We start from the raw sequence: 53903 nt of genomic DNA on the forward strand, positions 1-53903 counted from the left end.
GACCACGGCTTAGCGCCCGGCGACTTCGTCGACCTCGAGATCACGGCCCACGAGACGATGTACGCGTTCGGGAAGCCGGTCTAGGGTTTTTACCTGATTGGGACGAACGGAGCGTATGGTCACGCTGTACGAACTCGACGGCTGTCCGTACTGCGAACGCGTCGCCGATCGACTCGAGGAACTGGACGTCGACTACGAGAGCGTGTGGGTCGACGCACTCCACTCCGACCGTGACGAAGTCAAGCGAGTCTCCGGTCAGCGCGGCGTTCCGGTAGTTGTCGACGAGGAGTACGGCGTGACGATGGCCGAGTCGGACCGAATTCTCGAGTTCCTCGACGAGATGTACGCGTAGTTACTCGAAGACGACCGCACTGTTCTCGTCCGGAACCGTAGCACCCTCTTGCTCGGCGAACGCCTCGTGGAGGTGATCGTACGTTTCCTCGAGAGCCTCGACGATCACCGTCGTATCGCTGAGCACGGGCATGAAGTTCGTATCGCCCTGCCAGCGCGGAACGATGTGGGTATGCAGGTGGTCGTCGATGGAGCCACCGGCACCGTCTCCCAGGTTCAGGCCGGCGTTGAATCCGTCGGGTTCGATCGAATCCTCGAGGGCGTCGAATGTCCGCTGTTTCAGCTGGGCGTGACCGAGCAATTGCTCGTCGGTGAGCTCGCCGTACTCCCCGGTATGGGCGTACGGAATGACCATGACGTGACCTGGATTGTACGGATAGTTGTTCAGGAGGACGAACGCGTGGTCGTTGCGTGCGACGAGCCGGTTCTCCCGCTCGTCGTCGAGCTCCGGAAGTTCACAGAAGACACAGTCGTCGATATCCGGGTTTTTCTCGTCGCGTCTGATCCACTCGATCCGCCAGGGTGCAAACACCTGCTCCATACCGGAGGACATGGGAGAGACTCCTATATACTGTCGGTGAGACCCGATCCGCTCGAGTGTGGGGTTGTCTATGTCAAAGGATACCATATACTATCCGCGCGCGACGGTAAATCACTCGATCACTGAACGAAATAATTTGTTTCCATGACGAATCGTGATGTCACTGTAAGTGAATTTAGGGGCGCAAAGACATTCACAATAAGAACACTATATAGGCTGCTAAACGATATTGAACGATCTAAAGAAGTTGTGTCGATTCACAACCTCTGGTTAAGGAATTCCGACTCAGAACTCGAAATCGTGCGGAGGTTTAAGATGGTCCTGTCGATAGCAGTCGAGTAATGGCAACGACTGATAACTCATTCAACGGGATAACCGAACACTGTGACGAATGCGGACTCGAAACGATACACGAAGTGTCCGTGCAGATTCGAACGGAAAGCGTCAAACAGGAGAACGCGCAGTTCTCCCGTGAACCCTACCGCGTGAGCGAGTGCCAGCGATGTGGAACGCGCACGAGCCAGCGGATGAACAACGCGTAAATAACCCGTTAACGACCCCCCATTACTCACCGGACCCCAAACGACCGAACAGCGATTGCCACTCGTCTACAGCGTCTCGTCAACCGGTTGTTGACCTCACTCGGCAGTCGTCACTTCGCACCCGTCCTCGGTGACGATGACGGTGTGTTCTTTCTGGCTGACGAGACAGCCGTCGTCTTCCTGTAGTACCGGATAGCCGTGGACGATGTCGTTGCGCTTGAGCCGTCGCAGCGCCATCTCAGCACGGTCGGTCTCGAGCCACCGGGTCGCGAACGGCAGTGTCCGGAACTCGTCGGTAATCTGTTCGAGCGCCTCGCGTGCGTCCCGGTTTCGGATCTTCCCTTCCCGTTCGAGCGCGTAGATCTCCTCGCTTGCGCCTTCGGTGACCTTGCCGCCGCCGTCGGTCGCGAACGGTTCGATGGCCACGACGTCGCCGACCTCGAGAGTGGCTCCCTGCGAGACGGCGCGGTTGGGAATGTTCGGGTCGGTGTGCTGTTCCCAGTGGCCAAGCCCGTGACCGGTGAGGTTGACGACGGGATTGAAGCCGTAGCCGTCGATGACGTCTTCGATCTCAGCACCGATCTCGCCGGTGCCGACGCCGGGTTCGATCACGTCGATGGCGGCCTCGAGCGCCTGTTCCGACGCCTCGGCGAGTTCGGGGTTCCCGGAGAGGTCGACGGTGATCGCGGTGTCGGCCAGCCAGCCGTCGACGTGGACGCCGATGTCCAGGTTGATCATCTCCTCGCCGAAGGTCGTCTCGTCGTCGATCGACGGCGTCGCGTGGGCCGCCTCGTGGTCGACGGAGATGTTGACGGGGAAGGCGGGTTCGCCACCCAGTTCGCGGATCCGGTCTTCCGCGTACTCGGCTATCTCGAGGTGGCTCGCTCCGACCTCGACGCGGTCGGCGGTTTCCTCGCGTACCTGTGCGAGGATTTCGCCAGCTTCGCGGTGCTTCTCGTACTTCTCGGACTGAAGGTCCACCTCGGATTCGGACATGTACCGGGATTGTGCCGGTCGGCAAAAAGAGGTTCCGCCTCGGGGCTATCCCGCCACTCGAACCTGTCAGCGGTCCGTTCGACCGTCGATCCAGCGACACTCCGGACAGGTGTCGACGCCCTGGACGTTCGAGAGCGTCGTCTCACAGCGCGGGCAGTGTCGCGTGCCGTGATGTGGGGATTGGAGCATTGGTCGTGGCAAGGAACACGACAATAATAAAACTATCCTACGTCAATCGTCGTAACCGGGCGGAGGATCGGGGACAGAACCGATCAGTCCCGATGGTGTGCCGTCTGCATCTGGGAACTGTTGTAGGCCGAGCCGAGATTTCCGCGTGCGTCGACGACGATGAGTCCCGCAGTCGAACCGGTGAGCTCCCCGAACTCGGAAATCGCGAGGTTGGCTGCCTCGCTTGCCTCGAGGCCGCGTTCGACGTGGCGTGCGGCGCGTCTCGAGAGCGTCACGCGCGCGATGTCTTCACCGGCACCCGTTGCGCTCACCGCCGCCGACGGCGAACAGTAGAAGCCGGAGCCGACCTGCGGAACGTCACCGACGCGGCCGGCGAGCGCGAGCCATCGTCCGCCGGTCGAGGTCGCCGCCGCGAGCGACTCGCCGTCGAAGGCGACTACGCCGACTGTGTCGTGGTCGTGTTCGTCTTTTGGCTCGTCCCGACCGTCGGGATCCGACTGGCCGTACCGGTCGTGAATCGACTCGAGTTGGGCACGGACGTCGTCGGTCGACTCGAGGTCTTCTTCAGTCCACTTCTCGCGCGTGCGCTCGGACCAGAGGTCGACGTCCGTCTCGATTCCGTAAGCGTCGGCCAGCGAGACGGCGTGATCGCCGGAGACGAATCCGTGGGGGGTTTCCTCCATGACGACTCGTGCGGCGCTGACAGCGTGTTCGACGCCTTCCATCGAACAGGCCGCGCCAACCGCTCGGTCGTCGGTCATGATCCCCGCGTCCGTCCGAATCTCCCCGTCGCTCTGGACGGCGCTGCCGACGCCGGCGTTGAACCGCGGCGAGGACTCGAGGACGTGTATTGCGGCCTCGACCGCGTCGACTGGTTCCGATTCCGCTGTCCCGGCTTCGGCCGCCTCCTCGAGGACTGCCTGTCTGGGTTCTGGTTCGTCGGGTTCGCTGCCGGCACCACCGTGAACGAGTACCTGCATACGAGCATCTGGTGGCTCCTGGTGGTAACGAGTACCGATTCCGTGCGACCGTCGCGAAACCCCTACACTTACGATGGCGGCCGCTGAACCGAATCCGACGATGACGACGCTGTCGCCGCCCGTCCTGTTGATGGGGTTCTGTGCCGTGATGTCAGCCGTCGCGGTCTGGCGACTCGCAGTCGACGACGATCGCGATTCGGTCGACGTCGGGACGGTGCTGGTCGTTCTCGGGATTACGCTGGGGACTGTCCTCTGGTCGGCAGTCAGGGAATCGTGGCTGACCTGGACCGAACGCGCGGTGATCGCGACTGCCGGTGTCGTGCTTTCGGGTATCGGACTGACGCTGATCGTTCGCTACTGGAGGGGCCCGACGAGCGGCCGTCCTGGGAGCAACGATCTCGAGACCAGCGACGATCGGCTGTAGCGACTGGCAGTCGAAATTGTACGTTTGTCACTGTCGAACCACTCTTTCGACGAATGTTTATACTATCCGCGGAGCAACATTTCGGTTGCGAGTCCTTGCTCTATCGACGGTATGACGCCACTACTCCGGAATATCTCGTTTGGTGACCGGTAGACGGTGTATCGGACCGCTTCGATAGAAATGGTAGGTCTTTTACCCCCTATGAGAGAACCGTACAGACGAGATGAGCTACGACAAGATCGAGGTCCCCGAAGAGGGGGAGAAGATCACGCTGAAAGAAGGTACCGAGGACGAACTCGAAGTACCTGACAACCCGATTATTCCGATTATCTACGGTGACGGCGTCGGGAGCGACGTTGGTCCAGCCGCACAGAAAGTGCTCGAGGCCGCCGCGGAGGAGACCGGCCGCGAGATCAACTGGATGCGCGTCTACGCTGGCGAGTCCGCTCGCGAGAAGTACGACGAGAACCTTCCCGACGAGACCGTCGAGGCGATCAAGGAACACCGCGTCGCGATCAAGGGGCCGCTGACGACGCCCGTCGGCGCCGGCTTCCGCTCGCTGAACGTCGGACTGCGCAAGCTACTCGATCTCTATGCAAACGTTCGACCGACCTACCACCTCGACGGCGTCCCATCGCCGGTCTCCGAGCCGAGCCAGATGGACATGGTCACCTTCCGCGAGAATACGGAAGACGTCTACGCCGGCATCGAGTGGGAAGAGGGCTCCGACGAGGTCGAAGAGGTCAAGGAGTTCGTCGAGGAGGACATGGGCTTCGACGACGTCATCCACGACGGTCCCGTCGGCATCGGCGTCAAGCCGATCACGGAGTTTGGGACGAAGCGTCTCGTCCGCCGTGCCATCGACTACGCCCTCGAGCACGACCGTGACTCCGTTACCCTCGTCCACAAGGGTAACATCATGAAGTTCACCGAGGGTCAGTTCCGCGACTGGGGCTACGAGGTCGCCGAAGAGGAGTACGGTGACGAGGTCATCACCGAGGACACTCTCTGGGAAGAACGCGACGGCGAAGCACCCGAAGACGCCGTGGTCGTCAACGACCGCATCGCGGACAACATGCTCCAGCAGGTGCTGACCCGGACCGACGAGTACGACATCCTCGCGACGATGAACCTCAACGGGGACTACATCTCCGACGCCTGTGGCGCCCAGATCGGTGGTCTCGGTATCGCGCCTGGCGCGAACTTTGGCGACGGCCGCCTGCTCGCCGAACCCGTCCACGGCTCCGCACCCAAATACGAGGGCCAGGACAAGGTCAACCCGACCGCCATGATCCTCTCGGGCCGCATGATGCTCGAGTACCTCGGCTGGGACGACGCCGCCGACCTCGTGCGTGACGCCGTCGAGGAAACCATCTCCTCGGGCAAGGTCACCTACGACCTCGAGCGCCAGCTCGAGGACGCCGAGAAGCTCGCCACCAGCGAGTTCGCCGAGGAAGTCGTCGAGAACATCGAGAACCTCGCGTAAAGGGGTTCTCCCGCCGTCTGTTTCCCGAATACGCGTTATTTCTTGCATCGCTTCGTTCCGATCTCGAATCGCCGTCGAATCCTCGTGTCGTAACGCACTCGTCGGGCGAGTCCGTACGGACTGCCATGTCAACGAACGCGGACGCGGACCTCGAGGTGCGCGCCGTCGCCGACGAGACCGAACGCGAGGACGCGCTTACGGTCCGACACGAGGTGTTCGTCGAGGAGCAGGGCGTCGACGAGGATCTCGAGTACGACGAGCACGACGCCGATGCGGTCCACTTCGTCGCCTACGACGGCGACGAGACGATCGGTGCTGCCCGGCTGCGTGAACTCGGGGACGGCGATGTCGGCAAGGTCGAACGCGTCGCCGTCCTCGAGTCGCGACGTGGTGAGGGGATTGGGCGGAAAGTGATGGCAGCAATCGAGGAGTGTGCGACCGAACTCGGGCTGGCGAAACTCAAACTCCACTCGCAGACCCACGCCGCGGAGTTCTACGACCGACTCGGGTACGAGCGACACGGTGAGGAGTTCGAGGAGGCAGGGATTCCGCACGTCGAGATGCGGAAGTCGCTACAGTAGAGTGCAACCGTCGTTATCACGAGTGGTGGGCGGCCCGTTATTATGAGTGTGAGGGCCGAATTCGTCCATCGCTTCCTACTTCGGTACCGATCGCTACGGCCACAAGCATTACGACATAAGGTTTGAATTTTTATCTGGATGTCATTAGCCGGACTCGTATTCAACCTGGTGACGTTTCCAGGTATCGTACTCAACGGGATCGTACAGGACTATTACGTACGGAAGTACAGCGTTCCGGTCGCGCGACTCGACGGCGACGCGCTCGAGGAACTGGACGACGAGGAACTCGACGGTCGGGACGCAGAACCCGCGAGCGACGAGTCGGGCGAGGTCGTCGTCGACTTCTACGGCATCGACGACTATCGGAGCACGTTCGCCGTCACGCTGATGCCGTTTTTCGCCTGTTCGGCGGTCGCGTTCGCGGTCTTCGCACTGAGTGTGCCGCTGATCGAGGGAGACGTTCCGTTCTGGTGGCTTCTGGCCTGGCTCGGCGGTGCGGTCGGTTCGCACACGTTTCCGAACACCGTGGCGACCGACGCGCTCTGGGAACAGTCCCGTGCGACGTCGAGTCCCCTGAAGTTCGTCGGCTACCCGCTCGTCGCGGTGTCGAAAGTCGTGAACCTCCTTCGATTCCTCTGGATCGACCTCGTTTACGCCGTCGGCCTCTACCTCGCTGCGAGGTCCCTGCTCGGCGTCGTCGTCTTCTAGTACCGTTCAAGTGTCGACTGCTGGGTCGAACCGGCCACACGACCGGCTTCGACCCTGCAGTTCGGGCTTGGACCGCCACTAGTCGAGCCGCGGTAACTCGCCCGTTCGCTCCTTCCGAATCAGGTCGCGCACGTACAGCCGTAGCTGGCGCGTCAGGTCTTCACGGTCCTCGTAGGAGTAGATTCGTGCCTCCCAGCGATCGCGGACGGCGGCGATCATCGCGCTGCGGACGCCCGATTCGTGGACGAACATCACTCGTTCCCGGTGGTGGTCGGGAACGTCGTCGTCGAACAGTGCCTCGAGGACGGCCCCGACCTCGATGCCGACGCCGAGGTTGTCCCCGACCGCGGGGACGACGTAGACGACGGCGTTGCTCGCTCGAGCGAAGGCGATGCTCTGGGAGGCGGCGTCCAGTTCCGAAAGCGGGACGTCGACGTCGATCGCGAGGAAGGCGTTGACGCCGGCCTCCGTCCGCAGTCGGTCGCGAACGTCGAGTAGCAGATCCAGCGCCGCCTCGTCGTGCTCCAGGTCGTGGTCGGAGCCGACGAGCGTCCCGAAGTCGACTGACTCGGGGATCGCTTCGGGATCGGCGTCCTCGAGTGTGTGCTCGAGGTCGAACGCCTCGTAGGGTCCCATCAGGTAGACCAGGAACCGCGACCGTGGCAGCGAACCGAGCTCGTTGACGATCCGATCGCGCATACCTCGCCTGCTCACGGATAGTATATAAATATACGCCGTTTCAGTGGTTACTGACTCAGGGAACGCTTATAGATGCGGGGATTCAAATTCCAGTCATGGCCGAGTCCGAACGTGCGGCACGGCGAGCCAGGGACGATCTGCTTCCCGAGCACAGCATCCTGAGCCTCGAGGAGTACCTCGAGATGCAACGCTCGATCGGCAACGAGACCCGGTTTCGCGTCCTCAACGCCCTGCTCGAGGGTGGCTCCCAGAGCGCGACCGAGCTACGGGATCGGCTCGATATCGAGTCGAACGTGCTCCACTACCATCTCGACGAACTCGTCGACGTGGGACTCGTCGAGAATCGCAAACGCAAAGAGCCCGACACAGACGGGCTCTACTCGTACTACCGGGCGACCGCACTCGGAGAGGGCATCCTCGAGCACGGCGTTCGCGAACTGATGGCCCGCGAGTGGGACGCGCTCGAGGAGTACTAGTTCTCTCTGACGTACTTGCCGAGGAGTCCACCGATTGCGAGCACCATAGCGACCGCGAAGACGATGACGAACGCCGATATCGGATCGCCAGCAGTTGCGCCCTCGAGTTCCTCGAGGACGAACTCGCCGGCCAGTACGGTCGCGATTGCGAAGAGGACGCCGCCACCGACGTTCGCAAGCCACGAGTTCGTTTCGGGGACTACGTCGGGATCGTTCAGCAGGTAGAGGATCACGGCCAGTGCGAACGGCGTCCCCACGAGTCCGAACGCGAGGACGAGTACGAGAATCTGAAGGAAGTCGCCGCCGAGGAACGCGCCGGCTGCGGAGGCGAGCGCAACGACGACCAACGCGGCGCGATAGCGCGAGTCCTCTACGGACTGCTCCCAGCCAAGCTTGTCCGCGAGCAGATAGGGTGGCACGATCGTGTTCCCGCCGAGCGTCGAGACCGCCGCGCCCCACAGTCCGAACAGGAACAGCCACATTGCGTGGTCGCCGGCGATCGGACCGAGTGCTTCGGCGGCCTGGATCTCGTCGATTGCACTGGGGTCAGCGACCACTCCTGGGAGGACGCTCGCCGCGACGAGGAAGACGGCGAGGCTGAAGACGCCGAAGGCGACGAGCATCGAACTGACGACGTCGAAGGTCGCGATGTCGCTGTCGTCGTCGGTCCAGCCGCGAGCGCGCATGGTGTAGCTCTGCATCGTCAACAGCGTGATGTGGACCGCGCCGCCGAGGACGCCGGCAGCGACGACCGCGCCGCCGACGCCAGGTATCTCGGGCACGAGTCCGCCTGCCGCAGCTGCCGGTTCGATCGGGACGACGAAGGCAGACGCGACGAACGCGAGGACGACCAGCGAGACGAGTAGCTTGGCACCGATTTCGGCGACCCGGTAGCCACCGCCGGCCAGCCCGAGTGCGAGGATCACTGCCCACGTCACACCCCAGAACCGGGGATCGGAAAGCGCAGCGACCCCCAGGCCTGCCGTCCCGACGATCGTCGCGCTGACGTCCGCGAGCGTCAGCATGATCGCGAGCTGGGCCAGTCCCGCCGCGAGCACGACATCGATTACGAGCACCCACGCCCAGAACGAGCCGAGGTGTTCCTCGACGACCGCGACGATACCTGCCTCGGTGAGCAAGCCGAGCCGCATGGCGAGATACTGGCCGACGGTTCCGAGCACCGCCGAGAGGACGACCACCCACAGCAACGTGTAACCGAAGCTCGCCCCTGCGACCAGCAGACTGGCCATCGTCGCCGGCCCTGCCGCGATCGCTCCGGCGAGCCAGGTCGGTCCTAATCGTCGTACGAATCCACCGATTCGCCCAACTGTCCGCTCTTCCTGACACGTCTCGGTTGCCATCGGGCTCTCTTTCTACGTGAGATATATAATCCTGTGGTATCTATCAGTGGTTGGGGGTGGTGGGTGGTCGTCCAGAGACGTCTATTCGGTCGTCGATGGGGCAAACGGGACCGACTACTCCTGCCAGTTCGGATTCTCCCGTGGCGGACTGAAGATGTCGACGCCACGGACCGTCTTGCCGCTGCGGTTCTCGGCCGCGTGTGGCTGCCCGCCCGGAATCGCGTAGGAGTCGCCGGGTCCGCAGGTGATTTCTTCACCCTCTGTCAGGAAGGTCAACTCGCCTTCGTAGATGAATCCCGTCTGTTCGTTTGGATGGCTGTGCTCCTCGACGACTGCACCGGGTTCGATCTCGAAGTGCTGGACGTTCATCGACTCGCTGCCAGCCATCAGTGTCAGGTGGACGCCGTCGGCGGCCTCGGTCGGTTCGAGGTCGGAGAGTGAACTGCGTTCCATACGGTTCGGGTACAACGGTTCCGCTCCTAATAGTCCCGTCCGTCGAACGATCACTTTCACCGCGGTTACCGAACGTTGAACTACCGGGACGCCCCACATCCAACGCATGTACGCCGTCGTCGGCTGTAGCGAGTGTTCGCACCTCTGGATCCTCGAGGGGCGCTCGGAGACGACCCAGTGTCCCCGCTGTGGCTCGCGTCGCGCCTACGAGAAACGCAAGAAGTTCGTCGAGACCGAAGATGTCGACCACGCACGCGACGTTCGCGCTTCGATGCTCGCGAACCGGCAGGGGGAGGGCGAGCGGTTTGCGGAACTGGAGTCCTTCGGAACTCTCGAGGACGACGTCGCCGACGGCGTCATCGACGACGAGGAGTACCTCGAGGGGTCGGGGCTGGACGTCGACGAACTCGAGGCAGCGGGCGACCGCGACCCTCGCGGGCCGACCCGGAGCGGGAGCAAGAAAGAGATCGTCGAACGGGCGCTCGAGGAACTGGAGCGGCCGACAGAGGACGAAATCGTCGACTACGCCGACGAACGCGGCGTTTCGGCGGAGTATACGAGGAACGCCCTCGAGAAACTGACTCGGCGGGGCGTCGTCAGCGAGAGCCGTGGTCGCTATCGGAAGCTATAGCGTCAGTGCTTTGCGATTCCAGTCTAAACGGCGGGCAATGGCAGAGCAAGTCGACGTTCAGGAGTTGACGATCGGCGTCGGAACGGTGATCGCGATCCTCCTGCTCATCTACGGGACGTTCCTGGGCGAAACCCTGTTCGGTATCGATACGATGGCACTCGCGATTGGCGCGTTCGCGGCGACGTTCGTCGCCGTCGGCATCCTTCACGGCGCGTACGGACGCGGGGATTTTGCACTCGCACACGTCGTCGCCGGAGTCGGTCTCGCCCTCGTCGGACTCGCCTCGAGCGTCCCACAACTGCTCGGCGGCTACGGCCTGTTGCTCGCCGGTGGGGGATACGTGGCGCTCGAGACGATTCGTGCTCGTGAGGAGTAACCGATTCAGATCGGGCCGAGGTTGCGATCTTCACAAAAGGATAAGAGTCAGCCGGCCAACGTATCGGCATGTCCAGTGCTTTCCCCCCGACTCCGCGACGACCGACGATCGACGACCTCGAGCGGACGTTGCCGTGGTTCCGCGTAGTCTTCGGCGCGATCGGTCTGTTCTTCCCGCGTCTGCTCGGACGATGGTACGGCCTCCTGGCAGACGAGAGCGAGTCGGCCGAGGTCGCGGTTCGGTACGCCTGCATCAGGGCAATAGGGCTCGGCTTCGGGCAGCTCATCGCCCCGAAAGGTCAGCGACGAGCGTGGAATCGCGTCGCACTCGCCGTAGATGCGCTGGATACGGCAATGGTGCTCCACGCTGGATTGCGCGGAAAAGTACCGAGGCGAAAGGCTGCGACGATGTTGTGCGGGACTGTCTTCGGCGTCGTAGTCGGGCTGCTGGCGAGGGCACGCGACGAGAGCGAGGAGGTGTGATCGATGCGTACCGTGGAACGAACGTCGGTCGTCACGGTGCCGCTACATTACTGTTCGAGGTCCTCGTAGCGCTTCCAATGTGTATTGCGGTCGGGACCTCGCGGTCGCATACGGCGTCGCCGCAGTCGGACTTTTCTTGCTGGCTCCGACCTCGAGCAGCCGGGATGATCGACCGCGATCGACCGATTTATTCTGACTGTCTATAAATGCGGTACGTATGGAGGATTCGACCGCGATCAACGCTGGACTCGCTGCACTGGTCATCGGAGTCGTCACGATCCTCGCCGGCATTTTCATGGGCGAGGTGATCGAGATCATCGCCGTGGGCGGCGTGCTCATGGTGCTCAGCGTCGGTGGCTTCGTCTTTGCCGCCCTCGATGAGGGACACGGCGACGCGACCAGCGCGGACTGACCGACTCGGCGTCTCGTTCTCGACCGGCACACGGTAACAGCCGGACGGAGAATCGATTCAAGAGCAGACGACGAGACCGTCGAACGGACCTGTTTTATCGACCCAGATCTTCGTGGGCGCTCGCGAGGTGCCGCGAGGAGAGCGCCGCGAGCAAGGAGAGTTCGCCGGCGAGCGCGCCGACGGCGATTATCTCCGCGAGCGCGTCGGCGTTCGACCCCGCCGGATCGCCGCCACCGCGCAGGCCGAGAATGTCGAGTGCTTCCGCCTGCGTCGGGAGTTTCGTTCCGCCGCCGACGGTGCCGACCTCGAGCGAGGCGAGCGAGACGGAGGCGTAGAGGTCGGTCGTTCCGTCCTCGTTCTCTCGAGCGTCCATGGTCGTGATCGCGTTCGCGCCCTCGACGACCTGGGCTTCGTCCTGGCCGGTCGCGAGGAAGGCTGCGGCGACGACGTTCGCGGCGTGGGCGTTGAAGCCGAGACTGCCCGCTTTGGCGCTGCCGGTCAGGTTCTTGCGGGTGTTGGCCTCGGCGATGGCCTCGGGCGTGGTGTGGAGTCGGTCCTCGACGACGTCGCCGGGGATGAGGACGTCCGCCGTGACCGAGCGGCCGCGCCCCTCGACGGCGTTGATCGCGGCGGGTTTCTTGTCCGAACAGAGGTTGCCCGAGAGCGCGACGAGGTCGGCGGGCGTCTCCGCCTCGACGAGTTCGCAGGCCTCACCGGTCGCGATGGTGGCCATGTTCATCCCCATCGCGTCCTTGGTGTCGTAGGCGAAACGCAGGTAGACGGAGTCGCCGACGACGTACGGTTCGACGTCTAGCAGTTCGCCGTGGCTCGTCGTCGACTCGGCGGCCTCGCGAAGCCGGTCGACGTTGTCGGCGACCCACTCGACGACCTCGGAGGCTTCGGCGACGCCGTCGACACGGAACACCGGCGCACGAGTCATTCCGTTTTTCGTGACGCGAGCCGTTGCACCACCGACCGACCGGATGGTCGACAGGCCGCGGTTGATCGACGCCACCAGCGCGCCCTCGGTCGTCGCCAGCGGGAGGTAGTAGTCACCTTCGGCCGCGCTTCCGTCGACGGGAACGGGGCCGGCGACGCCCATCGGCACCTGCGCCGCACCGACCATGTTCTCGATGGCCGTGTTGTTCGCCTGCTCCGCGTCGAACGTGTAATCGGCGACGGCCTCGAGGTCCGCCCCAGTTTCGCGCTCGACGAGTAGCCGGCGGGCCTCGGCCGCCGTGTCGTAGTCGGCGTGGTCCTCGAGTTCGTGAATACGAAGCTCACCGTCCGCGACGCGGTCGGCGAGGTCTGCGGGATCGGTCGTGGTCATGTGTCGGTGGAGACAGTCGGCTGTCCTAAGGATTGCTGATTCGGTCGGGTTTCGTTACCGCGTCTCGCCGCTCCCGCTCGAGCGGTAGCCGGAGACGAGTTCGTAGCCGAGAAGCACCAGCAGCGAGACGGCACCGATCGCGAGGATCAGGAGGTTCTGCAAGGCTTCGACGTCCTCGAGCGGGTTCGCTTCGAACCCGGTCAGGAGCACGTCGCTCGCAAACAGGAGGGCGAAGGCGGTGATCGCGACGGTCGCGAACCGGACTCGAGCCTGCGGTGAGATGTCGTCGCTTTCCCCACCGTTGGTCGCGGCGAGATAGAGCTGTGGAACGACGACCGCGAACCCGACGAGGAGCAGAAAGGCGGGAAGCGGGTGTTCCCCCATCGAGACGCCCGTGTAGCTGTCGATCGCGGTCAGGACGGCGATGGCGGTTACGAGGAGGACGAACGAACCGGCGATGACTCGGTTTTCGCGGGAGACCATGTGTGCGTGAATTCGAACGGGGATGACTTATCGATTGTTGATAGTTCCTCTTTGGCTCCGGTAACTGTACGGGACGTAACCGGAACGAACTGTTCTGCTATCGTGGCGACGCTGAGTGGCCACGTCCTCCCCAGCCGATTTCTGCTCACGGGCGCGAAACGCCCTCTTCTCGTGGGCCGATGGCCCACTCGCATGGTCTGCGAGACGTTCGTCTCGCACTGTTCGCATGGTTCGCGGAACCTTCGGTTCCGCGCTAACACTCGCTTCGCTCGTGAATCCTTCGCACAGTTTGTATCGCGGTTCGCTTTTCGCTCATCGCGACATAGCGCGCGCTACCGCACGCTGGATGATCAACACGTAACGCTCCCCGTCTCGTGCCACGGTTCGTCGCAACCGGCCGGTTCGCCCGCGACCACTATCGTTTTGCCCCTCGCACGAGGGCCATCGTACATGACCGACGCTGCGGACCTCCTGGTGACGAACGCGGAGGTACACACGCTGACGCAACCCGACGAGACCCACGAGGCCCTCGCGATTCGTGACGGAGAGATCGTCCGGATCGGTGACGAGTACGAGATCGAGTTCCTCGAGGGCGTCGAGACCGACGTGATCGACTGTGAGGGGCAGGTCGTCCTGCCGGGATTCATCGACGCACACACGCACATCGAGAACCTCGGCCGGTACCTGGTCCACGCGGATCTCTCGGGGGCCGAGAGCGCGGAGGAGTGTCTCGATCGCCTCGCTGCCCGCGCCGACGAGATAGATCCCGACGAGTGGGTACAGGGATTCGGCTACGACGAGAGCGAGTGGGACGACGCAGCGTACCTCACACGCGAGGACCTCGACCGGGTCAGCGAGGAGCGACCCGTCGTCGCGCTTCGAGTGGACATGCACGCTGCGTCGCTCAACTCGATCGCCCTCGAGCGGTTCGCAGGTGACCTCCCCGAAGATGACGTGCGACGCGGTCCGGACGGCGACCCGACGGGCGTCGTCGTCGAGGACGCCGCCGAGATCGTCCGCAAGGGGATCGCACCGGGCTACGAGGAGACCCACGACCTCGTCACTGCAGGCCTCGAGTACGCGGTCGAACGAGGCGTCACCGGCGTCCACGACATGGTTCGCAACTCGAAGGCTCCCCGGGTTTACCGGGACCTCGAGGCCGAAGGCGAACTGCCGACGCGCGTGCGAATCAACTACTGGGCGGACCACCTCGAAGCCGTCGCCGAGGTAGGCCTCGCGACGAACGCCGGCAGCGATCGTGTACAGACGGGTGCGATAAAGAGCTACACCGACGGCAGTATCGGCGCGCTGACGGCGAAACTGTTCGACCCCTACGAGGGCCACGACGAGAACACCGGCGAGTGGGTCGTCGACCCCGACGAACTCGGCGAGATCGTCGACCAGGCCGACGACGAAGACTTCCAGGTGACTGCCCACGCTATCGGCGACGAGGCGATCGAGGAGACGATCTCGGCGCTCGAGGACACCGACGATCCTGCAGGATCGCGCCACCGGATCGAACACGTCGAACTCGCGACCGACGAGCACTTAGAGCGCATGGCCGACGCCGGCATCGTCGCCTCGATGCAGCCGAACTTCCACCGCTGGGCCGGCGAGGGCGGTCTCTACGACCAGCGACTCGGCGAGCAGCGGCGTCGGCGGACGAATCGGCTCCGGCGCGTCCTCGACGCGGGCGTCCCGCTCGCGTTCGGTTCGGACTGTATGCCACTCGATCCGCTGCTTGGCGTCCACCACGCGGTTAACGCGTCCGCCGAAGCGCAACGACTCTCGGTAACCGAGGCCCTGCGAGCCTACACGTACGGCGGCGCCTACGCCGGCTTCGACGAGGATCGCCTCGGAACCCTCGAGGTCGGCAAACGCGGAGATCTGGTCGTCCTCGAGCAGTCGCCGTGGGAGGGCGACCGGATCGACGAGATCGACGTGGCACTGACGGTCGTCGACGGCGAGGTCGTCTTCGACGGGCGCGACGCGTAGCGTTTTCTCGATACTCACGCGCTGTGACCGATTGTAACCGTTATCGGCCCGGTCGTGGTAGGCGAGTGAGATGTCTGGGGAGAGACTCGAGGCGGCACCTGCCGTCGCCGTCGAGGACGCCCGTCGAACCTACCACCTCGCGGAGCCGGTTCACGCGATCGACGGCGTGTCGCTGACGCTCGGGGAAGGGTCGTTCACCGCGGTGATGGGGCCGAGCGGGTCGGGGAAGAGCACGCTGATGAACCTGATCGGCTGTCTCGACACGCCCGACGAAGGAGAGATCGAGGTCGGAGGTCGCTCAGTGAGGGTGCTCTCGGACGCCGAGCGAGCGCACTTGCGGGGGACCGAGATCGGCTTCGTTTTCCAGACGTTCAACCTGATGCCGCGGCTGACCGCCGCCGAGAACGTCACGCTCCCGATGGTGTTTCACGACGCGGTCGACGTGGATCGCGAGCAGCGCGCGCGGACGTTGCTCGAGCGGGTCGGACTCGGGGATCGGCTCGAGCACGTCCCGAGCGAACTGTCGGGCGGCCAGCGCCAGCGGGTCGCCGTCGCGCGGGCGCTCGCGAACGATCCGACGCTCGTGTTGGCCGACGAGCCGACGGGGAACCTCGACACCGACACCGAAGCGGAGATCATGGAACTGTTTACGGAGCTGAACGACGAGGGGACGACGATCCTGCTGGTAACTCACGAACGTCAGGTCGCCGAGTACGCCGATCACGTCGTCCACCTGCTGGATGGGCGGCTCGAGGACGTCGAACATCTGGGGGAGCGCCGTGACGTCGCCGTGCCCGTCGCCGATGCCGATACTACCCGCTCGAGTACCACTGGGGGAGAGCCATGAACGTCCTCGAGAGCCTCCGTATTAGCTGGCGTTCGATCACGTCCCACAAGCTCCGGTCGACGTTGACGACGATCGGCGTCGTGATCGGCATCGCCGCCGTGATTACCTTCATGGTGCTCGGGTCGGGCTTCTCCCAGAGCATCGTCGGTGACATCGAGGCCGATCAAGAACCGGTCATGACGGTTCACACCCAGACGGAACCCGCGGAAGGAGTCGGAATCGTTCCCGTCGAGACGCCGCTGTACACCGAAACCGACGTCGAAGAACTCGAGTCGATCGACGGCGTCGACTACGTCGCACCCGACGGCTCGCTCGACGTCGTCCAGATGGCGAGCGACGACGAACAGGTGACGGGTATCGTCGACGCACAGGCGACGACTGCCGACCGGTTCGAGCACGAGGCGTTCCTCGAGGGCGAGCCGTTCGACGACGAAGACGAGGCCGTCGTCAACGACCGGGCCAGCCAACTGTTCGAGGAGAACGTCTCTGCCGGCGACGAACTCACGCTGACCTTCGAAGATGGCGAGACGGAAACAGTAACCGTCTCCGGGATCATCGAGGCCGAGATGGGAGAGCAGACGCCACCACAGCTGTTCGTTCCCGTCGAACCCCACTACACGACGACGATAGAGACGCCCGACGGCGACGAGGAACGTGCGTATCCGGCACTGCAGGTGGGTGCCGAGAATCTCGACGCCGTCGATCCGGCTCAGGAAGCAGTCACCGACTACCTCGAGGACGAATCGCACGCAACCGAACTGAAAGGGGACGACGACGAGATCCTGGTCCAGACGCTCGAGGACGCGATCGAGCAGTTCACGGACATCGTCGATCAGTTGACGCTGTTTATCGGTGCCGTCGCTGCGATCGCGCTCATCGTGGGGTCGATCGGCATCGCGAACATCATGATCGTCAGCGTCACCGAACGCACCCGCCAGATCGGTATCATGAAAGCCGTTGGCGCGACGAAACGCGACGTCATGCAACTGTTTCTCGTCGAGTCGGCCATCCTCGGGATCATCGGTGCCGTCGTCGGCGTCGCGGTCGGACTCGGTGCCGGCTATCTCGGCGTGTCGCTGCTCGAGTGGCCGATGGCTTACCCCGTCGACTGGATCGTGATCGCCATCGTCGTCGGGATCGGCGTGGGAGTCGTCTCCGGCCTCTATCCGGCGTGGCGAGCGGCCCGCGTCGACCCGATCGAGGCGTTGCGCCACGAGTAGTCGGTTCCCGTTCCGTGCGGCGTGGTGTCAGGAACCGACACTATTATCGGCTCGAGATGAGACGTTCGACCGATGCCTGGTGCGATATTCGTCCTGGTCGGCGTTGCCCTCGTCGCGGTCGGTTGCTGGAAGCTCCAGCCGGCCTATCACGTATATCGCGGTGACATCGACGACGTCGTGTCGGTCGAGCGAGCCAACGGCCCCGTCGAACTCGAGGGGACGGCGACCGCCGTCGATGGGACGATCTCGTCACCGCTGACCGAGACGGAGTGTCTCGTCTACGAGTACGAGGTCGAGGAGTACCAGTCCAGTGGGAACAATTCCTCGTGGACCACCGTCGACGAAGGGACCGACGTCGTCCCGTTCCGACTCGAGGACGACACTGCGAGCGTCCGCGTCGAACCGGAGGGAGCCGACCTCGCCCTCTCGACGGAGATCACGATCGGTGTCGACGGTGGCGAACCTGAACCGAAGCAGGTCAGGGAGTTTCTCGAGACCCAGTCGGACCTCGAGTCCGAGAACAGTTCGATCGATCTCGGCGTCGTCGAGATTTCGACGGGGAACAACAGGCGCTACCACGAACGCCGGCTCGATCCGGGCGAGGAGGTGTACGTTTTCGGCCAGTCTCACTACGACATCGACGCCAGAGAGACGATGCGCGACGTCGGTGCGGTGATCGAGGACGGTCCCGAGACGCCCGCGTTCGTCGTCGCGGACTCCTGTCAGTACGTCGCCGCCAGGCGACTGGCGAAGCCAGGGGCGATCTGGATCGGCGGCGGCCTGCTCGCGGCGATAATCGGTTTACTCCTGCTATAGTAGCCACTGCAAGTCAGTGCACCCCTGATCACACGATAGCTGTGCGATCAGTGTGTAAATAGTTGCAGTTGTTACTATAGTGTAGCCTCTCACGTACGGTTGCAATCTCCGGCTGGTTGCTTTTGAGCCACACCGTTTCACTCCCGATTGCGATGGCTACGAGCTACAGCGACTTCGTCGGCGAGGTACAGCACCGAATCGAGGCTGGCCGACAGGCCGAAGGCGTCCGAACGACGCGTGCAGTCCTCGCGACGCTCGGCGAACGCGTCGGCGAAGGCGGTGCGACCGACATCGCGAGTCCGCTCCCGATGGAGATCGACCGCCACCTCCTCGAGGTCGAACACGGCCACACGTACGACTTCGACGAGTTCGTCGATCGAGTCCAGATGCGGATGAACTACGACGACCTCGACCTCGATGCTTCCTACGGGAAGCCCTCCGAAGTCGATCGGTCGGAGGCAGTCTACCAGAGCAAGGCCGTCGTCGCGCTCCTGAGCGAACTGGTCCCCGGTGGCGAACTCGCGAACGTCGAGAACCAGCTTCCCGCGGAGTTCGACGAACTGTTCGAGTTCGCCCACGCGGAGACGAAACCCTGGGACGAAGAGTCGGGATGAGTCAGTCGTCCGCAAGAGCGCGTCGTTCGTCGCCCTCGAGCAGTGGCGTTCCGTCTGCTTTCGGCCCTAGCTGTGGACCGAATGGTGGGTCCTCGGGATCGACGACGCGTCGCTTCTCGTAGTCTGTCGATCGTTCGACGGGGATCCGGCCGATCGAACTGATCATCTCGACGTAGTCGGCGAACGAGCGGAACTCGCCGTAGCCGCCGCCTGCCCGCTTGGTGATTTCCTCCGAGAGGATCGTCCCCATGAAGTCGTCCGCGCCGCAGTTCAGCATTTTCAGCCCCTGTTCGTCGCCGTACTTGACCCACGAGGACTGGACGTGGTCGACGTTGTCGAGGAAGAGCCGCGAGACGGCGATCATCAGTTCGTCCTCGTCGGTGCTTGCGCCCCCGGAGACGACGTCGTGCTCGAAGAGGGGCGTGTTCTGGTGGACGAAGGAGAGGGGAACGAACTCCGTGATCGCGCCGTCGACCCGCTTTTGCAGGTCCCGGATCCGTTTCAGGTGCAACGCGCGGTGGGCCTCGTTTTCCACGTGGCCGTACATGATCGTCGCCGTCAGTCCGAGGCCGACGTTCGCCGCGGCCTCCATCGCCTCGAGCCAGTCGTCGGTGCCGATCTTGCCCGGACAGATTACGTCCCGGACCTCGTCGACGAGGATTTCGGCGGCAGTACCGGGCACTGTATCGAGGCCGGCCTCCTTCAGCCGCCGGTAGACCTCCTCGTAGGACCAGTCGGTCCCCCGGCGGGCGTGGTACCCCTCCTCGGGCGTCATCGAGTGAACATGGACGCCGTCGACGCTCATCGCCGACATCTGGTCGACGTAGGTGCCGGGGCTGGTCTCGTAGACCTCCGGCGGTTTGTAGTTGACCTCCTTCGGATTCGGGTGGGCCTCGAGAATCTCGCGATGTTCGTCGTCGAGCGCGAACGCCGGGTGGAGGCCAGACACTGAGCAGACCTCGTAGACGCCGCGTTCGACCGCATCGCGGACGACCTCGCGCGACTCGGCGGGTGTCTTCGTGAACCCGACCGTCTCGACCTCGGCGTCACGTTCGAAGGTGTGTGCGGCGTCCTTGAAGTTACAGAACAGACAGCCCACGTTGCAGGCCGTCGTGACGTTGTTGTTGATATTCGCGGTGAAGGTGACCTCCTCGCCGACCACCTCGGCCCGCCGACGGTCGGCAGCCTCGAGGACCGCCTCCTTCCGCCGGCGGTCGATCCCCTCGACGTCCGTCCCCGTCGTGAGCAACTCGATGGCGTCCTCGACCGTGAGTCGATCGCCAGCACGGGCTTTCTCGAGTGCGTTCTCGAACGACTGCTCGGTCTCGGGGACGTGCTCGAACGTGAGGTCGGCCTCGGTCACCGGTCGCTCCATCGGCGTAACGATGCCCACACAGCGAGAAAAGCGTGATGGATTCCCGAACCTGCTATCGACCGTTACTCGTCGTCGCTCGTTTCGGTAGTCGTCTGGTCCTCGGCTGTTTCTCGGTCGATCGCTTCGTCAGCCGTCTCGAGGGCTGTTTCGTCGCCGTCAGCCGTCTCATCGGCTGTCGTCCCGCTATCATCGCTGTCGTCTTCGGGTGTCTCGTCGGCAGTTTCGTCACCGTCGGATGCCTCACCATCGACCGTCTCGGAATCGCCCCCGTCATCGTCGACTGTCTTGGTGTCGTTCTCGTCGTCGCGGGTCTCGAGGCCGGCATCACCGCCGGCCGCCTCAGCGCCAGCGTCCTCGAGGTCCTCTTCCTCGCCCCCCTCGGAATCGATTTCGACGTCGGTGTGTTCGTCGTCTCCGCCTTCGTTCGACGGCTCGAGGCCGGTTTCGTCGGTCGCCGTCTCTGGGATATCCTCCTCGGTCGACGTCTCGATGTAGGCCTCGTCGTCGAGTGTCTCGACGTCGGCTTCTTCGTCGGTCGTCTCGCCATCGTTGCCGTCGATATCGGTCTCGTCGTGTCTGAGCACGATCCCGGCCTCCTCCGGATCGGAGTCGGTGTCTACGTCCTCGGCGTCGACCTCGAACTCGTCGAGCGAGTCCCGGAGGTCGTCGGCCCGCTCGGTCAGCGAGTTCGCGCCGGAGGCGACTTCTGAGATGGTGGCGGTCTGTTCCTCGACGGCGGCCGCGACGGTTTCGGTCTCGTCTTTGGTGTCTTCGCTGATGGTGGTCGCTTCGTCGACCATGTTGACGACGCGTTCGCTCGCCCGAGCCTGGTCGTCAGTCGCGTCGTTGATCGACTGGATGCTCTCGTTTGCCGTCTCGACCTGTGCTGCGATCTCGTCGATGGCCTCGATCCCTTCGCCGATCACTTCGCTTCCCTCGTCGACGCGCTCGCGCATCTGCTCGATCTCGTCGACCGTCTCGTCGACCGACGACTGGACTTCCGTGATCAGTTCGTCGACCTCCTGGGTCGCGTCGGCCGTCTCCTCGGCGAGTGACTTCACCTCGTCGGCGACGACGGCGAACCCGCTTCCGTCTCCACCGGCCGCAGCCGCCTCGATCGAGGCGTTCAGTGCCAGCAGGTTCGTCTGACCGGCGATGTCGTCGATGAGGTCGACGACGTCGCTGATCTCGCCCATCTCGTCGTCTAACCGCTGGATCTGGTCCGTGATCTCGTCGGCCTGGCGCTCGAGGGCGTTCATCTGGGTGCGGATCGCACTGGCCGCATCCCCTGCAACGTCCGCGCGGTCCGCGGCTTCGCCCGAAACCGCCGCGACGTCGTCGGCGGTCGAGGCGATCTCCTCGACGGTCGCCGAGAGGTCGTTCATCTCGCTGTAGACCTCCTGGAACCGGTCGCTCTGGTTGGCCGTCGCCGTCGCGATCTCCTCGGTCGAGTGGCTCACTTCGTCGCCCGCGCGTTCGATCTCTTGGACGCGGTGGGTGACGTCCGCACTGATCCCGTCGACGTCCTCCGCCAGTTGCTGGATGTCGACGATCGTCCGTTCGAGGTCCTCGAGCATTGCGTTGAACGCCGCTGCAATCTCCGAGAGTGCCTCGTTGTCGACGTCTTCGTCCAGCCGCTGGGTGAAGTCACCCTCGGCAGCCTGGGACATGACGCCGGCAAACTCCGCTGCCTTTCGCTCGAGTCGGTCGGCGAGTTGTTCGGCTTCACGGCGTGCCTCGGCCGCCTCCTCCTGAGCGGTTTCGGCATCTGCCTTGGACTGCTCTAAGTCCTCGATGGACCGCTCGAGGTCGCGGTGCATCGTCTCGAGCGAATCGCCGAGTTTTCCGGGAACGTCCTCCTCGAGGACGGACGAGTCGAACTCCTGTTCCGCGATCGCATCGGCCTGATCTGCCGCCGTCTCGAGGTACGCCTGGATGTCGGCGAACGAGTCTCGAACCTGTCCGACCTCGTCGATTCGATCGTCGTCGGGAATCTCGACGTTCGTCGAGCCGTTCGAGAGGGTGGCCGCGTTGTCGGCGAGGTCGTCGAGCGCGTTGGCCGTCGAGCGCCCAATCGTCGCGCCGACGAACAGCAGACTACCGACCGCGATACCGCCAAGCAAGATCAACGCGACCGCGACGTCGTCGGCGAGTTCGTATACGTCGTCCTGGGGTGCATGCGAGACGAGTATCCAGTTCGTGTGCGGGACGTTGGCCCAGGCGACGACTTCGTCCGTGTCGCTGTAATCGAGTGCGCCGGCGTCGTCCGAGGCGTCTTCTCTGGCCTCGAGCACTTCGCTGTCGACGCCGTCACGGTACTCCGTCAGTACCTGCGTCTCGTCGTGGGTCGCCATGATCTCGCCGGTTTCGATGTGGACGATTTCGGTCTCTGCCCCTTCGATTGGTTCGTCGAACGTATCCGCGAGGTCGGTCGCGGTGACCGTGATCATCACGCCACCGGAGACGTCCTCGTCGTCGACGGTACTTATGAGTGCGACGACCTCTTCGGCGTCGTCGCCGCTGCCGAACTCGAACGTATTCGTAAACGTCGAATCGACGCTCATGTGTCCGTCGTACGTGTACGAGATCCGGTTGCCACCGATCTCGCTATCACTGTGGTACTCCATATCGAACGCCGAGATATCTTTTCCGACGGCGTCGTCGGTCGTACTGTACATAATCTGGTTGGAGTCCATATCGAAGTAGTGGACCCCGTGATACGCGTTGAACTCCCCGTCCTCTTCGTCCAGTCTCGACTGAATCTCTTCGTCGTCGCCCTCGATCAGTTCGTTACTGGCCGAAACCGTCGCCGCTACCTGTTCGTTCGTCTGAATCCAGTCACTGAGTTCGTCCGCCCGGTCGTCCGTCGCGAACGCCATCTCGTTCTGGGCGTTCGCACTGACTTCGCCCGTGATTCCGACGTAGAAAAACAGGGCGGTTGCGACGGTGATGACCAGCGTAATCCCGATAACTAGCCCGAACTTGGCGACGTAGCTCCGCCGAATGCGAGTAGGTAACACCTTCCCCGACCGGAATGTCATTTCTATAAACAGATACCTAGTGCGTGAAAGTGCTTGTGGCCCAACTGGTCGACAACTAGTGTGAACGGTCGTCGTATTTATCGCATTATTTGCCACTTAATCGGCACCGAATCCGATCGAGGGCATCGATCTGTGAACTCGAGTGTCGGCGTCGGCCGAGGCATTCGCCGGCTTGCCGAAAGGATCAATTCCCGACGGAACCGAATAGGGAGTGCTACACACACTCATGGATGGCTTGACTCGTAGCTCGATCCGTCTCAGTCGTGGCGATACGGCTTACGTCGTCGGCATCGTCTCCGGCGCACACTTCCTGTCTCACGTCTATTTACTCGCGTATCCGCCGCTTTTCCCGCTGATCGGTGCCGAGTTCGATCTCACGACGACCCAGCTCGGGTTGCTCGTGACCGCAATCTACCTGCCGACGCTCGTCTTGCAGCTCCCGCTCGGGGAACTCGTCGATCGGATCGGGGCGAAACGCATCCTCGCCGCCGGACTCGTCGTCACCTCGCTCGGAGTCTCACTGTCCGGGCTGGCGACCTCCTACTGGACGTTGCTCGCGCTCGCGTTCGTCTCCGGGATCGGCCAGTCGGTCTTTCACCCCGCCGACTACGCGCTGCTCGAGAGCGTGACGGATTCGACCAATCAGGGATCGGCGTTCGGCCTGCACACGTTCGGCGGCTTCGCCGGTTTCGCCGCCGCACCGATCGTAACGGGAACGATCGGCGTTCGAGTCGGCTGGCAGGCCGCCCTACTCGTGGTCGGTTCGCTCGGCTTCGTCTACGCGGCTATCGTCCTCCTAACGACCGAGTCGGTCTATCGACGACAGATTCGCGACTCGAGCCCGGACGCTGGCGTCGCCGTCTCCGGGGCGGCCGCCGACGTCAAGAAGACGGTCACCGATCTCCTGGGGCTGTTCCGGTCGGAACTGCTCGTCGTCTTCTCGTTTTACCTCGTCTCGATGATGGCCATCGTCGCCTTCCAGTCGTTCACGACCGTGTTCGCGGTCGAATCGCTCGAGTTCGCCGAGTCGACGGCCAACAACGTATTGACCGCCTACCTCGTCGGGACGGCGGTCGGCGTCGTCGCTGGCGGCCCGCTCGCGGACCGCGTCCCGTTCCAGCCCGTCATCGTCGCTTCCTTCACCGTCGCGGCCGTCGGCGTCTGGTTTGCCGTCGGTATGGCATCCGACGCTGGATTCGTCCTCGCAGCGTCGATCTTCGGCGTGGTCGGACTGGCGACCGGTCTGGCGCTTCCCGCTCGGGACAAACTCGCGAACTCGTTTGCCGCTGCGGGATCGACCGGAAAGAGCTTCGGTTTCTTCTTCACCGGGCTCTCGCTCGGTGCGGTGATCAGTCCGGTCCTGATCGGTGCGATCATCGACGCACGCTCCGTTGTCGCCGCCTTGCTCGTCGCCGGCGGTTTCCTCGTCGTCGCGGCATCGATCGTCGTCGCCGTTCGCCTGCTCGAGTTGCCACGGACGAACGCTGGATAGCTCTCGCATACGATCGTCCGAAACTGTAGCGTACGATACACAGCTACGTCACGGAACGCCCCGAGAAGAGAAGTCGTGGCTCCGATTTGATTCGCTCGAACCGTTTTTTCGTTACTCGTCGTTCGCGGTTTCGATATCGGTTTCGTCGTGTCTGAGGACGATGTCGGATTCGTCCGAGGCGGAGTCGTCGTCTACGGTCTCGGCGTCGACCTCGAACTCGTCGAGCGAGTCCCGGAGGTCGTCGGCTCGCTCGGTCAGCGAGTTCGCACCGGAGGCGACTTCGGAGATGGTGGCGGTCTGTTCCTCGACGGCGGCCGCGACGGTCTCGGTCTCGTCTTTGGTGTCTTCGCTGATGGTGGTCGCCTCGTCGACCATGTTGACGACGCGTTCGCTCGCCCGAGCCTGGTCGTCAGTCGCGTCGTTGATCGACTGGATGCTCTCGTTTGCCGTCTCGACCTGTGCTGCGATCTCGTCGATGGCCTCGATCCCTTCGCCGATCACTTCGCTTCCCTCGTCGACGCGCTCGCGCATCTGCTCGATCTCGTCGACCGTCTCGTCGACCGACGCCTGCACTTCCGTGATCAGTTCGTCGACCTCCTGAGTCGCATCACCGGTCTCCTCGGCGAGGGACTTGACCTCGTCCGCGACGACGGCGAAGCCATCACCCTCCTCGCCGGCCGCAGCCGCCTCGATCGAAGCGTTCAGCGCCAGCAGGTTCGTCTGACCGGCGATGTCGTCGATCAGATCGACGATCTCGCTAATTTCGTCCATCTCGTCGTCCAGCCGTTCGACCTGGTCAGTGATCGCGTCGGCCTGGTTCTCGAGGGCGTTCATCTGGGTACGAATCGCGCTGGCCGCATCGCCCGCGATGTCGGCTCTCCCGGCAGCCTCTTCCGAAACGTTTGCGACGTCGTCGGCGGTCGAAGCGATCTCCTCGATGGTCGCCGAGAGGTCGTTCATCTCGCCGTAGACCTCCTGGAACCGGTCGCTCTGGTCGGCGGTCGCCGTCGCGATCTCCTCGGTCGAGTGGCTCACCTCGTCGCTTGCGCGTTCGATCTCCTGAACGCGGTGGGTAACGTCCGAACTGATGTCGTCGACGTCACTTGCCAGTTCCTGGATGTCGACGACCGTCCGTTCGAGATCCTCGAGCATTGCGTTGAACGCCGCTGCAATCTCCGAGAGCGCCTCGTTGTCGACGTCCTCGTCGAGTCGCTGGGTGAAATCTCCCTCGGAAGCATCGGCCATGACGTCGGCGAACTCGGCTGCCTTCCGCTCGAGTCGATCGGCGAGTTGTTCGGCTTCCTGCCGTGCTTCGGCGGCCTCTTCCTGTGCAACCTCGGCTTCGGCTTTGGATTCCTCGAGGTTCTCGATAGACTGCTCGAGGTCGTGGTGCATCGTCTCGAGCGAGTCGCCGAGCTTTCCGGGGACCTCCTCCTCGAGAATTGCCGAGTCGAACTCCTGGCCAGCGATCGCGTCGGCCTGATCTGCCGCCGTCTCGAGGTATTCGCGGATGCCCTCGAAGGAGCGTCTGACCTGGCCGACCTCGTCGATACGGTCGTCGTCAGAGATTTCGATGTCGGTATCGCCGGCCGAGAGGGAGCGAGCGTCCTCGGCGAGGTCGTCTATGGCGTTTGCGGTCGAGCGCCCGATCGTTGCGCCGATGGCGACGAAGCCGGCGAGAGCGATGGTGATCAGGACGATCAGCGAGGTAGCGACGTCGTCGGCGAGTTCGTACGCGGTGTCCTGTGGCGCGTGGGTGACGAGTACCCAGTCGGTGCCCGGAACGTACGCATAGCCGACGACCTCGTCGGTGTCGTCGTACTCCGTCGCGTCGACTGCGTCGGTTCCCATGACGCGTGCGGCGTGGACGACTTCGCCGTCCGCCCCGGTCTGGTAGGTAGACAGGACTTCGTCTGGCTCATCGGCAATCATCACTTCGCCGTCGTCGGCGTCGACGACCTGCGTGTAACTTCCTTCGATCGTATCTTCGAACTGATCGGCCAGATCGGTCGCGGAGACGACAACCATCACCGCGTTCTCCCGATCGGTTCCCTCGACCGGACTCATGAAGGCGATAAGCTGGTCACCGCCGTGTTCGAAGGTATCGGTGTAGGTCGAATCGACGTTCAGGTCGCCTGTGTAGTCGTATTCTCGAATGTCGTCGTCGGAGAGGCGGGCGTGAAGTTCGAGATCCAGTTCACCGATATCGTCACCGGCGACCGATTGATCCGTCGTGTGGATTATCCGGTCGGTCGTGAGATCGACGTGGTGGATTGCGTGAACGGCGTCGTCCATCTCCTCCTGTTCGTCACGTAACGTCCGTTCTATCTCTACTTCCGATCCGTCCGTAAGGACCTCGTTCGCTGCAACCAGTGTCGTCATCTGCTCGTAGTCTTCGACCCAGTCCGAGAGGCCGTCGGCTTCCGCGTCGGCGTTCATCGACATCTCGTTTTGGACGTTCGCCGTGATCTGGCCCGTAATATCGACGTAGAAAAACACTGCCGCAGCCGAAGTAATGAGGAGAACGACGAGCATCACGGCTGCAAACTTTCGCATGTAGCTCTTGCGGACGTACTCCATCGATAACGAGTCGGATTCCCGGACGTACTCCGTCGGCGAGACGCCGATCGGGTTTCGAACGTGTTCTGTCGGTAGCCGGCTACCCACTTTACGAACGTATTTCGTCGGTAGCAACCCCTTCAACTTACGAATGCGTTCCGTCGGGACCGAATCAGTCACCTTACGGACATACTTTGTGGGGAGGAGATCACGTATCGACATTTATGAAATACTGATCTCATGTTGTAAAATCGCTTGTGGCCCTTTCGACGCCGATACGTGTTTTCCGAGCTATCACGACAGCTGACCATCATATGGCCATTTCAGTCGGGCGGGTCCAGCCGTTGCCTCGAGAGTCGTCTCTCTGTGCGATCGATACTGAAACCTTCTTGGGGAATCGCACCGGGTGTTCGGATATGTACGACAGCGAGTGGCCCCTGTCGAGGTGGCAGCCGTGACGAGTGTCAAGGAGTTCCGAATCGAGGCGGCTGCGACCACCGACGAACTCGGCCGCGGTTCGTTCGTCTTTACCGACGACTACTCCGTTTTCGACTGGGGGAAGATGCCCGACCCGATCCCCGACAAAGGCAGAAGTCTCTGTACGATGGGCGCGTTCAACTTCGAGACCCTCGAGTCGGCGGGCATCCCGACTCACTACCGTGGCGTCGTTCCCGACGACGGCGACGAGCCAGTCTCTCTCGAGGACGTCTCGGAACCTCCCCGAGAGATGGCGATCGAACTCACGCAGGTCCCCGACCTCCCCAACGACGGCCGAGAGTACGACTACGACAGCTACCACGCCGACGCCGGCGACAACTACCTGATCCCACTCGAGATCGTGTTCCGGAACCGGGTCCCGATCGGCTCGAGTCTCCGCCGGCGCACCGACCCCGACGACCACGGGCTCGACGTCGATAGCTGGCCGGACGAAGTCGTCGACCTCGACGAACCGATCGTCGAGTTCTCGACGAAGTACGAGGAGAGCGACCGCTATCTGGACCGCGAGGAGGCCGACGCGATCGCCGGCAAAGCCGACGTCGCCGACCTCGAGTCGCTGGCTCGCGAGGTCAACCGACTCGTCACCGACCGCGCCGAGGAAGCGGGACTCGACCATCAGGACGGCAAGATCGAGTGTTGCTACTACGACGGCGAGATCCGCGTCGCCGACGTCGTCGGCACGTTCGACGAGAACCGCTTCAGCTACGAGGGAACCCAGCTCTCGAAGGAAGTCCTCCGGCAGTACCACAAGCGAACCCAGCCGGAGTGGGTCCAGGCCGTCGAACAGGCCAAAGCCGAGGCCAAACGCAAGGACGTCGCCGACTGGAAGTCCCGCTGTGAGGTGGAGCCGGAGCCACTCGAGGACGAGGTGCTCGAGACTGCACGGGACATGTACTGTGCGGGAGCCAACGCCTACGTCGGCCGAGAGCTGTTCGACGCACCGCCGCTCTCGAGTGCGATCGGTGCGGTTCGTCGACTGTAACGAGTCACTTCCCTTTTCCTGTGTCTAGTCATCGCATACCGCACTTACAGCGTCGCTCGTCGCCGTATTCAGTAACCCTCATATGCAGCGAGTCCACATGCAGTAGCAAGCAATGACTGTTCCCGTCACCCTGGTTCCGGCGAGTATCGTCCCGTTCGATCCGACGGTCGGCGTCACGGTCGTCGCCAGCATCATGCTGACCGTCTTCGTCGCTGCTATGACGTTCCTGGCTCTCGCACCGGTCGTCTCCGAGAAGTGGAGCCAACAGCTAGGCGGTGCCGCGAGCGGTCCGTCGCTCGAGACCGAAGCCAACGAAGCCGACTAATCCTTCTTTAGAGCCCGTACTGGTCACGTACCAGATGGGCCATTCCGCGCTCCTCGAGGACGTCCATCGGTGCGAGCATATCGAGTTGAACGACGCCCGGGAGCCGTCCGATCTGGACGCCGCCGGTGAACGTACACCGCGAGCGGACCTCACCCTCGCTCATTCCCAGCAGGTCGCTCGCCCGGTCGAAGGCGTTCTGTGTCGCGTCGTTGATCGTCGCGCCGGAGCCGATTACCTGGATCGGTCCCATGTCGTCCTCGAGGTCGACTCCGTGGTGGGACGCGAGCTCTCGGCCCGCTTCGCGTTCCCCCTCACTGTACGGCTTCGAGATGAACGGCAGATCCTCCTCGTTGGGCAGCAGGATCGGCCCGTCGATCTCGAGGTCTTTGATAACTTCGACGCCCATTCGCACCGTGCCGCTGACGTCGGTCGTGTGCAGGGAGAGTTCGCCGTCGCCCTGGTTGGCGTGGAGGTCGCCGACGTAGACTCCGCCGCCGTCGACCTTGACGGGACAGATTAGGGTCGCACCGGCGCGGACCTCGGGGACGTCCATGTGGCCGTCCGTTCGTTCTTCGAGTTCGTCCTCGCTCTCGAGACCCCAGTCGTGGTCGGCACCGATCAGGAACTGTCCGAAGTCGCCGGCGTTGTGCGAGTCGGGGAGTTCGACCGGCGGCGTCGTGCCGACGTTGCCGATGAAGGGGCGCAGTCGGCCGAGCGTGCCGGGCATCTCCGAGGGTTCGTACAGCAAGATTGGGTGCTGGCGGGAGTTCTCGGGGATGTCCATCACCTCCACGGCGTCTTTCGCGAGTTCGTGTGCACCCGACTCGTCCATCGTGAGTCCGACGGTCCGATCCTCGTCGAACGCGACGGTGTAGCCGTACTCGAAACCGAAGGAGGAGGCGTTGGCACCACACTCTGCACAGCGGATCGCGTCCTCGCCGGTGCCCTCGACGACGGAGTCGGGCCACTCCGTCCCACACTCGGGACACCGGTGGTCGACGAACGGGTCGTCGTCGAACGCCTCCTCGCGTTCGCGCATCGTCCCGGTGCTCGTCGCCATGCTCGTGACCTCGATCTCCCGGATCTTCAGGGCGACCGCGTCGCCGACCTCGGCGTTCTCGACCCGGATCGGCCGCGTTACCTCGTGGCCGCCGCGAAACTCCGGCGTGATCATCGGCCCCCAGCAGGCCGGCGGTGTGTAGGTCTCGATCGTCCCGCCGTCGGCGACCGTCCCGGCCCACTCCTGATCCGGGCCGACGAGTCCGAGCGTGTACTGGTCGACCGATAGCTCTTGCTGGATTTCACGTTGTGCCATAGCATACCAATCTACGACGGCGGCGAAAATAAACGTACAGTAGCACGCTACCTGCAGGCCCCTGTGTTCGAGGGCGTAACGGTCGATCCAGAAAACGTGTGAACCGAGTCGGTCCGACTACAGCGGTATCGAACGTCGGCTAGCGAACACTCGAGCGACGTCTCCGGCTACTCCCACTCGGGGAGCGACGCAGCTTCCGCCTCGGATACCGAGATCCAGGCGTCGTCTCGGGCGATGTCGGCGATAACGAGGTGTGGCTGCCCATCGATCTCGTCGATCGCCGCCACGACGTCGCCGCTCTCCACTGGCAGCGTTCCGATAGTGCCTGGATTGAGCGTCATGTTCAATTATACTTTCCTTATCGCTATGAACGTTTCGGGTTAAACCCAGCTAGTGAGTGGAATTCCATCAAAATTGCCTACCTTCGACTGTCTCGAAATGTAATGGTCGTACACTCAGTCGTCGGCGATCGCGTCGCCGATCCCGTCGACCGGTCGGTCGGGAGTGATCTCGTCGATCTCGTCGGGGAGACCGAGCTGATAGTCGCTCTCGTTCTCCCGGACTGTCGTCCGGCCGCGGTGGACCGAGACGTCGCCGTTCAGGTGGAGACGGACAGCTTCGAGCAAGGCGTCGGCCTCGAGGGGCTGTCCGCGGCGTTTCACCGCCTCGGCGTCGGCGTCGTCGGGGACGTCGAACGCTCGCTGGGTGATGATCGGTCCCTGGTCGAGGTCCGTCGTCACGTAGTGAGCGGTGACGCCGGCGACGCGGACGCCTTCCTCGATGGCCTGACGGTACGCTTCCGCGCCGGGGAAGGCGGGTAGCAGGGAGGGATGGACGTTGATGATTCGGTCCTCGTACCGAAAGACGACGTTGGGGCTGAGGATCCGCATGTAGCGAGCCAGCACGACGAGGTCGACGTCGTATCGTTCGAGCAACTCGAGCAGTCGCTCCTCGTCTTGCTGCCCGTTCTCGTCGCCGACGTCGTGGAACGGAACGTCGTAGTGGTCGGCCAGCGGCTCCAGGTCGTCGTGGTTTCCGATCACGACGCCGACGTCGGCCCCGAGTTCGTCGTTGGCCCAGGCCTCGAACAGTGCCTCGAGGCAGTGGCTCTCTTTCGTGACGAGGACGGCGATCTGCTGGTTCTCGCGGTCGGACGGGAACCGGACCTTGACGTCGAGTCCGAGGTCGTCGCCCAACTCGTGGAGGTCCTCCCGGAGTTTCGCCTCCGTACAGACCATCTCGCTGGTATCGACGGCCAGGTACATCCGGAAGACGTCGTCCCGGACCGCCTGATCTAAGTCCTCGATGTTGACCCCGCGCTCGAACAGGAGGCTCGTCACACGCGCGATCAGTCCGGTGTCGTCCTCTCCGATCACCGTGATTTCGGTTACGTCGGTCGTCATCGGGGCCACCTCCGCTCGAGCGTCGGTCGGAACATTACGAGGTGTTGCAATCCCTGGGTAGGCAAAAACCCTGCTTTTTGCGGTCGCAGAGCCGAAATTCGGATGATCTTTGCTGTGGGTTGAGAAGAACGGTTCGTAGTCCGGTGCCTGCGCTGAATCCGATGGGTCGTCGACGGCGAAAAGGGAAGTTCGGCCCGTGCTCGGATCGGGCAGCGGACTGTCGCTGGTTCAGTGGTTCTCGTGGATGTGGCTCTGTAACGATCCGACGTCATTGAATCCTTCGTCGCAGACGGCGCAGGTGTTGTGGTGTAACGCGACGTGCTGGGTCACGCCTGCGGCTGACTGGAAGCTCTCGTCACAGGTGGAGCAGTTGTAGCCCATAACGATGCTAGTTGAAGACACGCCGCTCAAAAAGGGTTGCTAGGAACCGCCCGCCCTTCACACCTATACTTTGGCAAAACGCTCGTCTCCGGTCATTCATCCAGCGATGACGGTCGGGCGGTCCGCGATAATCGATCGTCCGCCCGAGGTCACCGCAACTCGTCGGCCCGCCGCCGCAACGACGGATCGACGGTCGTATCGTCTGCGAGTTCCGCGAGTTCGTCGCTCGCGTTGCACTTCGCAAGCCCCTCGAGCGCCCGTCGCCGGAACTCGCCGCGAAGCCCGCCCATCTGGACGAGCAGTGCAAGGTTCGTTCGTTCGCCGCGCTCGACCATGCGGTCGATCGCGTCGCGTCGATGCGTGTGCGAGACGGCCGATTTGACTGCGGTCTGGAAGTGTGTCGACATGGTCGTACTGATCGCTGTCACCTGGTATCTTCTCGAGAGACGAACGCGTCGCCCCACGCCCTGATCCACTGCTTCTCTGGAGTTTCGGCGGTTACCGCCGAGTAGATCGTACAGGAGTCGGGCCTGTCGTCGTGTCGCTCGAGGTAGGCCTGATAACACGGCGAGACGTCCGGTTCGTCCGGTCCATCCACGTCTGGTTCGGACGCGGCTGGTCGTGTACCAGGATCCGATTCACCGTCGGTGTCGTGGTCGGTCACGTCGTCGGTCACCTCAATCCGCGAGTCCGATCTCTTCCTGGGCGTCGGCATCCGTTTCCGCGGCCGATTCGTCGTCACCCTCTGCTGGCGGTTCGAACGTCGGGAACCGATCTTCGTACGTCGTCCAATCTTCCTCGAGTTCCTCGTCGGTGAGCAGACAGTCCGCGAGGTCGCTCCGGAGCGCGTCGTGGTCGATCTCGACGCCGATCAGCACGAGTCGAACGTTCCGGTCGCCCCAGCGGTCGTGCCACAGCTCCTCGAGTTCGGGGTTTTCCTCGAGTTGCTGCTCTCGTTCGTCGGCGGGAAGCGCGTCGAACCACGTTCCGGCGGGTGCGACCCGCACCGACTGGCCGGCGACGTTGAGGGTGATCGCCTCGTCTTTGCGGCTCACGTATCGCTTCTCGCCCGCGGTTTCACCGCTCGCATCGGAATCCTCGCTTCGCTCGGATACCGCCGCTCCCGTTCGCCCTTCCGAGGCCTCACACTGTTCGTCCTCGCTCGCAATCCAGAAGTGCCCCTTCGAACGAACGACGTCGTCCGGGAACTCGTCGAGGAAGTCCGCGAAGCGTTCGGGGTGGAACGGCCGCCGCGCCTCGAAGACGAACGAGGTGACGCCGTGTTCCTCCTCGGCGGACTCGTGGGGCTGTTGCAGTTCCTGCATCCAGCCTGCGGACTGGCGGGCCTCCTCGAAGTCGAACCGCCCGGTCTCGAGGATCTCGTCGGGGTCGATCCGGCCGTGTTCCGTCCTGACGATTTCGGCTCGCGGCTGGAGCGTCGACACCGTCGATTCGATCTCTTCGAGGGTCTCCTCGTCGACCAGATCGCACTTGTTCAACAGGAGGACGTCACAGAACTCGACCTGCTCGACGAGCAGGTCGCCGAGGTGTTTCTTCGTTCCGTCGTCGTCGAGAATCTCTTCCGACGTCATCGCCTCGTCGAACTGGTGGGCGTCGACGACGGTGACCGTCGTATCGAGGTGACAGCCCTCGAGCGGTTCGATGCCGGTCTCTTCGTAGAACTCGGTGGGGTCGAGATCCGACTGGTCGAACCCGAGCGTAAGCGTCTGGGCGACCGGTAGCGGTTCGGCGACGCCGGTCGATTCGACGACGACGCCGTCGAACTCCCGTTCGGAGGCTGTGAGTTCGCCGATGGCGTCGAGCAGGTCGCCACGCAGTTCACAGCAGATACAGCCGTTCGAGAGTTCGACTAGCTCTTCGTCCTCGTCGGCGATGTCCGAGGATTCGGCGACGCGGTCGGCGTCGACGTTGACCTCGCCCATGTCGTTGACGAGGACCGCCAGTTCGCGGTCGGTTTCCCGCAAGACGTGGTTCAGCGTGGTCGTCTTCCCGGCACCGAGCGTTCCTGATAGCACTGTCACGGGGATCGAGTCGTCGCTCATCGATTAACAATACACACCAGGATCTAATAGTAGTTATTATCTTAGACGCCATAGTTATTAAACTCTGCACGCTTCCTCTCGCGACGCTCCAGTCCGCTCGAGAGCAGGTGAGAACGTCCGATATTCCGGCTTCGGAGTGTGGCAAAACGAAAATACAGCCGAAAGTCGAGTGCTGGCTGTCATACGGTTTACTGTAAGTCATTTCCGGTGAACTGCGCCCAGGACAGCGGTTGCACCGGTAAATCGGTACAGCAATCCGTCTCAGTAGCCGATCGGTCCGCCGACGCGTCTACGAACGGTGTCGACGAGGTATCCGCCGATGTAGCCGAACGGGGCGATGATGACGACCAACATCGTTAGCCATCCCAGCGCGAGTATGATCGTGATGAAGATTCTGTCACCGACGCTTTCGATCCCGAACATGCCCGTTGTCCGCGTTATCGCCAGTATCGGTATCAGTGCAAGCGTGCCAACGGTCGCTGCGAGGGCCCCGTTGTTCGCCGACGGGTCGTAGAAGCCGCTTCTGGCGGCCGCGACGCCACCGCCGACCAGCGCTGCTGGCATCAGCCAGCCCGGCCGATTCAGTCCGAAGTTCACGACGAGACCGAGTACGACGACGGTCGCTGCTCCCCACAGGACTGGCCCGCGGCCGTACTCGAAGGTCGGTTCGATTGTCTGTCTCATTACGATACTGTATTTCAACTGAAATTTGTGGCGCTATATAACTAGGGGCCAGACGCCGTTTCACTGTCGGACAGTTACTCGAGGTCGGTATCGAACGTCCGTTCGCGTTCTCGCGAGCGACCGTCGGCCGCCGTTGCCTCCCGGTCGCCGCCGGCAGTGTCCGCGGACGACGCCAGGAACTGCTCGACGTCGTCGACCGTCTCCGTCTCGAGCAACACCTCGAGGCGTCGTTCGAACTCCGCGTCCGAGAGTTCGCCGTCGGCGTACCGGGTACGAAGCCGCTCGAGGGCGTCTTGGTGGTCTTCGACCGTACTGGCTTCCTCCTCGTCGACTTCCGTCTCGAGTAGCGGAGTCAACTGCTCGAGTATCTCGCCGCCGAAGATGAGTGCGAATATCGCCACGATGATCGCGATCGACGTCTCGATAGCCGCAAGTGCGACGAACGTCGCGAGAACGGCGACGATGACGATAGCTGCCGGCACCGAAATCCGGGCGTTCGGCCGAGCGGTAGTCATACACTGATGTTCGCGGACCAACACAAAAACGCTGTCATCGGTTTCGTTCCGTACTGGTTGGTCACCGTGACCGTCGTCGACCGACATATTATGAATTCTACTGGGCCAAATATTGGCTATTAATAGAACAAAGGACTAAAATAATAAAGTGGTGTATCGTGGCTCGATGTACGAGTGCGTTATCGTCGGTGGCGGCATCCACGGAACCTACCTGATCCAGCGGCTGCTCGAGGATACCGACCTCGAGCGCGAGGAGGTTCTGATCGTCGACCCACACAATCGGCTCCTGGCCTCGTTCCGGCGGAAAGCTGCTGCCTGCGAGATGGACGAACTCCGGTCGACGTTCGTCCACCACGTCGGGACGGAGCCGTTCGGACTCGAGGACTTCGCCGAGGCCCGCGGCCGCGAGGACGACCTCCTGCCGACGCCGGGCTATCCGCGCCGGCCGTCGCTGTCGCTGTTTCTCGACTACGCCGACTACGTGATCGACCGGGGCGAACTCGAGTCGCTTCGCCGGCAGGCGACCGTCGAGTCGATCCGTCGAGTAGCCGACTCGGGGGACAGCGTCGTTCTCGAAACCGCCGAAGCGGGGACGATCCGGACGCGAACCTGCGTCCTCGCGATCGGTCACGGCGACCGCTATCATCGCCCGGCGTGGGCCGAAGACGTCGACGGAATCGCACACGTCTGGGACTCCGAGTTCGACCCCGACGCGCCGGCCACCGAGACGGTCGTCGTCGGTGGCGGGATCACCGCCGCACAGCTTTCGACCTGTCTGGCCGAGCGAGAGTCGGTCACGTTGCTGTCGCGCCACGACCTCGAGGAGGCGGTCGTCGAGGCCGAGCCGCCCTGGATCAACTGGAATCACATCGAGAGACACCTCCACCGGCATCCACCCGGCTCGCAGGCTCGATACGAGGTGCTTCGAGAGGCGCGAAACGACGCCACGATCCCGCCGACGTTGCTCGAGCGCCTCGAGTCGGCTGCCGACGACGACGACCTCTCGATTCGTCACGGAGCGGTCCGTTCGGCTCGCACGGTCGACGGCGACGTCCGACTCCTCCTCGAGAACGGCGGCTGTCTCTCCGCGGCGCGAGTCGCCCTCGCGACCGGGTTCGACCCCGTTTTCGATCACCCGTTCGTCGACCGCGTCGCCGAGACACTCGACCTCGAGCGTGGCTATCGTGGGATGCCCGTCCTGGACGATCGGACGCTCGCCTGGTGCCATCCCGACGGCGAACGGAGTTCGATCCACGTCTCCGGTGCGCTGGCTGCCGGAACAGTCGGTCCGCTCGCTGGCAACGTCGCCGGTGCGCGGCGGGCGGCAGACCGGCTCACCGAGTCGATTACGGGCGATCCCCCGGAGGTCGTTTCCGCCGACTGACTTCCGATCGACGCGAAACCGGACCGTTTTGTACTCGTGTGCAGTATTGGATTCAATGAGCAAGATACGTCCACCGGAACTCGAGGACCGACTCGAGGAGCAGAACTCGCCATACGTCCTCGACATCCGGCCACGCGAATCGTACCAGCGCGACCGCATCGACGGGAGCCGGAACGTTCCCGTCTATCACGACCTCCGAAGTGGGGACGAGACCGAACTTCGCGAGGAGATCTCGAGGGCTCCCGACGACAAGACCGTCGTCACGGTCTGTAAGGCCGGTATCGTTGCCCGGAAAGCGACGGCTGTCCTCGAGGACGAGGGATACGACGCGGTCACGCTCGCGGGCGGGATGCGTCGGTGGAACGGGTACCAGAACGGGTCGATTGGGTACCGACTTCGTTCGGCGCTGTCCGCTCTGTTGCCGTAATCGACCTCGCTGTATTCACGATCGTGTATTACGCTCTCGAGTCGAAAGCGTTTTTGAGCACGGTTACGGGGTAACAGGTAATGACCGCGTACACCGCGACGGTGACGGTTCGACTCAAACACGGCGTCCTGGATCCCGAGGCCGAGACGACCAAGCAGGCCTTAGAGCGACTGGGCTTCGAACTCGAGGACCTGCGTTCCGCGGATCGGTTCGAGGTCGACCTCGAGGCCGACTCCGCCGACGACGCGCGCGAGCGAGCGGACGAGATGGCCGAACGGCTGCTGGCGAACCCGACCATCCACGATTACGACGTGGAGGTCGACGAACGGTAGATGACCGTAGCACACACCACGATCGAAACCGTCGGTCGCACCACCAGGGGGTGGCGACTGTGACGGTTTCGATCGTCAGATTCGGCGGCTCGAACTGCGACCGCGACGCCGAACGCGCACTCGAGCACCTCGGCATCGACGCCGAGATCGTCTGGCACGAGGACGGCCTCCCGGAGAACACCACGGGCATCGTCCTGCCCGGCGGGTTCTCCTACGGCGACTACCTCCGTGCGGGAGCGATGGCGGCCCGCTCGCCGATTATGGCGGAGGTCCGCGAAGCCGCAGACGAGGGCGTTCCCGTGCTGGGTGTCTGTAACGGCGCACAGATCGGCTGCGAGTCCGGCCTCACCGAGGGCGCGTTTACGACAAACGAGAGCGCCCGCTTCCAGTGTGAACACGTCTACCTGCGGGTCGAACGCGACGATACGCCCTGGACCGAAGCCTACGACGAAGGCGAGGTCATCGAGGTCCCCATCGCCCACGGCGAGGGTCGCTACGAGGTCGACGACGACCGTCTCGCGGAACTCGAGGACGACGACCGCGTCCTCTTCCGGTACTGCGACGAGAACGGCGAGACGGGGCCCGAGGTCAATCCCAACGGCTCGAAACACAACGTCGCTGGTGTCCTCGGTGACCGAGAGACCGTCGCCGTGTTGATGCCCCACCCCGAGCGCGCGACGCTGCCCGACGTCGGCCCGACGGACGGCCAGGGGATCCTCGAAGGGTTCGAGAAGAGCGCGTAGTTACCGCGTCAGCGGCCCGTTGAAACCTCGTTCTCGCTCCATCACCGTCTCCCAGGTCAGTTCGCACTCACAGGAGACCTGCTCGAAGACCGACGGATCCTGTCGCAGGTCGAAGTCCTTGATCGCCTTCTGGACGAGATCGTCACACTCCGTGCAGTTGTGTGGCCCACGGTCGGAGCCGTGGCCGACGGGGTCGGAGACGACGATAGCGTCGACGTCGGCGGTCTCCTCGAGCACGTGCGCGACCGACCACAGCCACGGCGGGCGGTAACCGTCGTTGAAGTAGAGTTCGTCGACCATGGTGTACCGCTGAACGTTACAGGGGTTCATCGAGACGGTGTGACAGCCGTCGACGTCGGCACAGCGTTCGATCGAGGCGATCATGTCCTCGACGGCCTCGGACTCGGTGAGGAAGGGTGGCTTCATCAGCAGGTAGGCCTTGATACCGGCTTCGGCGTCGTCGGCTGCTGCGTCTGCTGCCGCAGCCTCCGCGCAGGCGTCCTCGAAGTCGGCGAAGTCGAAGTACTTGTTCACGCAGTCGTGACGCACGCGGTCGGTCGCGGTCTCGAGGCCGATCGCGACGTCGGTGTCGACGCCGTACTGGGTGAAATCAGCAATTTTCTCTCGGTCGACGAAGTCCGGCAGCGATTCGACGACCATGCGTTCGCGGTCGGCGAACGTCTCCGCGATCGCTTTGCGGGTTTCGGCACCGACCTCCCGCTCGTCGAGGAAGGACCCGGAGGTGTAGATCTTGATGAGGTCGGCGGTGTCGTCGGCGTTTTCGGCCTCGTGCTCGAGGCAGACGTCGATCTGGTCCATCAGGGCCTCGTGGGAGACGCTGCCGCCGTCGACGCTCTCGGCGACGTAGCCACACATCGTACAGCCGCCGGCACGCGCCCAGCGACAGCCGCCCGTGTTGAGGATGATCGTCAGGCTCTCCTTGACGCCGTCGGGCGTGTTGTCCTCGTCGAGCCAGACGCGGGTCGGCTCGTGCGGGTCGTAGCTGGCTTCCTTGCGCGATCGGATCTCGCGCATCACCTGATTGTGGGCGTCCATGCCCTTGCCCTGCTCGTAGACCTCGGGCGTGGGTTGACTCATTATCGAGGCAAGGGGCCCGAACGCCTAAAGCGCCTTCGTCTGTGCCGGCCGCAGGCCGATCACTCGGCCGGCCGGTCCAGCCGCTCGCGTCCCGTTTCGTCCGAACTACCCGTCCAGTCGACGGTCGCGTGCTCGTCGACCAGGTGACAGGCCGTCCGGTGGTCGGTGGCGACCGCCTGAAGGTCCGGCGTCGCCCGCTGGCAGACCGTCGTAAACTCCGACTCGAGGACGTCGCGTGCCGACTCGAGATCGCCCGACGCGAGCAGTTCGACGGCGCGCTCGAAGGTCGCTTCGGCGTCGGGGTCGCCGATCCCATCCGTGAGTTCGTACTCCGAGCGGAGCGCGGCGTCGACCTCGTCTGCGGGGAGTCGGTCGGGGACGGTCCGATCCTCGAGCGGTTCCTCCGGATGGACCAGGTCGTACACTTCCTCGAGGTCCATCCCCTCTTCGACCCGCTGCTTGAAATCGAGCAGCGCCCGCCAGGTGCGTTGCGCTACGTCGTACTCCTCGGGCGGCACGACCTCGGGACACCGAGTGTGGAACCGACAGCCTCGAGGCGGGTTCGACGGATCGGGAACGTCCCCTTTCAGTCGCACTCGTTCGCCGCGGTCCGAGAGGTCGGTCGACGGAATCGCCGAGATCAGCGCCCGCGTGTAGGGGTGTTTCGGATCCGAGAACAGCTCTTTCGTCGGCCCGACTTCGACGAACTCCCCGAGGTACATGACGCCCACCCGATCGCAGATGTGGCGAACGACCCCCAGGTTGTGGCTGATCAGCAGGATGCTCAGGCCGAACTCGTCTTGCAGGTCCTCCATCAACTGGAGGATCTCGGCCTGAACCGAGACGTCGAGTGCGCTGACCGGTTCGTCGGCGACGAGCAACCGCGGGTTCAACACGAGCGCCCGGGCGAGGCCGATCCGCTGTTTCTGGCCGCCGGAGAACTCGTGAGGATACCGATCGATGTCGTCTGCCTCCAGCCCGACACGGACGAGCAGTTTTTCGATGATTTCTCGGCGGAGTTCCCGGTCGGCCATCCCGTGGACGATCAACGGTTCGGCCAGCGACTCGCCGACGCTCATCCGCGGATCGAAACTCGAGTCGGGATCCTGGAAGATCATCTGGGCGTCCCGACGGAACCGTTTCAGCTCCGTCCGGTCGTACTCGGTGACGTCCTGACCGTCGAACCGGACGCTTCCGGCCGTCGGCTCCTCGAGACGGAGGATCGTCCGGGCTGCCGTCGATTTGCCACAGCCCGACTCGCCGACGATGCCGAACGTCTCGCCTTCCGCTATTTCGAACGAGATTCCGTCGACGGCCTTCACGCGACCGATCTCGTCTTTCAGGACGCCACGGGTCATCGAGAAGTGCTTTTTCAGGTCGTCGACCTCGAGCAGCGGTCGTCCGGTACTCATCGTCCACCTCCGGTGGCGCTGGTCGTTTCGTACGCGTCCGTCGGTTCGGGAAGCCCACCGTTCCCGTCGAGCCAGTGAACACACGATACCTGATGGTCGTCACCGATATCCGTCAGCGGCGGCTGGTCGCCGACGTGACACTCCTCGGTAGCGTACTCGCATCGGTCGTAAAACCGGCAGCCATCCGGTGGATCGGTCGCATTCGGCAGGCTGCCGGGGATCGGCTCGAGGGCCGATTCTCCCGGGAGACACTCGAGCAGTGCCTCCGTGTAGGGGTGTGCGGGGTTCTCGAAGACGTCTTCGATGGCTCCGCTTTCCATCACTTTGCCGGCGTACATCACGACGACGCGGTCGGCGATTTCGGCGACGACGCCGAGGTCGTGCGTGATGAAGACGATGCTCATGTCGTACTCGTCCTGGAGGTCCCGCAGGAGATCGAGTATCTGGGCCTCGATCGTCACGTCCAGTGCGGTCGTCGGTTCGTCCGCGATCAACAGATCTGGCTCACAGGCCAGTGCGATCGCGATCACGACTCGCTGTTTCATCCCACCGGAGAACTCGTGTGGGTAGTCGTCGATGCGCGTGGCCGCCTCCGGAATGCCGACGTCCTCGAGCAGCGTGATCGCTCGCTGACGGGCCTCGGATTTCGAGACGTCGTGGTGGGCGTCGATCGCCTCCCGGATCTGGTAGCCGACGGTGTAGACCGGGTTGAGCGCCCCCTGCGGGTTCTGGAACACGTGGCCGATTCGACCGCCACGTAGCTCCCGTAGTTCGTCCTCGGAGAGCGCGGTAACGTCTTGTCCGTCGAAGTACACCTCCCCGCCGGCGATCTCTCCCGGCGGCATGGGGATCAGTTGCGTGATCGATTCGCTCGTTACGGACTTTCCAGAGCCACTTTCGCCGACGATACAGACGGTTTCGCCGCGGTCGACGTCGAAACTGACGCCGTCGACCGCCCTGACTACGCCGTCGTCGGTGTGAAAGTGGGTCTGCAGGTTTCGGATCGAGAGTAGTGGTTCGTCAGTCATGGTTACCCGTGTCGTGGATCGAGTGCGTCTCGCAGCGCGTCGCCGAGGAAGTTGAACGCCAGTACCGTCAGGAACAGGACCACGCCGGGGAAGGTCGCGACCCACCAGGCGTTTTGCAGGTCACCGCGCCCCTCGGAGATGACTCGGCCCCACGACCAGACGTTCGGATCGCCGAAGCCGAGAAACGCCAGCACTGCTTCGTAGAGGATCAGTGACGGAATCGCAAGGGTCGCGGCGGTGATGATCGTGTTCGAGACGTTCGGTATCAGGTGGCGCGTGATGATCCAGCGTTCGCTCGCACCGACGTTTTTCGCGGCGTCGATGTACTGCTCTTCGGTCCGCTGGAGCGCCTCCGAACGGACTAGCCGCGACGTCGCCGTCCACGTCGTCAGCCCCAGGATGATGATGATGGTGAACAGATCACCACCGTAGAGGTAGACGACGAACAGGATGAGGAAGAACGTCGGGAACGTCAACATGATATCGACGAACCGCATCAGCACTTCGTCGACCAGTCCGCCGAAGTACGCGGCAGTCGTCCCGACGATGCTCGCCAGCACGACGATCATCAGACAGCCGATGAGTCCGACCATCATACTCACTCGAGCGCCGATGACGGCGACCTGGAGAATGTCCTCTCCCGACTGCATCGTGCCGAGCGGGTGCTCCCAGGTCCCTCCTTCCAGGCCGGGGAGGTAGCTGTAGAACACCGGCGGCTGGTAGGCGTTCGTGACGTCCAGTTCGGGTCGACCGACGACGAACGGTCCGAACAGCGCCACCAGGAAGATGAACACGAGGAAGATCAGGCTCGCTACGGCGGCCTTGTTCTTCTTGAACTCTTTCCAGTAGTGTTTCGTTCGCCGCGGGTTCTGGTACAGCGGCACGATGCCGTAAAGGACTAGCACTGCGATGGTGAGCATGAACAGCCACTCGACGTTGCCAGGATTCGGGGCGAACTCGATCGGACCGAACTGATAGTCCACCAGCGGCTGACGGTGGTCCCCGTACAGGTAGTCGAGAATCCACCCGACGACGATTCCGCCCATCGTCAGGACGGCCGCGATCCGCGTTCGGGTCAACTCGGGGCTACCTTCGTACGCTTCCCAGTCGATATCTTCGAAGCTGATGTCGTCGTGAACGTCGTTCTGGTCGCCGTGTGTTTCCGTACTCATTAGCGATCACCGAAGTCGATTCGTGGGTCGAGGACGGTGTAACAGATGTCCTGTATCAGGTTGCCGATAATCGCGATGAACACCGGTATCAACACTGTTGCAAGCACGAGCGGCGTATCCTGCTGGATGATCGCCTGGTAACTGACGAGTCCGAGACCAGGAATCTGGAAGATCACCTCGATGACGTAGCCGCCGGCAAACAGCAGGCCGAGAATGTCGCCGACGAGAATCGTGATCAACGGCACCATCGCCGGTCTGAAGATGTGCCGAATCGTGACCTCGTTCTCGGAGAGCCCCTTTGCCCGCGCTGTCTTGACGAACTCCGCGTGAACGTACTCGAGCGATTCCGCCCGGGCGTACCGCATTTCCGAGGCGATCGCCGCCGTCGAGAGCACGATCACGGGGAGTATCAGTTGCTCCGCGTTCGCCCACGAGAGCAGGGGAACGTCGGTCGAGTAGTACGACGGTAGCCAGCCGAGCGTGGTGGCGAAGATCAGTATCAGCATAATCGCGAACCAGAAGTTCGGCAGGCTGATCCCGGTAAACGCAAACAGCGTCGCGGCGTAGTCCTCTTTGGTGTACTGGTGGGTGGCCGAGTAGAGGCCGATCGCGAACCCGAGAACTACCGAGAGCACCGTCGCCGGGAAGACGTACTGGAACGAGTAGATCCAGGAGTTGGCGATGACGTCGATGACTGGCTGATCGTACAACGACGACCAGCCCCAGTCGAACGTCGCCAGTCCCACCATGAAGTTGCTGTACCGTTCCCAGACGGTGTCTCCGTGCCCGAGCTGCTGTTGATACAGTTCTCGTGCCTCGTCGGCAGCCATTCCCTGCTGTACTTGCTGGTCGACGAACGAAGCGCCAGCCGCCGAAATTGGCGAGAAGTCGAGCAACAGGAACGTGATCGTCAGCGTGATCCAGGTCGCGAAGAAGGTCCACGCGATCCGCTTTGCGATGTACGCTTTCATTGTTCGTGTCTATCGATATACATTGGCTGTGATCCCCGAGATTCGGGGACGGGTACTATAGTTCGGAGAGGGCGACCGGGTGTTACTGCTCGGCCTCGATCTCCCAGCGGTGGATGTCGTAGCCCCAGGAGATGCTCGGGTCCTCCGTCGGTTCGACGTGTGCGCGGTAGCCGTTGAGATCCTCCGGGAAGTAGAGGAAGTTCCACGGCTGTTCCTCGCTGAGGATACCGTACACTTCGGCGAGGTTCTCCTGGCGAGCCTCGGGATCGGTCTCCTGAGCGGATTCGGTGAGGATATCGGCGATACCGTGTGGATCGTCGTATCCGTACGCGTTAGCGGTGTTCCACGGCTCGTCGGTCGCACGCCAGTAGCTCTCGGTTGCCTCCGGCGCTCGCGGATACGAGTTCCGTCCGATGCCGGCCATCAGGTCCCAGTCGCGGGCTTCCGCGGGTGACGTGTAGAAGAACTCGTTTAGCATCGAATTCCACGGGACCGGCTCGAGTTCGACCGCGAGTCCGAGGTTCTCGTCCAACTCGTCCTGGATGTACCGGGCCGTAATCTCGGTTGCCTCGGCCGAGTCCGAGAAGACGAAATCGAGGACGACCTCCTCGCCGTCGCCGTCGACGACCCGTCCGTCCGAGTAGCCGTAGGCACTAGGGAGGTTCTCCTCGAGACGCTCACGCGCACTGTCGGGATCGTAGTCCCACTGAACGACCTGGGAGTCGTCGTAGAACTCGGAGTACTCGGGCTGGAGGGTGTGGGCGACCGTCCCGTACCCGTACTGGATGTCCTCGACGATCGACTCCCTGTCGACGGCCATCGTGAGCGCCTGGCGCACCTCGGCAGTGTCGAGCGCGTCCCAGCCGTCGCTTCGCATGTTGTAGAACATACTCTGGCAGTAGACCGTCGGCGTGCCGATGATCTGGACGTCGTCTCGCTCCTCGAACTCGTCGGCTCGCCGGGCCGGGATACCGGTGTTGGTAATCTCTCCGGACTGGATCGCCGACAGTCGCGTCGATTCTTCACGCATGACCTGGTACGTCCACTCGTCTATGTGCGGGGAGTCCTCGTGGCCGTCGTAGTTGCGAAGGTAGTAGTCGTCGTTGCGCGGGGCGTACATCCGCGCTTCGGTCTCGAGCACCTCGGGCGTGAACGCGCCGAGATTGCCGGTGTAGGCGAGGTTCTGAATCTCGTCGTCTTCGTTTAGTCCGTCGCCGTCGCGGTCCTCGACGTACGGTTCGGCGAGTTCCCTGGGAACGACTTCCTGAAAGCCCCAGATAATGGGTTCCTCGAGGAACGACGGATACGGCTCCGGCGTCTCGATCGTGAACTCGAACTCGCCGGTCTCTTCGACGTTGAACCACGCTTCGTCGCCGTCCTCGTCGGCGGGTTCGAAGCCGGATGGGACTTCATCGACGCCCATTCGGAAGTCGTCGTCCATGGAGACGGCTGCCCAGTTGTCCTCGCCCTGGATGATCTCGGTGATGGAGTAGACCCAGTCCTCGGCGGTCATCTGGCCGTAGGGGTCGCTCCACTCGCCGTACTCCGTGAGCGTGAACGTGAACTCGGTGAAATCGTCGCTGACGTCGATGTCCCGGACGAGTCGATAGACGATGTCGTCGTTCTCGTCGAACACGTACGCCGGGTCCATCACCCGGGAGACGCGATTGCTGGAGGTCGTGTCGGTGATGCGGAAGACGTTGTAGTTGGGAGCCTCACTACCCTGGGCACCAATCCAGTGTTTCGAGTCTCCATCGCTCGTCCCGTCGTCGGCTGCTGGAGCTTCTCCGTCGGAACAGCCAGCCAAAAACGCAATCCCACCGACTGCAGTCGATTTCAGCACCGTTCTTCGGTTGATATTGCCTCTCGTGTTGTTGGATGGCACACCAAATGATTAGAGAAAAAGAATATAATACTTTTCATCTATTCAATTATTGACAGATGCAAGCATAGATAATCAACTTTTGATCTAACCAACACTAATTGTGCGGGTTCGATTACTGTGTTCCAGTGGCTCCCCACTACAGTACGCCGTACTGGACGAGAAAGGAAACGCAGAGTAACGTGGTGGCAACGAGTGCCAGCCGAATCCCAGTTCGGAGTTGACCTGCTGGTTTCCGAACGTCGTGTCGGTCGTCGGAGTCAGTTTCTTCGGTCGCTTCTTCGACGGCCCGTCGACGCGAAACCGACGGCCGCGTCAGGATGACCGCAATAGCGAAGAGGCCAACGGCGAGGACGAACAGCGCGTCGACGACGAACACGAGCCCCCAGCCGAGCACTGCGCTCGTCCCGAGGACCACGGCGAGACACGCGGCGGTGATCGTTCCCACCGATTTCGCGTGTACCAGATACCGATCGAACACGGTTGCTAGCGAGTACACGACGTCGATCCGTTGTAGCTGTTTCGGAGAGTGGCTATTTCCGCTGGTTCACGTCGGTGGTTTCGACGGCGTTTTGGAGGGGTCGGGCGACGGAATTACGGCCGTCACCAGCCGTCCTTGTTCTTCCGTTTGAGCGTCTGTCTAACCTCGTCGACGCGTTCGGGTAGACAGCGAGCGACGTCGCTCATCGTCACCACGCCGACGAGTTCGATCCCCTCGAAAACGGGCAACTTCTTGACGTCGTGTTCCATCATCTTCTCGAGCGCCTCGATGACGTCGCTGGTCGGCGATATCCGGACGATCTCTTCGGACGTCATCGCGTCTTGCACTCGCAGGTCCTCGAGCCGTGCGCCGGTCCGGTGTTGCGTTCGGAGGATATCCGACCGGGTCACGATGCCGACCATTCCCGGATCGACGACGACGATGCTGCCGATCCGCTCTTCCAGCATCGTCTCGACGGCCTCGCGAAGCGTCGCCGACGGCGCGATCGTCACCGCCGGCGTGGACATGATCTGTCTGAGTAGCATGGGTCTCGTGGTCGGCTGGCAGTCTTTCACTCGAGTGCTGGGTGGAGTCTCTACCCCGGTTCGATCTCCGACCTCTACATCCGTGTCATCACACCACAATTGTAAAATAATCGGCCGCTGTGTGAGGTTCAGTCCCTGGGTCGCTATAGTCGGTGTAGCCCCTCGAGGAGGGGTACGACGACCGATAGTCGCCAGTTCTCGGGCATAGGTGTTGGTGGCGCAAACGACTAATGTCGTCTCCGGGCGGTCCTCATCGAGGGCCGCTCGACAGGCGCATCTCCCGCGTCTCGACCGCGTCACAGGCCGGACAGACGAACTGGTACTGGACCCGGTTTCCCGAGGTCGTCACTCGCCAGCCCCCGTCGGATGCGTGGTAGCCACACTGCCGACACTCGAGCTCCGAGCTGTCGAACTTCTCGCGAAGCCGGTCGAACGGCGACCGATGGACTGACATACGGTACCGTACGTCGTGTGTGTTAATAACGTTCATGGTATTCAGTGCGACGGCAGAATCGCCATGGTTCTTTGGCACGCTCTTCGTAGAGAGTGGTATGAGTGATATCGATGCGGAGTCGACGTCGGAAGAACGTCCGTCCCCGTCGGCGGCTGCGCTCGAGCAGCTCGTCGATCCGGTCGTCGCCGTCGCCGACGGTCGGGTTACGTACGCGAACGAGGCAGCACGGAAGGCGTTCGGCGTTCCCGACGAAGCCACGGAACCGGCCGAGTTCGTAGCGGGATGGGATGTGCTCGGGGAAGCGATCGACGAAACCACCGTTGGAACGGCTCGACGGGTCGAACTCCAGGGGTCCGAGTACGATGCACGGGTCCACCGTGACGACGACGGTGCGACGATCGTCTTCCGGTCGGACCGCGAGACCGAGGCGACGAGCGACCGCGTCGTCAAGGAACGAGCGATCAACGAGGCACCTGTCGGGATCACGATTTCGGACCCCGACCGCGAGGACAACCCGCTGGTCTACATCAACGACGCCTACCAGGAGATCACTGGCTACAGTTATGACGACGTCGTCGGCCGCAACTGCCGGCTCCTCCAGGGACCCGACTCCGACGAGGAGACGATCGCAGAGATGGCCGCCGCGATCGACGAGGATCGCCCGGTCACCGTCGAGATCAGGAACTACCGCAAGGACGGCACCGAGTTCTGGAACGAGGTGACGATCGCACCCGTCCGCAACGACGCGGGCGAAGTCACCAACTACGTCGGCTTCCAGAACGACATCACCGCGCGCAAAGAGGCCGAACTCGCACTCGAGCGCCGGACCGAAGAACTCGAGTACATCCTCGATCGCGTCGAGGGACTCGTCCAGGACGTCACGAGCGCAGTCGCTGGCTCGACCGACCGCGCGGAACTCGAGACGGTGGTCTGTGATCGGATCGCTGCGGAGGACGCCTACGAGGGCGCCTGGATCGGCGAACGCAATCCGGCGACCAGGACGATCGAGGTCCGGGCGAGTACAGGGGTCTCGCCCGACCCGATCGCGACCGACGCCGATCACCCGGCCGCGGCGACACTCCCGAACGAGGTCGTCGCCGTCGACACCGTCGACGGGACGACCCTGGCCTCGTTTCCGCTCTTCTACAACGATATCGAGTACGGCGTGTTGACCGTCCACGTCGACGGCGACCGCGAGGTCGACGACCGGGAGTCGGTCATCCTCTCGGCGCTCGCCCGGGCCGTCGCCAGCGGTATCAACGCCCGCGAAACCAGCCGCGTCCTCGAGACCGACGCCGTGGTCGCCGTCGAACTCGAGATCGAAGACGAGACCATCGCTCCGGTCGCTCTCTCGGCCGACACGGACTGTCGCTTCGAGTACCGACGGTCGGTTCACCGATCGGATGCCGGAACAGCCTCGTTGTTTTCCGTGACCGGCGACGTCGACGAACTCACCGACGCGGCTGCGGCCCGGGACGGCGTCGACTGTCGGGTGATCGTCGAGCGCGACGATGGGTGTCTGGTGGAACTCTCCGGGGAGGACGATCCCGTCAGTTGGCTCTCCGAGCGAGGCGTTCGAACGACCGCTATCGAAGTCGACGACGGAAGTGCAACCCTGTCGCTCGAGATTCCACGTTCGGCGAACGTTCGATCGATCGTCGAAACCGCCGCGGATCGGTACACACGGACCGACGTTCGCTCGTTCCAGCCGCGAGATCGCGACGGCCGAAGCCAACAGGAGTTCGCTGCCGTCCTCGAGAGCGAACTCACCGATCGCCAGTTCGCCGCGTTACAGCGGGCCTATCTCGGCGGCTACTTCGAGTGGCCTCGTCCGACGACCGGGGAGGAACTCGCTCAATCGATGGGCGTCTCGCGGCCGACGTTTCACGAGCACCTGCGATCGGCCGAGGAGAAACTCTGTCGGGCGTTTTTCGAGGACTGGTGAATCTTTCCCCTGGGAACCAGACCTTACTCACTGGCCCTGTCCTGTAGCCCCCCGTTAGCCGCTCGAACCGTGCCCGGCGTTTATATCTCCGGTCGTGATAGCCGGATCTATGCTCGAGTTCGCAACTCCGTTACAGGCTGGTGGCGGCTTCCTGTACTGGGCGATCGTGTTTTTCGTCCTGGCAATCATCGCGGCGGCCGTCGGCGCACGCGGCGTCGCCGGTATCTCGATGGAGATCGCTCGTATCTTCGTCCTGATCTTCATCGTGCTGGCGATCGTGGCGTTGCTGTTGTAGCCCGTGCAAGGCTGGTTACGAAATCGCATCACTTGCCACAGCCATCAGTTCCGGCCCATATTGCTGGTTGTGCGATCGGAGGACTGAGCCACCGATATAGTAGCTCCCGAGTACGTAACTGAAAGTGGTTTCGTGTAGTTGGCAATCTCTAACATGCTGGGGGCCGAAGATAATGGTGAGGCGTTACTATGACAGAACTCGGCGGTTTTCAGGACAACGTCGCCCGCATCGATCTCTCCGAGGGGTCCGTCGCCTACGAGTCGATCGACGAGGACGACGCAAAGAAGTATATCGGTGCCCGGGGACTCGGGGTAAAGTACGTCTTCGAACAGGGACCGGACGTGGATCCGCTCGGCCCCGACAATCTGCTTGCCTTCATGAACGGACCGCTGTCGGGCACGCAGGTCACCATGAGCGGCCGGATCGCGGTCTGTACGAAGTCGCCGCTGACCGGCACCGTCACCGACAGTCACCACGGTGGCTGGTCGGGCGCACGCCTGAAATGGGCAGGTTTCGACGGCCTGCTGTTCGAAGGTGAGGCCGACGACCCGGTCTACGCGGTCGTCGAGGACGGCGAGGTCGAACTGCGCGATGCTTCTCACGTATGGGGCAAGGGCGTCCACGAAGCCCGTGACACGCTCGAGGAGGAGGTAGACGGCTCCTACGGCAAGAACTTGAGCTTCATGGGGATCGGTCCCGGCGGCGAGAACGAGGTACGATACGCCTGCATCATGAACGAGGACGACCGTTCCTCGGGTCGTGGTGGGACGGGCTGTGTGATGGGGTCGAAGAACCTCAAGGCGGTCGTCGTCAAATCGAGCACGAAGATGCCCCAGCCCGCGGACAAGGAGACGTTCATGGAGGGCCACCAGCAGGCGATGCAGGCCATCCAGGAGTCGGAGGTTACCGCACCCAACGAGGGTGGGCTCTCGCAGTTCGGGACGAACGTCCTGATGAACATCACCGAGGAGATGTCCGGTCTTCCCACGCGAAACGGGAAGTACACCTCGACGCGGGACGCCCGCGAAGACGGCTTCGCCGACGACGAGTTCGACTCCGAGCAAGTCTCGGGCGAGAACGTCCGCGAGAACATCCTCGTCGACGAGCCGACCTGTCACTCCTGTCCGGTCGCCTGCAAGAAGGAGGTCGAGGTCCAGGCGATGCACAAGGGCGAGGAGATGAACGTTCGGATGGAATCCTACGAGTTCGAGTCGGCGTACGCACTCGGGCCCAACTCCGGGAATACCGAACGCGACGACGTCGCCGTGATGATCGACCGCTGTAACGACATGGGCGTCGACACCATCGACACGGGCAACATGATGGCGATGGCCATGGAGATGACTGAAGAGGGCAAACTCGAGGACGTCGGCGGGTTAGACTGGGGTGACACCGAGACCATGATCGACATGATCGAGAAGATCGCCCATCGCGAGGGCGAACTTGCGGATCTGCTCGCGGAGGGTGCTCGCCGGGTCGCCGACGAGATCGGTGCACACGACAACTCGCTGGCCGTCAAAGGCCAGACGATCGCTGCCTACGACCCACGCTGCATGAAGGGGATGGGTATCGGCTACGCGACCTCGAATCGCGGTGCCTGCCACCTGCGTGGCTACACTCCTGCCGCCGAAATCCTCGGTATTCCCGAGAAAGTCGATCCCTACGAGTGGGAGGGCAAAGGCGAACTCACCGCCGAATTCCAGGATCTGCACGCCATCAGCGACTCCTTCGACATCTGCAAGTTCAACGCCTTCGCGGAAGGCATCGAGGAGTACGTCATGCAGTACAACGGCATGACCGGCCGCGACGTCACCGAGGAAGAGCTAATGGAGGCCGGCGAACGCGTCTACAACTTAGAGCGGTACTACAACAACCTCGTCGGCTTCGACGGCGACGACGACTCGCTGCCCGAGCGGTTCCTCGAGGACGGCATCCCCGGGCAGGGCGCCAGTGAAGGCGAGTACTGCGAACTCGAGCAGATGAAAGACGAGTACTACGACTACCGCGGCTGGGTCGACGGCGTCGTCCCCGACGAGAAACTCGAGGCACTCGAGATCGAGATCGGTCCCGGAACGGGCGTCAGCAGCGACGGCGGTGCCGCTGCACCCTCGGACGACTGACGCGACGCTACGGGCCGCGGACTGGCGAGCGGGGTTTGCCCCGTGAGCGTTTATCAACAGCCGTAGTACAGCGACGATTCGAAACGCCGTCTCGTGGACAACGGAAGCCCTCGGTTTCTAGCCGGTAGCTATTTTCAGCATTGCTATAATTTTGGCTGCATGGGATTTGTAAACCAGTGGAAGGGTATTAACTGGAGCATCGTCAGGGACCCACACGATTTCTTGGCAGGGTACGATCAAACCAATTCGGCCGTCTTCCCAATTGCGTTCATGCTGGCGTCGTTCATCGCCGTCATGGTTCCGCTCGGGTCGCTCTCAGTCGTTCTCAATATTACAGCACCGGCCGACGCAGCCGTCGGTTTCGCTGCCTTTCTGTCAATCGGTATCGTGCTCTGGCTCATCGCCCTCGTCGAAGCCCTCCTGGTGCACGGTATCGCATATCTGGCCGGTGCACGCGGCCTGACTACCACGCTCGAGGCCTACGCGTTCCCGACACTCGTCCGATACGCAGTGTGGTGGATTCCGCTAGTCAATTTCGCGTTCGGACTGTATGGCCTCTACCTCCAGATGAAGGGATTGGCGTCGTTTCACGACATTCCGATGGAACGAGCCGTGGTAGCCGTCCTTTTCGTGCCGTTCCTGTACATAGTTCTGTTTATCGCCGTTTTCGTCGCTGCGTTCGCTTCTGGGATCTAATTCTCGAGCGGCACACCCGCCGCGGCGCTCGCGTTCGAACGTGTCGCGTAGTCGACGACGGTCTTTCCGACGCTCGAGTCGAACTCGAGCCACGCCGTGTTCGATGAACATAAATCGCTGTCATTCGTACCCCGTTCAGTATGATGGCTACGACCCACGTCTTCGTGGGCCTCGTTCTTGCCGCGGCCGTCGCAGCCACCGCGCCAGAATACGCCGGCTCTGTCGCGCTCGCCGCGATTCTCGGCGGCTTTTTTCCCGACCTCGACGTCTGTGCACAGCACCGCCAGACGCTGCACTTTCCGGTCTACTACTGGGTACTGGCCGTCCCATCGACGCTACTCGCCGTCCTCGCTCCGACGGCAGTGACCGTCGCGGTCGCCGTCTTCCTCCTGACGGCCGCCGCTCACGCGCTGTCCGACCACGTCGGCGGCGGTCTCGCAGCCCGCCCCTGGGAAGGTCGATCGCGACGCGCGGTCTACAGCCACTACCACGGCCGATGGCTCGAGCCGCGACGCTGGGTCGCCTACGACGGCTCGCCGGGCGACCTCGCGCTCGGCGCAGTGCTGTCGATTCCGGCGCTTTTCGTCTTCGATGGTGTCATCCGATCGATCGTGGTCGCGATGCTCGTCGTCTCGATCGGCTACGCGGTCTTCCGTCGATACTTCGCCGGCGTCGGCGAGCGAGTTCTCGAGGAGCCACGCTCCAGACACTCGGACGATTGAGTTGTAACGAAAACAGCCATCCCCCACCGGAAAGTGCTCGAGACGCCCGCTACGACGTCACCCGAGCAGTGCCGGTGTCGTACCGGTCGATCAGTCGCCGGCGATCGGGGCCGCCGAGCCGATGTTCGACTCGGTGTCGGGTCTGGTCAGCTCGAGTTCGACGCCGCCGTCGGCGACGGTGACAACGACGTCGTCGAACGCCGTACGGTACTCCGTGGCGTGTTTGCCGGACGTGTTGATGCGGACCTTCTCCTCGACGAGTCCAGCCTCGGTCAGTTTCTCGACCTTGCGGTAGGCAGTCGAGGTGGGAATGTCACACTGCTCGGAGAGTTCGGTTGCAGTCAGGGTTTCCTCGCTCGCGGCCTCGAGGATCTCCCGGCAGGCGTCGTCGTCCAGTGCACCGAGCACGCTCCCGAGATCGGCGGTTTCGTCTTCAGTCGGCCATCCTCGCATCGTTGGGTTCGTAGCGGACATCGTTCACTCTCTAGTAGCGGCGGAGCCCCCTCCAAATGAGTCCCAATAAATACAGGGTGCTTTATATAGGGTTGCGAATATCGGGCGAGTCGATGG

60 protein-coding genes (1 of these 60 only partly in view) are annotated in these 53903 nt (G+C 63.0%); 29 read left to right on the forward strand and 31 right to left on the reverse strand.

Annotation, left to right across the window (positions count from 1 at the left end; all coding sequences use genetic code 11):
* Together BLR35_RS01420 and BLR35_RS01425 are read left to right on the forward strand one after the other, a co-directional pair.
* Positions 1–84: the 3' portion of a tRNA (N(6)-L-threonylcarbamoyladenosine(37)-C(2))-methylthiotransferase gene (locus tag BLR35_RS01420; protein ID WP_090376266.1), read on the forward strand. It extends 1170 nt beyond the left edge of the window; the window shows 84 of its 1254 coding nt (coding positions 1171–1254); its start codon lies beyond the left edge, outside the window; the stop codon is at positions 82–84.
* Between the two features lie 31 nt (positions 85–115).
* Positions 116–352, forward strand: a complete 237-nt coding sequence (locus BLR35_RS01425) for a glutaredoxin family protein (RefSeq protein ID WP_090376268.1) — start codon at positions 116–118, stop codon at positions 350–352.
* Here the strand turns inward: BLR35_RS01425 and BLR35_RS01430 are convergent, their stop codons facing one another.
* Positions 353–892, reverse strand: coding sequence for an HIT family protein (locus BLR35_RS01430; RefSeq protein WP_090376271.1), 540 nt, complete (start codon positions 890–892; stop codon positions 353–355). It lies immediately after the preceding gene.
* Between the two features lie 341 nt (positions 893–1233).
* On the opposite strand from BLR35_RS01430, the gene BLR35_RS01435 reads away from it, so the two are divergent.
* Positions 1234–1434 carry a DUF7835 family putative zinc beta-ribbon protein gene (locus BLR35_RS01435; RefSeq protein ID WP_090376274.1) on the forward strand — a complete coding sequence of 67 codons (201 nt, stop codon included), beginning with the start codon at positions 1234–1236 and terminating at the stop codon, positions 1432–1434.
* A gap of 96 nt (positions 1435–1530) precedes the next feature.
* Here the strand turns inward: BLR35_RS01435 and map are convergent, their stop codons facing one another.
* The 3 genes from map to BLR35_RS01445 form a co-directional block, all read right to left on the reverse strand.
* Complete coding sequence (gene map, locus BLR35_RS01440) at positions 1531–2430, reverse strand: type II methionyl aminopeptidase (protein ID WP_090376277.1); 900 nt, start codon at positions 2428–2430, stop codon at positions 1531–1533.
* A gap of 66 nt (positions 2431–2496) precedes the next feature.
* Complete coding sequence (locus BLR35_RS21070; protein ID WP_280139347.1) at positions 2497–2619, reverse strand: hypothetical protein; 123 nt, start codon at positions 2617–2619, stop codon at positions 2497–2499.
* An 83-nt stretch (positions 2620–2702) separates the two neighbouring features.
* Positions 2703–3599 carry an isoaspartyl peptidase/L-asparaginase gene (locus BLR35_RS01445; protein WP_090376280.1) on the reverse strand — a complete coding sequence of 299 codons (897 nt, stop codon included), beginning with the start codon at positions 3597–3599 and terminating at the stop codon, positions 2703–2705.
* Positions 3600–3699: 100 nt separating this feature from the next.
* Here BLR35_RS01445 and BLR35_RS01450 point away from each other — a divergent pair, with 100 nt between their 5' ends.
* From BLR35_RS01450 to BLR35_RS20915, 4 genes are all read left to right on the forward strand, one after another.
* A complete protein-coding gene (locus BLR35_RS01450; protein ID WP_244510167.1) occupies positions 3700–4023 on the forward strand; it encodes a hypothetical protein in 324 nt (107 codons plus the stop codon).
* Positions 4024–4246: 223 nt separating this feature from the next.
* On the forward strand, positions 4247–5509 hold the full coding sequence (gene icd, locus BLR35_RS01455) for an isocitrate dehydrogenase (NADP(+)) (RefSeq protein ID WP_090376286.1): 1263 nt from the start codon (positions 4247–4249) through the stop codon (positions 5507–5509).
* Positions 5510–5634: 125 nt separating this feature from the next.
* Positions 5635–6090 (forward strand): GNAT family N-acetyltransferase, encoded by a 456-nt coding sequence (locus tag BLR35_RS01460; RefSeq protein WP_090376289.1) that lies wholly within the window; start codon positions 5635–5637, stop codon positions 6088–6090.
* A gap of 138 nt (positions 6091–6228) precedes the next feature.
* On the forward strand, positions 6229–6798 hold the full coding sequence (locus BLR35_RS20915) for a hypothetical protein (RefSeq protein WP_244510168.1): 570 nt from the start codon (positions 6229–6231) through the stop codon (positions 6796–6798).
* 78 nt (positions 6799–6876) lie between these two features.
* Here BLR35_RS20915 and BLR35_RS01470 read toward each other — a convergent pair whose 3' ends face one another.
* Positions 6877–7497: a DUF7509 family protein gene (locus tag BLR35_RS01470; RefSeq protein WP_090376293.1), complete on the reverse strand. Its 621-nt coding sequence runs from the start codon at positions 7495–7497 to the stop codon at positions 6877–6879.
* Between the two features lie 95 nt (positions 7498–7592).
* Between BLR35_RS01470 and BLR35_RS01475 the strand changes: the two genes are divergently transcribed.
* Positions 7593–7973, forward strand: a complete 381-nt coding sequence (locus tag BLR35_RS01475; protein WP_090376296.1) for a winged helix-turn-helix domain-containing protein — start codon at positions 7593–7595, stop codon at positions 7971–7973.
* Here BLR35_RS01475 and BLR35_RS01480 read toward each other — a convergent pair.
* Both BLR35_RS01480 and BLR35_RS01485 read right to left on the reverse strand, forming a co-directional pair.
* Positions 7970–9334: an NRAMP family divalent metal transporter gene (locus tag BLR35_RS01480; RefSeq protein WP_090376299.1), complete on the reverse strand. Its 1365-nt coding sequence runs from the start codon at positions 9332–9334 to the stop codon at positions 7970–7972. The two genes, BLR35_RS01475 and BLR35_RS01480, sit on opposite strands and share 4 nt — an antisense overlap.
* 114 nt (positions 9335–9448) lie before the next feature.
* Positions 9449–9787, reverse strand: coding sequence for a cupin domain-containing protein (locus BLR35_RS01485; RefSeq protein ID WP_090376301.1), 339 nt, complete (start codon positions 9785–9787; stop codon positions 9449–9451).
* A gap of 106 nt (positions 9788–9893) precedes the next feature.
* Between BLR35_RS01485 and BLR35_RS01490 the strand changes: the two genes are divergently transcribed.
* The 4 genes from BLR35_RS01490 to BLR35_RS01505 all read left to right on the forward strand — a co-directional run bounded on the left by BLR35_RS01490 (position 9894) and on the right by BLR35_RS01505 (position 11688).
* Positions 9894–10418 (forward strand): DUF5817 domain-containing protein, encoded by a 525-nt coding sequence (locus BLR35_RS01490; protein ID WP_090376303.1) that lies wholly within the window; start codon positions 9894–9896, stop codon positions 10416–10418.
* 37 nt (positions 10419–10455) lie between these two features.
* Entirely contained in the window at positions 10456–10794 is a 339-nt protein-coding gene (locus BLR35_RS01495) for a hypothetical protein (RefSeq protein ID WP_090376306.1), read from the forward strand.
* Positions 10795–10862: 68 nt separating this feature from the next.
* The gene (locus BLR35_RS01500) at positions 10863–11276 is read left to right on the forward strand and encodes a hypothetical protein (RefSeq protein ID WP_090376308.1); all 414 of its coding nucleotides are present in this window, start codon (positions 10863–10865) and stop codon (positions 11274–11276) included.
* Between the two features lie 217 nt (positions 11277–11493).
* A complete protein-coding gene (locus tag BLR35_RS01505) occupies positions 11494–11688 on the forward strand; it encodes a hypothetical protein (protein ID WP_090376310.1) in 195 nt (64 codons plus the stop codon).
* Positions 11689–11782: 94 nt separating this feature from the next.
* Here BLR35_RS01505 and hmgA read toward each other — a convergent pair whose 3' ends face one another.
* Both hmgA and BLR35_RS01515 read right to left on the reverse strand, forming a co-directional pair.
* Complete coding sequence (gene hmgA, locus BLR35_RS01510) at positions 11783–13018, reverse strand: hydroxymethylglutaryl-CoA reductase (NADPH) (RefSeq protein WP_090376313.1); 1236 nt, start codon at positions 13016–13018, stop codon at positions 11783–11785.
* A 54-nt stretch (positions 13019–13072) separates the two neighbouring features.
* Positions 13073–13501 (reverse strand): hypothetical protein, encoded by a 429-nt coding sequence (locus BLR35_RS01515; RefSeq protein ID WP_090376316.1) that lies wholly within the window; start codon positions 13499–13501, stop codon positions 13073–13075.
* A 450-nt stretch (positions 13502–13951) separates the two neighbouring features.
* Here BLR35_RS01515 and BLR35_RS01520 point away from each other — a divergent pair, with 450 nt between their 5' ends.
* From BLR35_RS01520 to BLR35_RS01540, 5 genes are all read left to right on the forward strand, one after another.
* Positions 13952–15496 (forward strand): amidohydrolase, encoded by a 1545-nt coding sequence (locus BLR35_RS01520; RefSeq protein WP_090376319.1) that lies wholly within the window; start codon positions 13952–13954, stop codon positions 15494–15496.
* Between the two features lie 70 nt (positions 15497–15566).
* Positions 15567–16343 (forward strand): ABC transporter ATP-binding protein, encoded by a 777-nt coding sequence (locus BLR35_RS01525; RefSeq protein WP_090376322.1) that lies wholly within the window; start codon positions 15567–15569, stop codon positions 16341–16343.
* Complete coding sequence (locus tag BLR35_RS01530) at positions 16340–17563, forward strand: ABC transporter permease (RefSeq protein ID WP_090376324.1); 1224 nt, start codon at positions 16340–16342, stop codon at positions 17561–17563. Before BLR35_RS01525 ends, BLR35_RS01530 begins: the two co-directional genes overlap by 4 nt.
* Positions 17564–17635: 72 nt before the next feature.
* Complete coding sequence (locus tag BLR35_RS01535) at positions 17636–18379, forward strand: GIDE domain-containing protein (protein ID WP_090376327.1); 744 nt, start codon at positions 17636–17638, stop codon at positions 18377–18379.
* A gap of 152 nt (positions 18380–18531) precedes the next feature.
* The gene (locus tag BLR35_RS01540; protein ID WP_090376330.1) at positions 18532–18993 is read left to right on the forward strand and encodes a DUF2267 domain-containing protein; all 462 of its coding nucleotides are present in this window, start codon (positions 18532–18534) and stop codon (positions 18991–18993) included.
* A gap of 1 nt (position 18994) precedes the next feature.
* Here the strand turns inward: BLR35_RS01540 and cofH are convergent, their stop codons facing one another.
* Together cofH and BLR35_RS01550 are read right to left on the reverse strand one after the other, a co-directional pair.
* Entirely contained in the window at positions 18995–20368 is a 1374-nt protein-coding gene (gene cofH / locus BLR35_RS01545; protein WP_090376332.1) for a 7,8-didemethyl-8-hydroxy-5-deazariboflavin synthase subunit CofH, read from the reverse strand.
* A gap of 62 nt (positions 20369–20430) precedes the next feature.
* Positions 20431–23409 (reverse strand): methyl-accepting chemotaxis protein, encoded by a 2979-nt coding sequence (locus BLR35_RS01550; RefSeq protein WP_090376335.1) that lies wholly within the window; start codon positions 23407–23409, stop codon positions 20431–20433.
* 226 nt (positions 23410–23635) lie between these two features.
* On the opposite strand from BLR35_RS01550, the gene BLR35_RS01555 reads away from it, so the two are divergent.
* Complete coding sequence (locus BLR35_RS01555) at positions 23636–24901, forward strand: MFS transporter (RefSeq protein ID WP_090376338.1); 1266 nt, start codon at positions 23636–23638, stop codon at positions 24899–24901.
* 111 nt (positions 24902–25012) lie between these two features.
* Here the strand turns inward: BLR35_RS01555 and BLR35_RS01560 are convergent, their stop codons facing one another.
* Positions 25013–27481 (reverse strand): methyl-accepting chemotaxis protein, encoded by a 2469-nt coding sequence (locus BLR35_RS01560; RefSeq protein ID WP_090379581.1) that lies wholly within the window; start codon positions 27479–27481, stop codon positions 25013–25015.
* 433 nt (positions 27482–27914) lie between these two features.
* Between BLR35_RS01560 and BLR35_RS01565 the strand changes: the two genes are divergently transcribed.
* Both BLR35_RS01565 and BLR35_RS01570 read left to right on the forward strand, forming a co-directional pair.
* The gene (locus BLR35_RS01565; RefSeq protein WP_090379583.1) at positions 27915–28940 is read left to right on the forward strand and encodes a phosphoribosylaminoimidazolesuccinocarboxamide synthase; all 1026 of its coding nucleotides are present in this window, start codon (positions 27915–27917) and stop codon (positions 28938–28940) included.
* A gap of 112 nt (positions 28941–29052) precedes the next feature.
* Entirely contained in the window at positions 29053–29265 is a 213-nt protein-coding gene (locus BLR35_RS01570) for a hypothetical protein (protein WP_090376341.1), read from the forward strand.
* 7 nt (positions 29266–29272) lie between these two features.
* Here the strand turns inward: BLR35_RS01570 and BLR35_RS01575 are convergent, their stop codons facing one another.
* The 9 genes from BLR35_RS01575 to BLR35_RS01605 form a co-directional block, all read right to left on the reverse strand.
* Positions 29273–30580, reverse strand: coding sequence for an acetamidase/formamidase family protein (locus BLR35_RS01575; RefSeq protein ID WP_090376344.1), 1308 nt, complete (start codon positions 30578–30580; stop codon positions 29273–29275).
* Between the two features lie 167 nt (positions 30581–30747).
* On the reverse strand, positions 30748–30921 hold the full coding sequence (locus tag BLR35_RS20490) for a DUF7556 family protein (RefSeq protein ID WP_170830941.1): 174 nt from the start codon (positions 30919–30921) through the stop codon (positions 30748–30750).
* 114 nt (positions 30922–31035) lie between these two features.
* Positions 31036–31983 carry a formyltetrahydrofolate deformylase gene (locus BLR35_RS01580; RefSeq protein WP_090376349.1) on the reverse strand — a complete coding sequence of 316 codons (948 nt, stop codon included), beginning with the start codon at positions 31981–31983 and terminating at the stop codon, positions 31036–31038.
* A gap of 228 nt (positions 31984–32211) precedes the next feature.
* Complete coding sequence (locus tag BLR35_RS20155) at positions 32212–32364, reverse strand: C2H2-type zinc finger protein (RefSeq protein WP_139169221.1); 153 nt, start codon at positions 32362–32364, stop codon at positions 32212–32214.
* A gap of 149 nt (positions 32365–32513) precedes the next feature.
* The gene (locus BLR35_RS01585; protein ID WP_090376354.1) at positions 32514–32771 is read right to left on the reverse strand and encodes a hypothetical protein; all 258 of its coding nucleotides are present in this window, start codon (positions 32769–32771) and stop codon (positions 32514–32516) included.
* A 17-nt stretch (positions 32772–32788) separates the two neighbouring features.
* Complete coding sequence (locus BLR35_RS01590) at positions 32789–33040, reverse strand: DUF7511 domain-containing protein (RefSeq protein ID WP_244510169.1); 252 nt, start codon at positions 33038–33040, stop codon at positions 32789–32791.
* 1 nt (position 33041) lies between these two features.
* Positions 33042–34427 carry a GTP-binding protein gene (locus BLR35_RS01595; protein WP_090376357.1) on the reverse strand — a complete coding sequence of 462 codons (1386 nt, stop codon included), beginning with the start codon at positions 34425–34427 and terminating at the stop codon, positions 33042–33044.
* A gap of 261 nt (positions 34428–34688) precedes the next feature.
* Complete coding sequence (locus tag BLR35_RS01600) at positions 34689–35111, reverse strand: DUF5518 domain-containing protein (RefSeq protein ID WP_090376361.1); 423 nt, start codon at positions 35109–35111, stop codon at positions 34689–34691.
* 74 nt (positions 35112–35185) lie between these two features.
* Entirely contained in the window at positions 35186–35626 is a 441-nt protein-coding gene (locus tag BLR35_RS01605) for an SHOCT domain-containing protein (protein WP_090379590.1), read from the reverse strand.
* Positions 35627–35792: 166 nt separating this feature from the next.
* Here BLR35_RS01605 and BLR35_RS01610 point away from each other — a divergent pair, with 166 nt between their 5' ends.
* The 4 genes from BLR35_RS01610 to purQ all read left to right on the forward strand — a co-directional run bounded on the left by BLR35_RS01610 (position 35793) and on the right by purQ (position 38512).
* The gene (locus BLR35_RS01610; protein ID WP_090376365.1) at positions 35793–37010 is read left to right on the forward strand and encodes an FAD/NAD(P)-binding protein; all 1218 of its coding nucleotides are present in this window, start codon (positions 35793–35795) and stop codon (positions 37008–37010) included.
* Positions 37011–37065: 55 nt separating this feature from the next.
* Positions 37066–37437: a rhodanese-like domain-containing protein gene (locus BLR35_RS01615; RefSeq protein ID WP_090376368.1), complete on the forward strand. Its 372-nt coding sequence runs from the start codon at positions 37066–37068 to the stop codon at positions 37435–37437.
* A gap of 80 nt (positions 37438–37517) precedes the next feature.
* Positions 37518–37769, forward strand: coding sequence for a phosphoribosylformylglycinamidine synthase subunit PurS (purS, locus tag BLR35_RS01620; protein WP_090376371.1), 252 nt, complete (start codon positions 37518–37520; stop codon positions 37767–37769).
* A gap of 59 nt (positions 37770–37828) precedes the next feature.
* Positions 37829–38512, forward strand: a complete 684-nt coding sequence (gene purQ, locus BLR35_RS01625) for a phosphoribosylformylglycinamidine synthase I (RefSeq protein ID WP_090376374.1) — start codon at positions 37829–37831, stop codon at positions 38510–38512.
* On the opposite strand, the gene BLR35_RS01630 is transcribed toward purQ, so the two are convergent.
* From BLR35_RS01630 to BLR35_RS01670, 9 genes are all read right to left on the reverse strand, one after another.
* Positions 38513–39610 (reverse strand): archaeosine biosynthesis radical SAM protein RaSEA, encoded by a 1098-nt coding sequence (locus BLR35_RS01630; protein WP_090376377.1) that lies wholly within the window; start codon positions 39608–39610, stop codon positions 38513–38515.
* Positions 39611–39669: 59 nt separating this feature from the next.
* On the reverse strand, positions 39670–41022 hold the full coding sequence (locus tag BLR35_RS01635; protein ID WP_090376380.1) for an ABC transporter ATP-binding protein: 1353 nt from the start codon (positions 41020–41022) through the stop codon (positions 39670–39672).
* The gene (locus BLR35_RS01640) at positions 41019–42050 is read right to left on the reverse strand and encodes an ABC transporter ATP-binding protein (protein WP_090376383.1); all 1032 of its coding nucleotides are present in this window, start codon (positions 42048–42050) and stop codon (positions 41019–41021) included. The genes BLR35_RS01635 and BLR35_RS01640 overlap by 4 nt, the downstream gene beginning before the upstream one ends.
* 2 nt (positions 42051–42052) lie before the next feature.
* Positions 42053–43222 (reverse strand): ABC transporter permease, encoded by a 1170-nt coding sequence (locus tag BLR35_RS01645; RefSeq protein WP_090376386.1) that lies wholly within the window; start codon positions 43220–43222, stop codon positions 42053–42055.
* Entirely contained in the window at positions 43222–44193 is a 972-nt protein-coding gene (locus tag BLR35_RS01650; protein ID WP_090376390.1) for an ABC transporter permease, read from the reverse strand. Before BLR35_RS01650 ends, BLR35_RS01645 begins: the two co-directional genes overlap by 1 nt.
* Positions 44194–44275: 82 nt before the next feature.
* Positions 44276–46000: an ABC transporter substrate-binding protein gene (locus BLR35_RS01655; protein ID WP_211704960.1), complete on the reverse strand. Its 1725-nt coding sequence runs from the start codon at positions 45998–46000 to the stop codon at positions 44276–44278.
* 214 nt (positions 46001–46214) lie between these two features.
* On the reverse strand, positions 46215–46523 hold the full coding sequence (locus BLR35_RS01660; protein WP_139169223.1) for a hypothetical protein: 309 nt from the start codon (positions 46521–46523) through the stop codon (positions 46215–46217).
* A gap of 155 nt (positions 46524–46678) precedes the next feature.
* Complete coding sequence (locus tag BLR35_RS01665; RefSeq protein ID WP_090376399.1) at positions 46679–47101, reverse strand: CBS domain-containing protein; 423 nt, start codon at positions 47099–47101, stop codon at positions 46679–46681.
* A gap of 250 nt (positions 47102–47351) precedes the next feature.
* Positions 47352–47555 carry an HVO_0649 family zinc finger protein gene (locus BLR35_RS01670; protein ID WP_090376402.1) on the reverse strand — a complete coding sequence of 68 codons (204 nt, stop codon included), beginning with the start codon at positions 47553–47555 and terminating at the stop codon, positions 47352–47354.
* A gap of 97 nt (positions 47556–47652) precedes the next feature.
* Between BLR35_RS01670 and BLR35_RS01675 the strand changes: the two genes are divergently transcribed.
* From BLR35_RS01675 to BLR35_RS01695, 5 genes are all read left to right on the forward strand, one after another.
* Positions 47653–49500, forward strand: coding sequence for a bacterio-opsin activator domain-containing protein (locus BLR35_RS01675; RefSeq protein ID WP_090376405.1), 1848 nt, complete (start codon positions 47653–47655; stop codon positions 49498–49500).
* A gap of 109 nt (positions 49501–49609) precedes the next feature.
* The gene (locus BLR35_RS01680) at positions 49610–49795 is read left to right on the forward strand and encodes a DUF1328 family protein (protein WP_090376408.1); all 186 of its coding nucleotides are present in this window, start codon (positions 49610–49612) and stop codon (positions 49793–49795) included.
* Positions 49796–49983: 188 nt separating this feature from the next.
* Positions 49984–51915 carry an aldehyde ferredoxin oxidoreductase family protein gene (locus tag BLR35_RS01685; protein ID WP_090376411.1) on the forward strand — a complete coding sequence of 644 codons (1932 nt, stop codon included), beginning with the start codon at positions 49984–49986 and terminating at the stop codon, positions 51913–51915.
* A gap of 159 nt (positions 51916–52074) precedes the next feature.
* A complete protein-coding gene (locus BLR35_RS01690; protein WP_139169224.1) occupies positions 52075–52611 on the forward strand; it encodes a YIP1 family protein in 537 nt (178 codons plus the stop codon).
* 140 nt (positions 52612–52751) lie between these two features.
* Entirely contained in the window at positions 52752–53333 is a 582-nt protein-coding gene (locus BLR35_RS01695) for a hypothetical protein (protein ID WP_090376418.1), read from the forward strand.
* A 90-nt stretch (positions 53334–53423) separates the two neighbouring features.
* Here the strand turns inward: BLR35_RS01695 and BLR35_RS01700 are convergent, their stop codons facing one another.
* Positions 53424–53807, reverse strand: a complete 384-nt coding sequence (locus BLR35_RS01700) for a winged helix-turn-helix domain-containing protein (protein ID WP_090376421.1) — start codon at positions 53805–53807, stop codon at positions 53424–53426.
* Between the last annotated feature and the right edge of the window lie 96 nt (positions 53808–53903).

This window comes from Natronobacterium texcoconense, assembly GCF_900104065.1.
GTDB lineage: Archaea > Halobacteriota > Halobacteria > Halobacteriales > Natrialbaceae > Natronobacterium > Natronobacterium texcoconense.

Excerpts from the sequence above, each read along its gene's own strand:
- BLR35_RS01425 (WP_090376268.1), top strand. The coding sequence starts at position 116 with ATGGTCACGCTGTACGAACTCGACGGCTGTCCGTACTGCGAACGCGTC.
- BLR35_RS01430 (WP_090376271.1), bottom strand. The coding sequence starts at position 892 with ATGGAGCAGGTGTTTGCACCCTGGCGGATCGAGTGGATCAGACGCGAC.
- BLR35_RS01435 (WP_090376274.1), top strand. The coding sequence starts at position 1,234 with ATGGCAACGACTGATAACTCATTCAACGGGATAACCGAACACTGTGAC.
- map (WP_090376277.1), bottom strand. The coding sequence starts at position 2,430 with ATGTCCGAATCCGAGGTGGACCTTCAGTCCGAGAAGTACGAGAAGCAC.
- BLR35_RS21070 (WP_280139347.1), bottom strand. The coding sequence starts at position 2,619 with ATGCTCCAATCCCCACATCACGGCACGCGACACTGCCCGCGCTGTGAG.
- BLR35_RS01445 (WP_090376280.1), bottom strand. The coding sequence starts at position 3,599 with ATGCAGGTACTCGTTCACGGTGGTGCCGGCAGCGAACCCGACGAACCA.
- BLR35_RS01450 (WP_244510167.1), top strand. The coding sequence starts at position 3,700 with ATGACGACGCTGTCGCCGCCCGTCCTGTTGATGGGGTTCTGTGCCGTG.
- icd (WP_090376286.1), top strand. The coding sequence starts at position 4,247 with ATGAGCTACGACAAGATCGAGGTCCCCGAAGAGGGGGAGAAGATCACG.
- BLR35_RS01460 (WP_090376289.1), top strand. The coding sequence starts at position 5,635 with ATGTCAACGAACGCGGACGCGGACCTCGAGGTGCGCGCCGTCGCCGAC.
- BLR35_RS20915 (WP_244510168.1), top strand. The coding sequence starts at position 6,229 with ATGTCATTAGCCGGACTCGTATTCAACCTGGTGACGTTTCCAGGTATC.
- BLR35_RS01470 (WP_090376293.1), bottom strand. The coding sequence starts at position 7,497 with ATGCGCGATCGGATCGTCAACGAGCTCGGTTCGCTGCCACGGTCGCGG.
- BLR35_RS01475 (WP_090376296.1), top strand. The coding sequence starts at position 7,593 with ATGGCCGAGTCCGAACGTGCGGCACGGCGAGCCAGGGACGATCTGCTT.
- BLR35_RS01480 (WP_090376299.1), bottom strand. The coding sequence starts at position 9,334 with ATGGCAACCGAGACGTGTCAGGAAGAGCGGACAGTTGGGCGAATCGGT.
- BLR35_RS01485 (WP_090376301.1), bottom strand. The coding sequence starts at position 9,787 with ATGGAACGCAGTTCACTCTCCGACCTCGAACCGACCGAGGCCGCCGAC.
- BLR35_RS01490 (WP_090376303.1), top strand. The coding sequence starts at position 9,894 with ATGTACGCCGTCGTCGGCTGTAGCGAGTGTTCGCACCTCTGGATCCTC.
- BLR35_RS01495 (WP_090376306.1), top strand. The coding sequence starts at position 10,456 with ATGGCAGAGCAAGTCGACGTTCAGGAGTTGACGATCGGCGTCGGAACG.
- BLR35_RS01500 (WP_090376308.1), top strand. The coding sequence starts at position 10,863 with ATGTCCAGTGCTTTCCCCCCGACTCCGCGACGACCGACGATCGACGAC.
- BLR35_RS01505 (WP_090376310.1), top strand. The coding sequence starts at position 11,494 with ATGGAGGATTCGACCGCGATCAACGCTGGACTCGCTGCACTGGTCATC.
- hmgA (WP_090376313.1), bottom strand. The coding sequence starts at position 13,018 with ATGACCACGACCGATCCCGCAGACCTCGCCGACCGCGTCGCGGACGGT.
- BLR35_RS01515 (WP_090376316.1), bottom strand. The coding sequence starts at position 13,501 with ATGGTCTCCCGCGAAAACCGAGTCATCGCCGGTTCGTTCGTCCTCCTC.
- BLR35_RS01520 (WP_090376319.1), top strand. The coding sequence starts at position 13,952 with ATGACCGACGCTGCGGACCTCCTGGTGACGAACGCGGAGGTACACACG.
- BLR35_RS01525 (WP_090376322.1), top strand. The coding sequence starts at position 15,567 with ATGTCTGGGGAGAGACTCGAGGCGGCACCTGCCGTCGCCGTCGAGGAC.
- BLR35_RS01530 (WP_090376324.1), top strand. The coding sequence starts at position 16,340 with ATGAACGTCCTCGAGAGCCTCCGTATTAGCTGGCGTTCGATCACGTCC.
- BLR35_RS01535 (WP_090376327.1), top strand. The coding sequence starts at position 17,636 with ATGCCTGGTGCGATATTCGTCCTGGTCGGCGTTGCCCTCGTCGCGGTC.
- BLR35_RS01540 (WP_090376330.1), top strand. The coding sequence starts at position 18,532 with ATGGCTACGAGCTACAGCGACTTCGTCGGCGAGGTACAGCACCGAATC.
- cofH (WP_090376332.1), bottom strand. The coding sequence starts at position 20,368 with ATGGAGCGACCGGTGACCGAGGCCGACCTCACGTTCGAGCACGTCCCC.
- BLR35_RS01550 (WP_090376335.1), bottom strand. The coding sequence starts at position 23,409 with ATGACATTCCGGTCGGGGAAGGTGTTACCTACTCGCATTCGGCGGAGC.
- BLR35_RS01555 (WP_090376338.1), top strand. The coding sequence starts at position 23,636 with ATGGATGGCTTGACTCGTAGCTCGATCCGTCTCAGTCGTGGCGATACG.
- BLR35_RS01560 (WP_090379581.1), bottom strand. The coding sequence starts at position 27,481 with ATGGAGTACGTCCGCAAGAGCTACATGCGAAAGTTTGCAGCCGTGATG.
- BLR35_RS01570 (WP_090376341.1), top strand. The coding sequence starts at position 29,053 with ATGACTGTTCCCGTCACCCTGGTTCCGGCGAGTATCGTCCCGTTCGAT.
- BLR35_RS01575 (WP_090376344.1), bottom strand. The coding sequence starts at position 30,580 with ATGGCACAACGTGAAATCCAGCAAGAGCTATCGGTCGACCAGTACACG.
- BLR35_RS20490 (WP_170830941.1), bottom strand. The coding sequence starts at position 30,921 with ATGACGCTCAATCCAGGCACTATCGGAACGCTGCCAGTGGAGAGCGGC.
- BLR35_RS01580 (WP_090376349.1), bottom strand. The coding sequence starts at position 31,983 with ATGACGACCGACGTAACCGAAATCACGGTGATCGGAGAGGACGACACC.
- BLR35_RS20155 (WP_139169221.1), bottom strand. The coding sequence starts at position 32,364 with ATGGGCTACAACTGCTCCACCTGTGACGAGAGCTTCCAGTCAGCCGCA.
- BLR35_RS01585 (WP_090376354.1), bottom strand. The coding sequence starts at position 32,771 with ATGTCGACACACTTCCAGACCGCAGTCAAATCGGCCGTCTCGCACACG.
- BLR35_RS01595 (WP_090376357.1), bottom strand. The coding sequence starts at position 34,427 with ATGAGCGACGACTCGATCCCCGTGACAGTGCTATCAGGAACGCTCGGT.
- BLR35_RS01600 (WP_090376361.1), bottom strand. The coding sequence starts at position 35,111 with ATGAGACAGACAATCGAACCGACCTTCGAGTACGGCCGCGGGCCAGTC.
- BLR35_RS01605 (WP_090379590.1), bottom strand. The coding sequence starts at position 35,626 with ATGACTACCGCTCGGCCGAACGCCCGGATTTCGGTGCCGGCAGCTATC.
- BLR35_RS01610 (WP_090376365.1), top strand. The coding sequence starts at position 35,793 with ATGTACGAGTGCGTTATCGTCGGTGGCGGCATCCACGGAACCTACCTG.
- BLR35_RS01615 (WP_090376368.1), top strand. The coding sequence starts at position 37,066 with ATGAGCAAGATACGTCCACCGGAACTCGAGGACCGACTCGAGGAGCAG.
- purS (WP_090376371.1), top strand. The coding sequence starts at position 37,518 with ATGACCGCGTACACCGCGACGGTGACGGTTCGACTCAAACACGGCGTC.
- BLR35_RS01630 (WP_090376377.1), bottom strand. The coding sequence starts at position 39,610 with ATGAGTCAACCCACGCCCGAGGTCTACGAGCAGGGCAAGGGCATGGAC.
- BLR35_RS01635 (WP_090376380.1), bottom strand. The coding sequence starts at position 41,022 with ATGAGTACCGGACGACCGCTGCTCGAGGTCGACGACCTGAAAAAGCAC.
- BLR35_RS01640 (WP_090376383.1), bottom strand. The coding sequence starts at position 42,050 with ATGACTGACGAACCACTACTCTCGATCCGAAACCTGCAGACCCACTTT.
- BLR35_RS01645 (WP_090376386.1), bottom strand. The coding sequence starts at position 43,222 with ATGAGTACGGAAACACACGGCGACCAGAACGACGTTCACGACGACATC.
- BLR35_RS01650 (WP_090376390.1), bottom strand. The coding sequence starts at position 44,193 with ATGAAAGCGTACATCGCAAAGCGGATCGCGTGGACCTTCTTCGCGACC.
- BLR35_RS01665 (WP_090376399.1), bottom strand. The coding sequence starts at position 47,101 with ATGCTACTCAGACAGATCATGTCCACGCCGGCGGTGACGATCGCGCCG.
- BLR35_RS01670 (WP_090376402.1), bottom strand. The coding sequence starts at position 47,555 with ATGTCAGTCCATCGGTCGCCGTTCGACCGGCTTCGCGAGAAGTTCGAC.
- BLR35_RS01675 (WP_090376405.1), top strand. The coding sequence starts at position 47,653 with ATGAGTGATATCGATGCGGAGTCGACGTCGGAAGAACGTCCGTCCCCG.
- BLR35_RS01680 (WP_090376408.1), top strand. The coding sequence starts at position 49,610 with ATGCTCGAGTTCGCAACTCCGTTACAGGCTGGTGGCGGCTTCCTGTAC.
- BLR35_RS01685 (WP_090376411.1), top strand. The coding sequence starts at position 49,984 with ATGACAGAACTCGGCGGTTTTCAGGACAACGTCGCCCGCATCGATCTC.
- BLR35_RS01690 (WP_139169224.1), top strand. The coding sequence starts at position 52,075 with ATGGGATTTGTAAACCAGTGGAAGGGTATTAACTGGAGCATCGTCAGG.
- BLR35_RS01695 (WP_090376418.1), top strand. The coding sequence starts at position 52,752 with ATGATGGCTACGACCCACGTCTTCGTGGGCCTCGTTCTTGCCGCGGCC.
- BLR35_RS01700 (WP_090376421.1), bottom strand. The coding sequence starts at position 53,807 with ATGTCCGCTACGAACCCAACGATGCGAGGATGGCCGACTGAAGACGAA.